Annotated in this window: 64 protein-coding genes and 3 pseudogenes (1 of these 67 cut by a window edge); 40 read left to right on the top strand and 27 right to left on the bottom strand. The window is 61.9% G+C overall.

All coding sequences use genetic code 11. The features are described 5' to 3' along the window. Positions 1-268: the final stretch of a thermosome subunit alpha gene (thsA, locus tag O2S87_RS06185; RefSeq protein WP_475407936.1), read on the top strand. The gene continues 1,391 nt to the left of window position 1, outside the view; 268 of the gene's 1,659 nt are visible here — the last part of the coding sequence; the start codon falls outside the window, past its left edge; its stop codon occupies positions 266-268. A gap of 254 nt (positions 269-522) precedes the next feature. Next, complete coding sequence (locus O2S87_RS06180) at positions 523-1,551, top strand: hypothetical protein (protein WP_475407923.1); 1,029 nt, start codon at positions 523-525, stop codon at positions 1,549-1,551. Here the strand turns inward: O2S87_RS06180 and O2S87_RS06175 are convergent. Continuing rightward, positions 1,548-2,399 (bottom strand): bacteriorhodopsin, encoded by an 852-nt coding sequence (locus O2S87_RS06175; RefSeq protein ID WP_475407922.1) that lies wholly within the window; start codon positions 2,397-2,399, stop codon positions 1,548-1,550. The two genes, O2S87_RS06180 and O2S87_RS06175, sit on opposite strands and share 4 nt — an antisense overlap. Positions 2,400-2,585: 186 nt before the next feature. Between O2S87_RS06175 and O2S87_RS06170 the strand changes: the two genes are divergently transcribed. The 16 genes from O2S87_RS06170 to O2S87_RS06095 all read left to right on the top strand — a co-directional run bounded on the left by O2S87_RS06170 (position 2,586) and on the right by O2S87_RS06095 (position 15,452). Further along, positions 2,586-3,812 carry a helix-turn-helix domain-containing protein gene (locus O2S87_RS06170; RefSeq protein ID WP_475407921.1) on the top strand — a complete coding sequence of 409 codons (1,227 nt, stop codon included), beginning with the start codon at positions 2,586-2,588 and terminating at the stop codon, positions 3,810-3,812. A gap of 56 nt (positions 3,813-3,868) precedes the next feature. Continuing rightward, complete coding sequence (rimI, locus tag O2S87_RS06165) at positions 3,869-4,345, top strand: ribosomal protein S18-alanine N-acetyltransferase (RefSeq protein WP_475407920.1); 477 nt, start codon at positions 3,869-3,871, stop codon at positions 4,343-4,345. 137 nt (positions 4,346-4,482) lie between these two features. Continuing rightward, complete coding sequence (locus tag O2S87_RS06160; protein WP_475407919.1) at positions 4,483-4,914, top strand: DUF5810 domain-containing protein; 432 nt, start codon at positions 4,483-4,485, stop codon at positions 4,912-4,914. A 23-nt stretch (positions 4,915-4,937) separates the two neighbouring features. Beyond that, complete coding sequence (locus tag O2S87_RS06155) at positions 4,938-5,351, top strand: DUF5809 family protein (protein WP_475407918.1); 414 nt, start codon at positions 4,938-4,940, stop codon at positions 5,349-5,351. A 98-nt stretch (positions 5,352-5,449) separates the two neighbouring features. Next, positions 5,450-6,682: a translation initiation factor IF-2 subunit gamma gene (locus tag O2S87_RS06150; RefSeq protein ID WP_475407917.1), complete on the top strand. Its 1,233-nt coding sequence runs from the start codon at positions 5,450-5,452 to the stop codon at positions 6,680-6,682. 1 nt (position 6,683) lies between these two features. Beyond that, complete coding sequence (locus O2S87_RS06145; RefSeq protein ID WP_475407916.1) at positions 6,684-7,070, top strand: PIN domain-containing protein; 387 nt, start codon at positions 6,684-6,686, stop codon at positions 7,068-7,070. A 1-nt stretch (position 7,071) separates the two neighbouring features. Further along, positions 7,072-7,650, top strand: coding sequence for a DNA-directed RNA polymerase (locus O2S87_RS06140; RefSeq protein WP_475407915.1), 579 nt, complete (start codon positions 7,072-7,074; stop codon positions 7,648-7,650). Beyond that, positions 7,651-7,848 carry a transcription elongation factor subunit Spt4 gene (spt4, locus tag O2S87_RS06135; protein ID WP_475407914.1) on the top strand — a complete coding sequence of 66 codons (198 nt, stop codon included), beginning with the start codon at positions 7,651-7,653 and terminating at the stop codon, positions 7,846-7,848. A 3-nt stretch (positions 7,849-7,851) separates the two neighbouring features. Then, positions 7,852-8,409: a GTP-dependent dephospho-CoA kinase family protein gene (locus O2S87_RS06130; protein ID WP_475407913.1), complete on the top strand. Its 558-nt coding sequence runs from the start codon at positions 7,852-7,854 to the stop codon at positions 8,407-8,409. Positions 8,410-8,486: 77 nt separating this feature from the next. Next, positions 8,487-8,798, top strand: coding sequence for a 30S ribosomal protein S24e (locus O2S87_RS06125; RefSeq protein WP_475407912.1), 312 nt, complete (start codon positions 8,487-8,489; stop codon positions 8,796-8,798). A gap of 9 nt (positions 8,799-8,807) precedes the next feature. After that, positions 8,808-10,484, top strand: coding sequence for a bifunctional N(6)-L-threonylcarbamoyladenine synthase/serine/threonine protein kinase (locus O2S87_RS06120; RefSeq protein WP_475407911.1), 1,677 nt, complete (start codon positions 8,808-8,810; stop codon positions 10,482-10,484). 58 nt (positions 10,485-10,542) lie between these two features. Further along, positions 10,543-10,947: a hypothetical protein gene (locus O2S87_RS06115; RefSeq protein WP_475407910.1), complete on the top strand. Its 405-nt coding sequence runs from the start codon at positions 10,543-10,545 to the stop codon at positions 10,945-10,947. A gap of 11 nt (positions 10,948-10,958) precedes the next feature. Beyond that, the gene (locus O2S87_RS06110; RefSeq protein ID WP_475407909.1) at positions 10,959-13,787 is read left to right on the top strand and encodes a hypothetical protein; all 2,829 of its coding nucleotides are present in this window, start codon (positions 10,959-10,961) and stop codon (positions 13,785-13,787) included. Between the two features lie 61 nt (positions 13,788-13,848). Next, on the top strand, positions 13,849-14,133 hold the full coding sequence (locus O2S87_RS06105) for a DUF5808 domain-containing protein (protein ID WP_475407908.1): 285 nt from the start codon (positions 13,849-13,851) through the stop codon (positions 14,131-14,133). 79 nt (positions 14,134-14,212) lie between these two features. Continuing rightward, the gene (locus O2S87_RS06100) at positions 14,213-14,866 is read left to right on the top strand and encodes a non-canonical purine NTP pyrophosphatase (RefSeq protein WP_475407907.1); all 654 of its coding nucleotides are present in this window, start codon (positions 14,213-14,215) and stop codon (positions 14,864-14,866) included. A 169-nt stretch (positions 14,867-15,035) separates the two neighbouring features. Next, on the top strand, positions 15,036-15,452 hold the full coding sequence (locus tag O2S87_RS06095; RefSeq protein WP_475407906.1) for a DoxX family protein: 417 nt from the start codon (positions 15,036-15,038) through the stop codon (positions 15,450-15,452). Positions 15,453-15,506: 54 nt separating this feature from the next. On the opposite strand, the gene O2S87_RS06090 is transcribed toward O2S87_RS06095, so the two are convergent. The 8 genes and pseudogenes from O2S87_RS06090 to O2S87_RS06055 form a co-directional block, all read right to left on the bottom strand. Further along, on the bottom strand, positions 15,507-16,109 hold the full coding sequence (locus O2S87_RS06090) for a DUF7384 family protein (RefSeq protein ID WP_475407905.1): 603 nt from the start codon (positions 16,107-16,109) through the stop codon (positions 15,507-15,509). Beyond that, positions 16,106-16,765 carry a potassium channel family protein gene (locus O2S87_RS06085; RefSeq protein ID WP_475407904.1) on the bottom strand — a complete coding sequence of 220 codons (660 nt, stop codon included), beginning with the start codon at positions 16,763-16,765 and terminating at the stop codon, positions 16,106-16,108. Before O2S87_RS06085 ends, O2S87_RS06090 begins: the two co-directional genes overlap by 4 nt. Positions 16,766-16,805: 40 nt before the next feature. Beyond that, positions 16,806-17,330, bottom strand: a complete 525-nt coding sequence (locus O2S87_RS06080; protein WP_475407903.1) for a PH domain-containing protein — start codon at positions 17,328-17,330, stop codon at positions 16,806-16,808. 66 nt (positions 17,331-17,396) lie between these two features. Further along, complete coding sequence (locus O2S87_RS06075) at positions 17,397-18,689, bottom strand: amidohydrolase (protein WP_475407902.1); 1,293 nt, start codon at positions 18,687-18,689, stop codon at positions 17,397-17,399. A gap of 30 nt (positions 18,690-18,719) precedes the next feature. Continuing rightward, entirely contained in the window at positions 18,720-19,658 is a 939-nt protein-coding gene (locus O2S87_RS06070; protein ID WP_475407935.1) for a metal ABC transporter permease, read from the bottom strand. Between the two features lie 101 nt (positions 19,659-19,759). Next, positions 19,760-20,446 carry a metal ABC transporter ATP-binding protein gene (locus tag O2S87_RS06065; protein ID WP_475407934.1) on the bottom strand — a complete coding sequence of 229 codons (687 nt, stop codon included), beginning with the start codon at positions 20,444-20,446 and terminating at the stop codon, positions 19,760-19,762. Continuing rightward, a pseudogene (locus O2S87_RS06060) lies at positions 20,413-20,529 on the bottom strand (ribbon-helix-helix domain-containing protein); the annotation flags it as partial. The pseudogene O2S87_RS06060 and the gene O2S87_RS06065, both read right to left, overlap by 34 nt. Positions 20,530-20,723: 194 nt before the next feature. Beyond that, complete coding sequence (locus O2S87_RS06055) at positions 20,724-21,056, bottom strand: 30S ribosomal protein S10 (RefSeq protein ID WP_475407901.1); 333 nt, start codon at positions 21,054-21,056, stop codon at positions 20,724-20,726. Between the two features lie 225 nt (positions 21,057-21,281). Here O2S87_RS06055 and O2S87_RS06050 point away from each other — a divergent pair, with 225 nt between their 5' ends. Beyond that, positions 21,282-21,725: a bis(5'-nucleosyl)-tetraphosphatase gene (locus O2S87_RS06050; protein ID WP_475407900.1), complete on the top strand. Its 444-nt coding sequence runs from the start codon at positions 21,282-21,284 to the stop codon at positions 21,723-21,725. Positions 21,726-21,731: 6 nt separating this feature from the next. Continuing rightward, the gene (locus tag O2S87_RS06045) at positions 21,732-22,805 is read left to right on the top strand and encodes a DUF5787 family protein (protein ID WP_475407899.1); all 1,074 of its coding nucleotides are present in this window, start codon (positions 21,732-21,734) and stop codon (positions 22,803-22,805) included. 4 nt (positions 22,806-22,809) lie between these two features. Here the strand turns inward: O2S87_RS06045 and O2S87_RS06040 are convergent, their stop codons facing one another. Beyond that, positions 22,810-23,325 (bottom strand): DUF5797 family protein, encoded by a 516-nt coding sequence (locus O2S87_RS06040; RefSeq protein WP_475407898.1) that lies wholly within the window; start codon positions 23,323-23,325, stop codon positions 22,810-22,812. A 111-nt stretch (positions 23,326-23,436) separates the two neighbouring features. Between O2S87_RS06040 and O2S87_RS06035 the strand changes: the two genes are divergently transcribed. From O2S87_RS06035 to O2S87_RS06025, 3 genes are read left to right on the top strand one after another with little or no spacing between them, the layout of a single operon-like run. After that, positions 23,437-23,694 (top strand): DUF5789 family protein, encoded by a 258-nt coding sequence (locus O2S87_RS06035; protein WP_475407897.1) that lies wholly within the window; start codon positions 23,437-23,439, stop codon positions 23,692-23,694. 50 nt (positions 23,695-23,744) lie between these two features. Next, positions 23,745-24,065, top strand: a complete 321-nt coding sequence (locus O2S87_RS06030; RefSeq protein WP_475407896.1) for a transcription factor S — start codon at positions 23,745-23,747, stop codon at positions 24,063-24,065. A gap of 2 nt (positions 24,066-24,067) precedes the next feature. Next, positions 24,068-24,751 carry a DUF6517 family protein gene (locus O2S87_RS06025; protein ID WP_475407895.1) on the top strand — a complete coding sequence of 228 codons (684 nt, stop codon included), beginning with the start codon at positions 24,068-24,070 and terminating at the stop codon, positions 24,749-24,751. Between the two features lie 8 nt (positions 24,752-24,759). On the opposite strand, the gene O2S87_RS06020 is transcribed toward O2S87_RS06025, so the two are convergent. From O2S87_RS06020 to O2S87_RS06000, 5 genes are all read right to left on the bottom strand, one after another. Then, the gene (locus tag O2S87_RS06020) at positions 24,760-25,254 is read right to left on the bottom strand and encodes a hypothetical protein (RefSeq protein ID WP_475407894.1); all 495 of its coding nucleotides are present in this window, start codon (positions 25,252-25,254) and stop codon (positions 24,760-24,762) included. 75 nt (positions 25,255-25,329) lie between these two features. After that, entirely contained in the window at positions 25,330-25,710 is a 381-nt protein-coding gene (locus O2S87_RS06015) for a hypothetical protein (protein ID WP_475407893.1), read from the bottom strand. Further along, positions 25,707-25,925 carry a hypothetical protein gene (locus O2S87_RS06010; RefSeq protein WP_475407892.1) on the bottom strand — a complete coding sequence of 73 codons (219 nt, stop codon included), beginning with the start codon at positions 25,923-25,925 and terminating at the stop codon, positions 25,707-25,709. The genes O2S87_RS06015 and O2S87_RS06010 overlap by 4 nt, the downstream gene beginning before the upstream one ends. Positions 25,926-25,994: 69 nt before the next feature. Further along, the gene (locus O2S87_RS06005) at positions 25,995-26,726 is read right to left on the bottom strand and encodes a methyltransferase domain-containing protein (protein ID WP_475407891.1); all 732 of its coding nucleotides are present in this window, start codon (positions 26,724-26,726) and stop codon (positions 25,995-25,997) included. Continuing rightward, positions 26,723-27,115: a nascent polypeptide-associated complex protein gene (locus O2S87_RS06000; protein WP_475407890.1), complete on the bottom strand. Its 393-nt coding sequence runs from the start codon at positions 27,113-27,115 to the stop codon at positions 26,723-26,725. Before O2S87_RS06000 ends, O2S87_RS06005 begins: the two co-directional genes overlap by 4 nt. A gap of 173 nt (positions 27,116-27,288) precedes the next feature. Here O2S87_RS06000 and O2S87_RS05995 point away from each other — a divergent pair, with 173 nt between their 5' ends. From O2S87_RS05995 to O2S87_RS05940, 12 genes and pseudogenes are all read left to right on the top strand, one after another. Further along, the gene (locus O2S87_RS05995; RefSeq protein WP_475407889.1) at positions 27,289-28,161 is read left to right on the top strand and encodes a DUF4397 domain-containing protein; all 873 of its coding nucleotides are present in this window, start codon (positions 27,289-27,291) and stop codon (positions 28,159-28,161) included. Between the two features lie 75 nt (positions 28,162-28,236). Then, entirely contained in the window at positions 28,237-29,913 is a 1,677-nt protein-coding gene (locus O2S87_RS05990; RefSeq protein ID WP_475407888.1) for an acyl-CoA mutase large subunit family protein, read from the top strand. Positions 29,914-29,986: 73 nt separating this feature from the next. Further along, complete coding sequence (gene mce / locus O2S87_RS05985) at positions 29,987-30,379, top strand: methylmalonyl-CoA epimerase (protein ID WP_475407887.1); 393 nt, start codon at positions 29,987-29,989, stop codon at positions 30,377-30,379. Positions 30,380-30,688: 309 nt separating this feature from the next. Then, a complete protein-coding gene (locus O2S87_RS05980) occupies positions 30,689-31,246 on the top strand; it encodes a hypothetical protein (RefSeq protein ID WP_475407886.1) in 558 nt (185 codons plus the stop codon). 375 nt (positions 31,247-31,621) lie between these two features. Beyond that, positions 31,622-32,311: a DUF7409 domain-containing protein gene (locus O2S87_RS05975; protein ID WP_475407885.1), complete on the top strand. Its 690-nt coding sequence runs from the start codon at positions 31,622-31,624 to the stop codon at positions 32,309-32,311. A 315-nt stretch (positions 32,312-32,626) separates the two neighbouring features. Further along, the gene (locus O2S87_RS05970) at positions 32,627-33,454 is read left to right on the top strand and encodes a class I fructose-bisphosphate aldolase (RefSeq protein WP_475407884.1); all 828 of its coding nucleotides are present in this window, start codon (positions 32,627-32,629) and stop codon (positions 33,452-33,454) included. Beyond that, positions 33,451-34,329, top strand: a complete 879-nt coding sequence (locus O2S87_RS05965) for a class 1 fructose-bisphosphatase (RefSeq protein ID WP_475407883.1) — start codon at positions 33,451-33,453, stop codon at positions 34,327-34,329. The genes O2S87_RS05970 and O2S87_RS05965 overlap by 4 nt, the downstream gene beginning before the upstream one ends. Positions 34,330-34,490: 161 nt before the next feature. Continuing rightward, complete coding sequence (locus tag O2S87_RS05960; RefSeq protein WP_475407882.1) at positions 34,491-35,684, top strand: mechanosensitive ion channel family protein; 1,194 nt, start codon at positions 34,491-34,493, stop codon at positions 35,682-35,684. Between the two features lie 96 nt (positions 35,685-35,780). After that, positions 35,781-36,701, top strand: coding sequence for a cation diffusion facilitator family transporter (locus tag O2S87_RS05955; protein WP_475407881.1), 921 nt, complete (start codon positions 35,781-35,783; stop codon positions 36,699-36,701). Between the two features lie 122 nt (positions 36,702-36,823). Beyond that, positions 36,824-37,549 (top strand): annotated as a pseudogene (locus O2S87_RS05950) (PAS domain-containing protein); the annotation flags it as partial. 59 nt (positions 37,550-37,608) lie between these two features. Beyond that, positions 37,609-38,007, top strand: a pseudogene (locus O2S87_RS05945) (GAF domain-containing protein); the annotation flags it as partial. 36 nt (positions 38,008-38,043) lie between these two features. Next, on the top strand, positions 38,044-38,721 hold the full coding sequence (locus tag O2S87_RS05940) for a sensor histidine kinase (RefSeq protein ID WP_475407933.1): 678 nt from the start codon (positions 38,044-38,046) through the stop codon (positions 38,719-38,721). A gap of 113 nt (positions 38,722-38,834) precedes the next feature. On the opposite strand, the gene O2S87_RS05935 is transcribed toward O2S87_RS05940, so the two are convergent. Next, complete coding sequence (locus O2S87_RS05935; protein ID WP_475407880.1) at positions 38,835-39,749, bottom strand: 1,4-dihydroxy-2-naphthoyl-CoA synthase; 915 nt, start codon at positions 39,747-39,749, stop codon at positions 38,835-38,837. Positions 39,750-39,893: 144 nt separating this feature from the next. Between O2S87_RS05935 and O2S87_RS05930 the strand changes: the two genes are divergently transcribed. Continuing rightward, on the top strand, positions 39,894-41,486 hold the full coding sequence (locus O2S87_RS05930) for a sensor histidine kinase (RefSeq protein ID WP_475407879.1): 1,593 nt from the start codon (positions 39,894-39,896) through the stop codon (positions 41,484-41,486). A gap of 34 nt (positions 41,487-41,520) precedes the next feature. On the opposite strand, the gene O2S87_RS05925 is transcribed toward O2S87_RS05930, so the two are convergent. After that, complete coding sequence (locus tag O2S87_RS05925) at positions 41,521-41,838, bottom strand: DUF7964 domain-containing protein (RefSeq protein ID WP_475407878.1); 318 nt, start codon at positions 41,836-41,838, stop codon at positions 41,521-41,523. Between O2S87_RS05925 and O2S87_RS05920 the strand changes: the two genes are divergently transcribed. Beyond that, a complete protein-coding gene (locus O2S87_RS05920; protein WP_475407877.1) occupies positions 41,839-42,012 on the top strand; it encodes a hypothetical protein in 174 nt (57 codons plus the stop codon). 185 nt (positions 42,013-42,197) lie between these two features. Here O2S87_RS05920 and O2S87_RS05915 read toward each other — a convergent pair whose 3' ends face one another. Beyond that, complete coding sequence (locus O2S87_RS05915) at positions 42,198-42,449, bottom strand: DUF8015 family protein (protein WP_475407876.1); 252 nt, start codon at positions 42,447-42,449, stop codon at positions 42,198-42,200. Between the two features lie 105 nt (positions 42,450-42,554). Between O2S87_RS05915 and O2S87_RS05910 the strand changes: the two genes are divergently transcribed. Both O2S87_RS05910 and O2S87_RS05905 read left to right on the top strand, forming a co-directional pair. After that, complete coding sequence (locus O2S87_RS05910; protein ID WP_475407875.1) at positions 42,555-42,914, top strand: SHOCT domain-containing protein; 360 nt, start codon at positions 42,555-42,557, stop codon at positions 42,912-42,914. A 303-nt stretch (positions 42,915-43,217) separates the two neighbouring features. Further along, positions 43,218-43,676, top strand: a complete 459-nt coding sequence (locus O2S87_RS05905) for a universal stress protein (RefSeq protein WP_475407874.1) — start codon at positions 43,218-43,220, stop codon at positions 43,674-43,676. Here the strand turns inward: O2S87_RS05905 and O2S87_RS05900 are convergent, their stop codons facing one another. The 9 genes from O2S87_RS05900 to O2S87_RS05860 all read right to left on the bottom strand — a co-directional run bounded on the left by O2S87_RS05900 (position 43,677) and on the right by O2S87_RS05860 (position 53,447). After that, positions 43,677-44,804 (bottom strand): Gfo/Idh/MocA family protein, encoded by a 1,128-nt coding sequence (locus O2S87_RS05900; protein WP_475407873.1) that lies wholly within the window; start codon positions 44,802-44,804, stop codon positions 43,677-43,679. A 3-nt stretch (positions 44,805-44,807) separates the two neighbouring features. Next, complete coding sequence (locus O2S87_RS05895; protein ID WP_475407872.1) at positions 44,808-45,776, bottom strand: sugar phosphate isomerase/epimerase family protein; 969 nt, start codon at positions 45,774-45,776, stop codon at positions 44,808-44,810. A gap of 79 nt (positions 45,777-45,855) precedes the next feature. Beyond that, on the bottom strand, positions 45,856-46,920 hold the full coding sequence (locus O2S87_RS05890; protein WP_475407871.1) for a Gfo/Idh/MocA family protein: 1,065 nt from the start codon (positions 46,918-46,920) through the stop codon (positions 45,856-45,858). Positions 46,921-47,078: 158 nt separating this feature from the next. Then, complete coding sequence (locus O2S87_RS05885) at positions 47,079-47,282, bottom strand: DUF8005 family protein (protein ID WP_475407870.1); 204 nt, start codon at positions 47,280-47,282, stop codon at positions 47,079-47,081. Then, entirely contained in the window at positions 47,275-48,498 is a 1,224-nt protein-coding gene (locus O2S87_RS05880) for an ABC transporter ATP-binding protein (RefSeq protein WP_475407869.1), read from the bottom strand. Before O2S87_RS05880 ends, O2S87_RS05885 begins: the two co-directional genes overlap by 8 nt. 25 nt (positions 48,499-48,523) lie before the next feature. Next, on the bottom strand, positions 48,524-49,519 hold the full coding sequence (locus tag O2S87_RS05875; protein WP_475407868.1) for a carbohydrate ABC transporter permease: 996 nt from the start codon (positions 49,517-49,519) through the stop codon (positions 48,524-48,526). Position 49,520: 1 nt separating this feature from the next. Further along, positions 49,521-50,540: a carbohydrate ABC transporter permease gene (locus O2S87_RS05870; protein WP_475407867.1), complete on the bottom strand. Its 1,020-nt coding sequence runs from the start codon at positions 50,538-50,540 to the stop codon at positions 49,521-49,523. A 5-nt stretch (positions 50,541-50,545) separates the two neighbouring features. After that, the gene (locus O2S87_RS05865; protein ID WP_475407866.1) at positions 50,546-52,024 is read right to left on the bottom strand and encodes a substrate-binding domain-containing protein; all 1,479 of its coding nucleotides are present in this window, start codon (positions 52,022-52,024) and stop codon (positions 50,546-50,548) included. Positions 52,025-52,370: 346 nt separating this feature from the next. Continuing rightward, entirely contained in the window at positions 52,371-53,447 is a 1,077-nt protein-coding gene (locus O2S87_RS05860) for a TrmB family transcriptional regulator (RefSeq protein ID WP_475407865.1), read from the bottom strand. Between the two features lie 120 nt (positions 53,448-53,567). Here O2S87_RS05860 and O2S87_RS05855 point away from each other — a divergent pair, with 120 nt between their 5' ends. Then, positions 53,568-54,491: a DUF8054 domain-containing protein gene (locus tag O2S87_RS05855; protein ID WP_475407864.1), complete on the top strand. Its 924-nt coding sequence runs from the start codon at positions 53,568-53,570 to the stop codon at positions 54,489-54,491. The last annotated feature ends 131 nt before the right edge of the window (positions 54,492-54,622 follow it).

Here is a 54,622-nt window from a genome sequence, read left to right as displayed (position 1 = left end):
CGCGGGTCTCGACGCCTACACCGGCGACGTGATCGATATGGAAGCCGAGGGTGTTGTCGAACCCCTCCGCGTGAAAACCCAGGCGATCGAATCCGCAACCGAGGCCGCGGTGATGATCCTTCGGATCGACGACGTGATCGCAGCCGGTGATCTGGCAGGCGGCCAGGTCGGCGACGACGATGACGACATGGATATGCCCGCCGGTGGCGGTATGGGCGGCGGCATGGGCGGAATGGGCGGTATGGGTGGTATGGGCGGCGCTATGTAAGATAGGACACAGCCAAACTTACACCCCAACCGACCTAGCGCTGACCGGCTTCGAATCGCTGTCGACCACCGATCTTTCGTTTTTTGTGAGATCTACTACCCAACGGAGTCTAAGGATTGATCGACCAGCGCTTGTCGACTGATAGACTAACCGGTGGACTGACGAACTGACGACATCTCATAAAGGACCAGTAGCTGACTGGCAGATGGTAAACAGTGATATCACCGAGTCGACCGTTTGCCAAACGGTTTATCATGTATGATTCGACGGGCAGCCCATCTCCACCCCATTACACGGACAGTCGACCGACCGAGTCGTCGACTCAGGACCTCTCGATTCGAACTTCGCTGTCGGTCGAGTACTGGATAATCGACGAGACCGGACAACTCGCCGAGCCGGATCACATCGCAGGACTGCCGGGAGCCAACGCGTCGGCGTCGCCGTACAGTATTCGGGTCGAGACACCGACCTGTGAATCCTGCAGTGACCTCCAGACGGCGTTCGTCGACCGACTCCAGACGGCGGTGGCGGCTGCCCACGAGCGAGAGTGTCGACTTCTCGCGCTGGGAATCCGGCCGGATCTGCTGGCCGATTCGTCGACGGCATTGAGCCCACGCGAGGGGTCGACCACTGCTGGCAGCCGGATCGTCTTCGAGCCCGACTCGACCGCCGTGGTCGACTGCTACAACGTTCTGGTTGCGCTTGATCCCGCGTTCGTCCTACTCAATACGAGCAGTCTATCTGACGGCCCGACGCAGTACGCCTGTGGTCGACCTTCGATGTCAGCATATGATCGACAGGTCGTGCCGTATCGGACAGCGGACAGCGACCAGAAGGTCACCCAGCGGTCTGATGATCGAACTGATGAAAAAGTATCGCAACCGATTCGACTGATTGACGGCGAGACGAAAATTGAGTGGCAGTCGCCGGATCCGGCAACACCGACACTGCTGGTCGACTTTATCGCTGACGTGCTCGATATTTTGCAGGCGGCCAACCAGAGCCGGATCAGAATCGAATCGTTCGGCAATGGGTTTCACCGAGAATGGGTGTCTCTCCCTACGATAGAATGGTGCGAGCGCTATATGGCGGAGGCAATAGAACGGGGGCTCTCGTCTGTTCTCGTCCGTGCCTATCTCGAACGCTTCGGCTTCGAAGTCGGGTGGTACCAGTCGGCGGTGCCACCGGCGGTCGAAAGTTCATCGACACTTCTCGGCGCAACCTGTCGACGGCGTGCGCAACTGCTTGATGCCGAGGTCGGCCTCGGTGCAGTACGGGTTTAGTCGTCAGACGGTGCCGCCCGACCGGACCCACCGATACCCGCTGTGGTTGTCTTGCTGATAATCGATTGGTTGTTTGCGACCCAGCGCAGCAACAAGAACGCGAACATGTACTTTGCACCGATATCCAGGAGGCTGTAGGCCCACGACGTGATCTCCACATCGAGAACGGCGAATCCCTCGGCGCCGAGTGCCCAGAAAATCGGATAGCCGAACCATAGGACGACGGTCAGGCTTTTGAGCGTGCTGAAGATCTCGTCGGTGTTGGCGACTTCGGCGTTCTGCGGCCACTTCACTAAGAGGACGTAGAGAACGACCACGAAGAAGGCACAGCTAAGCAGATACCATGCCCATCGCAGCCCGTACGACGAGGTCGTGAGCGCGGCGGCCAATCCGGTGACACACATCGCGATATCCGCAGTGATCACGGTGAACAGATCCGTCAGGTTCGAGCCCGCAAGCAGGCCCAGCGCCAACAGGATCATCGGTGTCGACAGTGTCCACGTGAGATACCGACCCCACATGGTGAGGACTTCCTCGCCAGCGAGCGCGTGGCCCGCGGGCATTTCCAGAAACGAGATCGTCAGTCCCGAAGCCAGCCCGAGATAGCTGGAAATCGAGACGAGTGGAACTAACAGCGTCGAGACGAAAATCAGCTGTGAGCGCTGGTCGGTGACGTTGCGACCCATGTAAACGAACAATAGAATCGAGAGGCCGGCAAGCGCGATGTTGGCCCAAAACGAGAGGTTCAACAGCGCGTTTTCTTGGACGTTCTGATAGATCTCCGGCTGTGTGAGTTCGCTACCGGCTTGGAGCGGTACTGTGGGGTCTACGACTAATTGATCGATCATATCTTATACGGATGCTGTTCACACTAAAAGGTGGTACCTGACTAGTATGACTCAGCATCTGATATCGAGCGGTGAAACAACCAATCGACGTCAAACAGGGCTACGATATGCGGGTACGGCCCCAGGCGACCTATTGCAGATATGATACTACACAAACATTTAGCAAGCCTGTGCCGATGGGTGTGTATGAGACGGCCTCGATGGCTGTTAGACGCCCCCCATGGAACGAGACAGCCGAAAAACGCGGTCTTACCGATTGGAGGTGGCTTGGTCGGTCGAATCGATCGACTCCTCGAAGCCACGTCGACCGCGATCGTCGAGTCGACGAGTCGACCGGAGATCGAACGTCGCATCTGTGCGGCCGTCGCCGACCAGCCAGAGTATGCTGGCGGCTGGATCGGACAGATCGACAGCGACCAACTGCAACGAAAAGCGAGTAGCGGGCAGCCAGAGCCCCCAAACGAGTGTGATCTCAGCGTCACACCCGCAGTCGTCCAGCGGGCTCTCGAAACCGACTGTCTCCAGTATGGAATCGTCGACCCGTCGTCCGAGTGGCCAGCCCCAGCGGGCGACCGCAGCCACCGACTCATCAGTATTCCGCTGATTTCTGGCCATCGCCGGTACGGACTCCTCGGCGTGAGTCTCGACCGGTCGACGGCCGAAGTGAGACGGGCCGAGCGGCGAATTTTCGGCTCGGTCGGCCGGTTGGTCGCCGGGGGCCTGCACGCAGCCGAAACCCGGCGGCTGTTGACCACCGATTCGGTGACCGAACTCCGAATCGAAATCAGCGATCCCGACTGCTGTTTCTCACGGCTCGCCGATGGGATCGACACACCGATCGAGTACGTCGGCGCGACCCAATCTGAGGGTCGACGCGAGCTGTATTTCACGACCATCAGCCACCTCGACGAAATCGATCTGGCGACGCTGCCGGTCGTCGAAGCCGCCCGTGGTCCGTTTTGGCGAGACGGTGCGTCGACAGTGTCGGTGAGGTTCTGCGAGCCAACGGTTTTCGAATACCTCGCCGACGATGGCTGCCACGTGGTCGAACTGCATGCGACGACCGACGCTACCGAACTGTGTCTCGAAGCCCCACCCGAGCGGGAGGTCCGGTCGGTGTTGAGCCGCCTCGAATCGCGGTACGAGACGGTCGACCTGCGGACGCGAACGAGCCGACCGCGGCGCAAGCGGTGTTCCGGTCCGTTTCGAGCCATAGATGAGGAGCTCACCGACCGTCAACGGACGGCACTGCAGGCGGCCCACCACAACGGCTACTTCGAGCGGCCACGGTCGGTCGACGGCCGCCAAATCGCAGAAACCATGGACGTTACGCGCCAGACGTTCCACCAGCATCTCCGGGCCGCCCAGGGAAAACTGATCGACGCCTACGTCGAGCGACGACGCGACGAGTAGCCGACTGTCACCGTAGCCGACGTCACTGTTTTTATTTCCCGACACGTACAGTCGGTGTGGTAGTTCGTTCGGCGGTCGACACCGAGGACGCCCAGATCCGACGAGCGACGCGCGCTGATCTCTTGTCGATCTACCGGCTCGAAAAACAGGTGTTCGACGAGCCGTGGCCGTACTCAGCGTTCGAAGGCTTTCTCGGCGAACCCGCGTTTCTCGTCGCCGAACTGGACGACGAGTTGCTGGGCTACGTCGTCGCCGACCAGACGCCGAACTTCGGCCGTGATATCGGACATATAAAGGACCTCGCTGTGCATCCAGACGCCCAGCGGAACGGACTGGGTCGACTGCTGTTGGACCACGCAGTAACACGGCTCGTTGTCAACGGCTGTCATCGAATCAAACTCGAAGTCCGGGCGGGAAACACGGCTGCCCGAACGCTGTACGAGACCGAGGGGTTCGTCCCACTGCGTCGGGTTCCGCGCTACTACAACGATGGCGAGGCCGCCCTGCTGTTGGTGTACGCCCCGGACAAGTAGCCACCTCTCACCAGGAAGTAGCCAGTTGCTACCGACACGTAGCCAGTTCCTACCGCCGGTCGGTCACCTACGGTCCAATAGTCGACCGCAATCCGCGACCACGGACTTTTTACTCCCGAATCGCTCATACGTACCTGATGGGGTATCTGTGTCCGGTCTGCGAGGAGCCGTTCGGCGACGCAGAGGCGTGTACGAACCATCTCGCAGTGTCGGCGTTTTTACACGCCGGGCCACACAAAAAGTGGCTCACCGAGAGGGTCGACGACTGGGAGTCGGTGCCACGCTCAGTGCTGGCCGAAATGGTCGCCGAGAAGGCTGAAGAAACGACCGACCACGAGCACGTCGGCGACCACGGGGACATTGACGATCACGAGTACATCGACAATCACGGGCACGTCGACAATCACGGACGCGCCGGCCACCGAACGCCAGCAATCACGGAATCGACAGCCGAGATGGCGGCGCTGGACGCCGACGCCCAAGCCGTTCTGACTGAGGCCCGCGAGTTGACTCGGAAGATGGGCCAAGAGACCGAACCGTCAGGCGAAGACGAACGAAAAGAATCCTAACCCGTCGACTCGTGGTCGACGCCATGCAAACCGATGGCGTGTACGAGTTCGAAACGGTCGAGGCCGCCGCCGAGGCGTACGACTCTTCGGGATCAGTTGCCCAAACCGTCGTCAAAGAGACCGCCAAAGCGATGGCGTTCGATACCCCCGAGTACGACGACCGCGTCACCGGCGAGGTGATCGAAACCGCCCGCGATGCGCTGTTTGCGTCGCTGCTACGGGTCGTTCACGGCTCGCGAGCCGAGTTCGACGACTGGTGTGATGACCGCGAGTGGACGGCCGATCTCGTCGGCAGCGACACTGTCGACAGTGTCGTCTGGCATCCCGTTGGCTTCGCCGAGACCGTAGTCGCCGCCAGCTACCAGGCAGAGCCCGCGGCTGCGGCCGCAACTGTTCGGCGGCGAGCGTTCGGTCGATACTACCGCGAGCAGTTCTGAACCCCCAAGTGCGCCAACCGGTGGCGATCCGCCGAGAGAACAGCAACTTTATCAGTCGTTCGGGGCGAATTCTGCACAAGACTGCTTTACGGAGGTCAATGGTGACACAAGAGACAACACAACCGGAGGTGAACATCGGACTCGTCGGTCACGTCGACCACGGGAAAACGACGCTCGTGCAGGCACTGAGCGGTTCGTGGACCGATCAACACTCAGAGGAGATGAAACGCGGCATCTCGATCCGACTGGGATACGCGGACGCGACGTTCCGCAAATGTCCCGGCGTCGAGGAGCCTGACTGTTATACCGTCAAAGACGAGTGCGACGACGGCACACCGAGCGAGCCCCTGCGAACGGTGTCATTCGTGGACGCGCCCGGCCACGAGACACTGATGGCGACGATGCTGTCGGGTGCCTCGCTGATGGACGGGGCCGTCCTGGTCGTCTCTGCGACCGAAGACGTCCCGCAGTCACAGACAGAAGAACATCTGATGGCGCTCGATATCATCGGCATTGAGAACATCGTCATCGCCCAGAACAAAGTCGACCTCGTCGACCGCGATCGGGCGGTCGATCACTACGGCCAGATCCAGGAGTTCGTTGAGGGCACGGTCGCCGAAGACGCCCCCATCGTCCCGATCAGCGCCCAACAGGAGGTCAACATGGATCTCCTCATCGGTGCGATCGAAGAGACGATTCCGACGCCCGAACGGACCGAGGGAGAAGACGCCCGGATGTATGTCGCCCGGAGTTTCGACATCAATCGCCCCGGCACGACCTGGGAGAACCTCTTGGGTGGCGTCGTCGGCGGCAGTCTCGTCGCTGGCGAGTTCGAGAAAGGCGACGACATTCAGCTTCGGCCCGGCCGCGAGGTCGACGAAGGCGGTAAAACCGAGTGGCAGGACATCGAGACGTCGATCCGCTCGCTGCAGGCCGGCAGTCAGAGCGTCGACTCGGTGACGCCCGGCGGGCTCATCGGTGTCGGCACCGGACTCGACCCCAGTCTGGCCAAGGGCGACGCGCTCGGTGGCCAGGTCGCCGGGACGCCCGGCAGCCTGCCGCCGACGCGCGAAGCCTTCGAGATGGATGTCGAACTCCTCGACCGCGTCGTCGGTGAAAACGACGAGGTCGACCAGATCTCGACCGGCGAGCCGCTGATGCTCACCGTCGGCACCGCGACCACAGTCGGTGCGGTGACGAGTGCGCGCTCGGGTGAGTGTGAGGTCAAACTCAAACGGCCGGTCTGTGCACCCGAAGGCGCGAAGATCGCGATCAACCGGCGCGTTGGTGCGCGCTGGCGGCTGATCGGCGTCGGCACGCTCACGGAGTGAGATGGTCTCGGTTGGCCTGGATACGAACGCACTGATGATGCCGGTCGAACTCGGTGTCCGTGTGTTCGACGAACTCGACCGACTGCTCGGTCCCGGTATGGCCGACTATCTGGTTCCCCAGGCCGTCGTCGACGAGTTGGAGTCGCTGTCGGACGGAAACGGCAAGCAAGCGACTGCGGCGCGAGTGGGAAAAGATCTTGCCGGTCGGTGTCGTGTAGTCGAAACGAACGAACCGTATGCGGACGATGCAGTGGTCGAACTCGCCGAAACCGGCGTGTTCGACTGCGTCGTCACGAACGATCGCCCCTTGCGCGACCGCCTGCTGTCCCGCGGCGTGCGCGTCATCGGTGTGCGGGGGCAAAACAGACTCGGGATAACAGAACCATAATATGTACAAACGGGTACGACTCAAAGACACAGTTGAAGTACCGCCCCGGCAGTTGGCGGATGTAACTCCACAGCGGGTCAAACACCTGCTGCAGGACAAACTAGAAGGACGGATGGACGAGGACGTTGGCAGTGTCGTCTCTATCGCCGAGGTACACGACATCGGCGAGGGTACGGTCCTCCCGAACCGCCCCGGCGTCTACTACGAGGCCGAGTTCGACGCGATCACGTTCGACCCTGACATGCAGGAGGTCGTCGACGGGACGGTCGTCGAGGTCGTCGAATTCGGCGCGTTCGTCGGCATCGGCCCGGTCGACGGGCTGCTCCACGTCTCCCAAATCTCCGATGAATACCTCGCGTTCGATGGCGAGAACCAACAGCTCGCCTCGACCGAATCGAGCCAGACGCTCGGCGTCGACGACCCCGTTCGCGTGCGTGTCGTCACCAAGAGCATCGATGAGCGGAACCCCCGTGACTCGAAAATCGGGCTGACCGCCAAACAGCCTGGGCTGGGCAAACACACCTGGCTCGAAAGCGGCCGGGCCAGACGCCAGCAGGAAGCTACCTCGGAGGGAACCTAGATGGCGAAATCGCGGCTCGCCTGTCGGGAGTGTCACTTCGTCAACGAGGCGGACCTCCAGAACTGCGTGAACTGTGGCTCGTCGAGTGTGACCGAAGACTGGGCGGGCTACGTCATCATCCCACACCCCGAACAGAGCGAGATCGCAACAGAAATGAAGGTCACCGAACCCGGAAGCTACGCGCTCAAGGTCCGCTAACCTGTGATCTCGCTGCCCGACTCGCTCCGTACTGCTTTTAAAACGCCGTTCGGCCCTGTTTTTACTGATACCGAGAGCTTGCTGTCGGCCGTCGACGAAGCGGCCGCAGATGTCGAAAACGAGACCGTGCTCGTTGCGGTTGGTGATGTCGTCACCTACCACCTCTTGGAGGCCGGCCGTCGGCCCGATGTGGCGGTGATCGATGGTAAAACCGAGCGCGAAACGGTCGACGACGAGATCGCGGCCGCGCTCGCCGATCCCGACGGCAGCACACGCCGGGTTTCGAACCCCCCGGCCGAACTCTCCGAAGTGCTGTTGGTCGCGCTCCGCGAGGCGATCGAGGCCACCGAACCGGTGACGATTCTCGTCGACGGTGAGGAGGATCTGGCGACCCTGCCGGCGATCGTGCTCGCGCCGCTTGGATCGAGTGTGATCTACGGCCAGCCCGGCGCAGGGATGGTCCACGTCGTCGCTGGTGAGTCACTAACCGCCGAAGCGCGTCGACTGCTCGAACGGTTCGACGGCGACACCGAGGCCGCGCTGGCGATAGTCGACGGCTAACACCGTGCGAACGCCGGGTTCCGGTGGGGCTTCGAAATCCTTTTACAGCGTTCCCGAGGAGATATAATCAACTGATCATGGACGTTACTATCATCTCCGAAGAGGAGAACCCCATGCTGCACCGCACCGACATCCGGTTCGAAACCGTACACGACGAGAACACCCCTTCACGACTGTCGGTCCGCGACAGCCTCGCGGCGAAACTCGACAAGGACTCCGACGAGGTCGTCGTCCACGAGCTCGATACCGCCTTCGGCATGCGCAAAACGGTCGGCTACGCAAAGGTGTACGAGTCACCCGCGTTCGCTCGTGACGTCGAACAGGACCACATGCTCGAACGCAACAAGATCGACGAGGGCGACGCCGAAGCAGGCGCAGAGGAAGCCTAACCGCGCCTGATGCGCGTTCTCGGCATCGAAGGGACCGCCTGGGCCGCCAGCGCCGCGCTTTACGACGACGCCGAGGACGAGATTTTCATCGAGAGCGATCCCTACCAGCCCGACAGCGGCGGCATTCATCCGCGCGAGGCTGCTGAACACATGGGCGAGACCATCCCACAGGTCGTCGACCGCGTGCTAACACACGCTGCTGAAACAGCCGAAAGTGACAGCGCATCCAACCGGTACGATATCGACGCAGTGGCCTTCTCGCAGGGGCCAGGGCTCGGCCCCTGTCTGCGAACGGTGGGAACGGCCGCCCGCGCGGCCGCCCAGAGCCTGGGCGTCCCGCTCGTGGGCGTCAATCACATGGTCGCGCATCTCGAGATCGGTCGACACCAATCGGGCTTCGAGTCGCCGGTGTGTCTCAACGCTTCGGGTGCCAATGCGCACCTCTTAGGCTACCACAACGGCCGGTACCGCGTGCTCGGCGAGACGATGGACACCGGCGTCGGCAACGCCTTGGACAAGTTCACCCGCCACGTCGGCTGGAGCCACCCGGGTGGCCCAAAAATCGAACGAGCAGCCGAAGACGGCGAGTTCATCGACCTCCCGTATGTGGTAAAGGGGATGGATTTCTCGTTTTCCGGCATTATGAGCGCAGCCAAACAGGCCGCAGACGACGGCGAGGCGATCGAAGACATCTGTTTTTCGCTCCAAGAACACGTGTTCGCGATGCTGACCGAGGTTTCCGAGCGCGCGCTATCGCTGACGGGAACCGACGAACTCGTTCTCGGCGGCGGCGTTGGGCAAAACGGCCGCCTTCAATCGATGCTCGAAACGATGTGTACCGAGCGTGGGGCCAAATTTCACGTCCCTGAGCCGCGATTGCTGCGTGACAACGCCGGAATGATCGCTGTGCTCGGCGCGAAACAGTTCGCGGCTGGCGACAGGCTCGCTATTGCCGAGTCGACGGTCGACCCCAACTTCCGGCCCGACCAGGTCCCCGTAACGTGGCGGGTCGACGAGCAGTCAGTGGCCCGCGGGCTCGCAGCTGCGGAATTGTCGACCGGTGAGTCCGCGACTGCCGAACCGACGACCGGCACTCAGCGTGGGGCCGAAGCCGTCGTCGACGTGGTCGATCCTTCGGAGACTGGCCGAAGCCTACCTGCCCGATGCGTCCGCAAACGGAGGATACCCAAACCGTATCGTCACCCTCGGTTGGACGAGACGCTGCGAGCCGAACGGACGACTGCCGAGGCCAGACTCACCTCGCAGGCCCGCCGGGCGGGGGTGCCGACGCCACTCGTCTGGGAGGTCGACCCCGCCGAGTCGACCATCTGGTTCGAACACGTCGGCGACCACGATCTGGCCGCCACGCTCGCCATAGAGCCCGTGCGCGACGTGGGTCGACACCTCGCGGCGATCCACGAAGCCGGGTTCGTCCACGGCGATCCCACGACCCGAAACGTCCGACTCGGCGAGCGGACGTGGCTGATCGACTTCGGCCTCGGTTTTTATACCGGTCACGTCGAGGACCACGCAATGGACCTCCACGTCTTCCGTCAGAGCCTCGAAGCGACCGCCGACGATCCCGAACCGCTCACGGCGGCCGTGATGAAGGGCTACACCCAAACGGGCCGACAAGCCGTTGTCGACCGGCTGGCGACCATCGAGGGTCGTGGCCGCTATCAGTAACGAAACGATACCTGAGGCAATGGCTGACGCTTAAGCCAGTCGCTGACAGGAATACAGTATGGTTCGACAGACAGTCAGTCGTCGGTCACTGTTGGCCGCGGCCACAGTCGGCGCGACGACAGTGGCTGGTTGTCTGGGTGACGCGCGCTGCGAACCCGTGTTCGACGGCCGCGAAACGGTCGACCGCGGAGGCCAACGACGGTACGACGCTGACGCCGTGTCGAACGAACGGCTCTACGTTCGCTGTCGACGACTCGATGGCCCCGGTCCCAGCCTGACCGTGGTCGATGCTGCCGACCAGACGCTGTTCGAACGACGCGAGGTCGACTCGGTCGAGCGTGTGTTCGATATCTCCGAGCCCGGCCAGCACGTGGTGGTACTGTACAACGAGTCGACCGAGCGCAGTAGTCAGTGGGAAGCGACAATCGCGGTGTACCGGGGTTGGTGTTCGGCCATTTTCTGATGGGAGATCGAATGAGCACACAGATCGGTCGACTCCGGTGGGTAGTAATCGGTGCAATGACGCTGGGTGCGGCGGGAGCCGTCGCCCCGCGACAGACCCCGCTTGCTCTCGGGGTGCTCGCAGGCGGTGCGGCCGGTGCGCTGTGGACTTCCCAGAACCGACTTTCGAACCCGACGCTCTCGGCGGCTATGGTGGCACTGTCGACCGTGCTCGTTGTTGCAACCAGTTCGGTCGCGGTTCTCGGGTCGTGGTGGCTGCCGTCGATCTCGACGTCTATGATGGGGTACGCGCTCGGAATCGCCGCCACGTGGCTCCTGGTTAGTGGCGTCTCGCTCGACGAGTTGGGACCGTTTGCATCGGTCGGCGGGCTCGTGGTCGCCATCGTCGGCGGCACGGCCGGAATCCTCGTCGTCGACGATCCACAGCTGTTCGTGGTGATGTTGCTGGCCGGACTGCTCGGTGGGGTGGTCGTGCCCGCAAGCGTCTTTGCGGCCGAACTCGGCGCAGAGTACGGCCCGCACCGGTCGACCGAACCCCGCGAGCTCAACTCGACCACGCGGTTCGCGATCGAGGCGACGGCCGTGGTTGCGCTCGCGGTGGCGGTTCCGCTGGGCTCGCGGGCAGTCGCGCTGTTTGGCATCGGCAACCCGAGCCTGTTTGTCGTCGGTGTCGGCTGCGGGCTGGCGTTTAGCCTCGGTGTCGACGCGATCGGCCGCGGGGGGTCCGAGCGGTTCGAACGACTCCGCGATCGGTTCGTCGAGCGTATCTACCAGCTCGTCGACCGGGTCGACAACTGGGTCGAACGCCGTCGAGACGACGGCTCACGGCGTGAGATCGAAGAATCAGGGATCGATGAAACCAGTGAGCAAACCGCTGCGGCCGACGATTCCGAGTCGGTAGCGACCGCCAGTCGGCTCGTCGATCGGGCGGCCACTCGCATGGTCGACAACAAACTGGCACTCGATACCGCCGAGGAGCTCGATACGCTCGTGAGAAGAAACAACGGGCTCCAGAGTCGAGTAACCCACGTTTGGGGTCGACTCGGCAGCGCGGCTGCGCGAAGCACGCTGACCGCAGGGGCGGCACTCCAACTGTCGGCGGCCGACGAAGCCTCGCAAACCGACGATCCCGAGACGGCCCAGTCACGAACCGCCGCTGCGCTCGAACTCGCCGCGCCGACGATCGGCTCGGTGGCCGCGGCAGTGCTCCGTGGACGCGAACGGAGTGCAAAGAGCGTCTTTGACGTGTTGGGGCCGCTGTTTGCCCGACTCGATCAGCTGCTTGGCGACGGAGAAATGCCGAGAGAGCCCAACAGACCCGACCAGTATCAGTTGGTCCAGCGACTGGTGGACCGGTTGGTCGCCGAGGAGTCTGGCGAAGGGTTCGACACCGCGCTGTCGACGATCCGGGCGGCCGCCGCCGACGGCTGGTACTCGGTGCAGGCGGGCGACCACGCACTGAAAACCGGCGACCATCAGCACGCGCTGGTCGCCTATTTGTCGGCAATCGAGGCCTACCGCCGTGCGTACGATATCGCGGTCGACGCGAAAAAGACGAGCGAGAACCGGCGAAAAGCGACCGGAGAGCAAGCGCACAGCAAGGCTACGACCAGTGGCAAGCGGCGCGTCACCGCCGATGCATCGACGTACGCTAGCGAGACCGCCCGACTGGGGACAGCCATCGAGGGGCTGCTCCACGACACAGCAGCGGTGGTGATCGCGGCGATCGACGACTGTTACGGCGAGCGGCCGCCACCAACCGTCGACACCGACGCCCGTCGAACGATCGTTCGAAGCCTCCGGCTGCTCCGAGCGACGCGGACGCATCTCAACGCGACTGTCCCTCCGATCGAACTGGCAGACGACCGTTACCAGCGCGCCGAGATCGCCCGCTCGCTGGCTCGGCTTCGTCGACACCTCGCGACTGCAGACGAGACGGCCGCCCGTGGTTCCATCGAGGCGGCGGTCGACCAGTATGCACGCGCGGCCGACAGACTCGACGTTCTCAGCAACCGGGCCGCCAACGCCGGACTCACCGATCTCGCGCGCTCGCTGGTCTCGCTGTCGACCGAGGTCGGCCTGCTCGCCGAGAATCCGACGCCCGAGGCGATTGCCGACCGTTCCGAACTCGGTGTTCCATCGGTCGAAGACCACCGCGCGCCGGGTGTCGTTCCTGCCAGCGAGCGACTCAGACACAACTTCTGCGCGCCGGCGTTCGCCGACCTCTGGACGTTCGTCGACGAAGCAGCCGACCATCCTGTGCTCGAAATCGCGGGCGAGCCATACCCCGAACTAACGGGTTCGGTTGCCATGGCGGTCGGGAGTTTGGATCCAATTTATACCGAGCCGGACGTCGATGCGCTGTTCGAGTGGGCAGCCGAGATCGCGCTCGACGGGCTGTCGACGGCCGTCGAGACAGTGTCGGCTACCCACAGCGAACTCAGTGCGGACGAATCGTCGCCAGCGGCGGTTCCGCCGTCGTTTCGCGAGTCACCGGCGGTGCTCGCGGCTGAGACGGTAGTCGACGTTTCGACAACCGACGGACCTGGAACCTTCGGTGAAGTGTGGCTCACACGGGCGAGTTCGCTGGTCGAGGCCAGCGAAAGGCTCACCCAACAGCAGGCGGCCGTCGACGGCTTCGGGGCGCTCGAAGAACGGCTGAGACGGACGCTCGAACGTGATGGCCGGATCGATGACTCGCAGGTGAGCACTGAACTGCTGGTGGTCGCGGCGTTCAACTTCACAGGTGTCGAGTACGACCCCGATCGGCGAGTACTCACCAAAGTCGGGGAGGTCAGCCGACAAACGGGTCGGAGAGGCGACGAGGAGCTATTGGACTGAGAAACGTGTTGTCGGATTGAGAAGGCGAATTTTCATTACGCTAACGCTCGAAGAGGGGGGTATGGTCGACAAACCAGACTCTGGTCAGATTCTCGGCATCCCGTACAACTTCGAGCGCCCCTCGATCGGTCGAATGCTCTCGTCGTACTTCCAGCCCGACAAGGGGATGCTGGTGAAAAAGCCGTTCGGCATCGGCTACACGCTGAACCTCGCCAACTGGCGATCGTGGCTGCTGTTGGGCGTCGCGGGCGCACTGCTCTACCAGGAACGAAGCGGGAACGCCGAGGAGTCGACCGACGACACCGCCGAGGCCGACGAGCCAGTCGAAGTCATCGTCGACGACTGAAGACGAACGGTATCGCGATTATCCAGCCTCCCGTTTTTCAAACCGACGAGAATTTGCGCTGTCGACCGAACCGACGAGTATGCTCTACTACGTGACGACCAATCCCGGCAAACTCCACGAAGCCCGTGAGTATCTGGGCGACGAGACGGTCGAGGGTTACGACTACGACTACACCGAGATCCAGAGCCCGTCGCTCGAAGCCATCGCCGCCGAGGGCGCACGCGAGGCCTACCGCGAGGTCGGCGAGCCGGTTGTCGTCGACGATTCGGGGCTCTTTATAAACGCCTTTGAGGGCTTTCCGGGACCCTACTCCTCGTACGTCGAGGATAAACTGGGTATCGAACAGGTTTGGGACCTCGCCCAGACGGTCGACCGGGATGATCGCGCGGCGTCGTTCCGGTGTGTGATGGCCTACTGCGACGGCGAACCGTTTGCGGCCTCGCCCGATCCAGTCGACCGGGATGATCGCGCAGCCGCTGCCGCGGAAGATAGCGCAGCCGCCGCGGCCGGAGCTGATGCGGGTGACGATAGCGACGCGTTGCCGGTCAAACTGTTCGTCGGCTCGGTTCGAGGCCAGATCGTCGAACCGCGTGGCGATGGCGGCTTCGGCTACGATCCGATCTTCGAACACGGCGGCTCTACGTTCGCCGAACGCTCCTCCGAAGAGAAAAACGCTCTTTCGCACCGCGGCCGGGCGCTGGCGAAGTTCGCCGACTGGGTCGACCAGCGGTAGTGTTCGATTAGAGACGATTCCGTGAGGCGGTGACACAGGGGTTATCTGGTGACGTTCATGTCCGGGAAACGATATATTCCGGGTGTGTAGTCGGTAACGTAATGCAACCACTATCTACAGCCGGGCACAGACAGTCGACAGATGGTACGCAACAGGCGGTGAGCGCCTGATGCTTTTCGAAGCCGCAGGCGCAGGCGAGCTGTTCCTGCTCGCTCGAATCCTGTTCGGCGGCGTGCTCGCGTTTACCGGAATCAACCACTTCACCGACACCGATGCGATGGCGGGCTACGCCGAGTTCAAGGGACTGCCAGTGCCACGCGCTTCGGTCCTTCTGAGCGGTGGGCTACTGATCGCCAGTGGACTGTCGCTCGTGTTGGGCGTGTTCGCGACGATCGGTGCGGGCGCACTGGCCGTCTTCCTGCTCGTCTCGGGAGCCATGATGCACGACTTCTGGACCGCCGATGAGGAGGACAAACAGAACGAGATGACCCAGTTCCTGAAGAACGTCTACGGCGCGGGGGCTGCAGTCGGCTTTCTCGTCGTCGCCTCCGTGCCGTGGCCGTACGCGCTCAACATCGGCCTCTAACTCGGCCAGCGCAGTAGTCGACGAATACTTTTATAAAAGAATCGGACTGTGAGCCTACGCTCGCGGATCTCGGTCGGGACCGGGATACTCGCCCGACTGCGTTTCCTCGTAGAGGCTTTCGGGGTCGAACAGGAGCACGAACGCATCCGGTGGCCGAAGGCTCACCGGAAATCGGTTGTGGAGCGTGGCTCCCGCGGACGAACTGGTTAGCTGGTCGTCGAACGAAAGCACCTGCATCGCACCCCCGCGGTAGGCGGATGCTAACGCCGGGTGGTCGCCCGTGGGTTGGTCGACAGGCTCGCGCCACTCATCGATTCGCTCGCGCCAGGCGGCAGCCAGCCCGGCGTCGGCGACTGTTTCGATGACCGCCTCGGTGTCGTCGAGCAGATAGTCGCTGGCGACAAGCGTCGTCCACGAATGCTGGCGGAGTAGATCGAGCGCCGCCCGCGCGTCGCCGTCGAGACAGCAGTCGGCCGCCAGCACGTCAGCGTCGGCGACCACGCGGGTGGGCTGTGGCTCGGCTGGCTCGCTGGCTGTTTGGTCCGTCGACCGCTGGGGAGCCTCATCGCTGGGTGAACGATGCTCGGCGAGAACCGTCCGAATCCGGTCGACGGTGACGTTCTCGGGTGCATGTGCGAAGCAGTCGGCCCATCTCATGCAGTCTTGAGCAGGAGCGATTCGATCTCGTCGCGGGCGTCCTGTTCGGTGACAAACGCCAGTCGATCGCCAGCTTCGACGGTCGTCGTCGGCAACGGGATCGTCATCGGTTCGCGTCTGCGGCCGTGAGCGTAGAGCCGGGCGTTCGCCGGTAGCTCGATCTCCGAGATGCGACCGCCAACGACCGGCGACGCCTCGTCGACCGTGAACACAGTTAGCTGGAGCTGTTCGGTCAGATCGCCGATCGCGTTGAGGCTCCCGCCGAGGAGCGCGGTTTTTGCGCCTGCTGCGCCGAGCCGCTGGGGATAGATCACCTCGTCGGCATCGGCGATGTACGTCTCGTAGACGTCCGTACTCACGTCCTCGCTGATCCGCATCACGGTCCGACAGCCGTAGTTTTTGCCGATCAGACAGATCTGATGGTTGGTTTCGACGTCGCCAGTAATACCTCCTAGCGCGTCGGCCTGCTCTATTCCCGCTTCCACGAGGACGTCTTCATCGGAGCCGTCGCCTTCGACAACAGTGAGTCCTCGCTCGCGGGCGCGTTCGACTTTGAGATGATCGTTGTCGACGACCACCACGTCGTAGCCTTCTTCGGCGAGAACACGGGCAGTCCGCGAGCCGACACGGCCGTAGCCAACGACAATGATTCGCATACTCCTTGTAGAACCGTCGAGTGCAAAAAGGTGTGTCCCCCTATAGGCCGACCGGCTCGTTGTCGGGGTGGGTCAGCAGCCGCGAGAGCGTCCGATTGACGCGCGTCGGATTGGGGACCGAACGGAGTTCGATATCCAGCGTGTCGCTGCCGGCCGTGTAGGCGACCACATCGCCGTAGCCCAACACGCGTTCGAACAGCGACTGTGACAGTGAGGTGTTCTGAATCCGCGAGAGTCGGATCTGATCGACGTCTCGCGAAACGAACCCGCGTTTGATGTAGACTCGTTTCGACGTGATCACGTACTGAACGCGGTACCAGCCCAGTAGCACGACCAACAGAATCGAGATCGCCATGACCAGCGGGAGGAGGTAGACGATCGCCGGGAGTTGTTCGATGATCGATTCGAGCGCTGAGACAGCGAGCGCACCACCGACTGCAACCACGGCGGCGACCAGCAGTTGTGGCACGATTGTAAATAAAGAGGGTCGACCGGCCCACTCGACCTGTTCGTCGTCGCCGAGGGTGAGCCAGTCGGTCGATTCGAACTGCGTAGCGGAGGACATTCGTCTCCCCGATTCGGTCCGAGCCCTCTTCGGTGTTCGTACTGGTCGGATTCGGTGAAGGTGAGGTTACGCTTCGGGGCGACTCGACGCGATCTCCTGAATCGACGCCGAGAGTACGTCGATTGCGATTGCGATATCCCGCTCGTCGACGTCGAACGTCGGGGTGTGGTGGCCGCCGGGGTGGTCGGTGCCGACGCCGACGTACGCGGCCAGCCCGCCCTGGTTTTGGACCTTTTGCATCAGGAAGGTGGCGTCCTCGCTGCCGCCGAGGCTGTCGCGTTCGAGCACGTCGTCGACGCCCGCGGTTCGGCCCGCGACGCCCGCGACGATGTCGACCAGCGCCTGGTCGCTCTCGGCACTGGGAGCCTCGCCGAGCATCTGAATATCGGCCTCGCAGGCGTGCATGTCGGCGGCTGAATCGAGAATGCGCTGGGCGTGGTCCCACATGTAGGCCATCAGTGCGGTGGTTTCGCCGCGAACCTCACCGTCGATAAACGCGTGCTCGGGAACGATGTTGTTAGCCGTTCCGCCGCCGACGAGCCCCGCGTTGACTCTGGTCTCACCCTCCGAGTGCCGTGGGATCGAATAGAGGTTCTGGACCGCCGCTGCCATCGCTTGGACGGCGTTCGCGCCCGACTCCGGCCGCGCTCCGGCGTGAGCTGACTCGCCTGCGAACTCGACGCGGAACTGCGTAACCGCCAGAAAATCGTCGATTCCGGCGACGACCTGCCCCGAGGGGTGATCGAGGCCAATGTGGAGCGCGAGCAAGTAGTCGACGTCGTCGAGAACCCCGGATTCGGCCATCGGCTTGCCGCCCGATATTTGCTCCTCGCTTGGCTGGAAGATCAATTTAAACGTGCCCGCAAAGTCGCTGTCGAGGACCGCGTCGAGCACCCCGAGGCCGATGGTCGCGTGGGCGTCGTGACCGCAGGCGTGCATGAAGCCCTCGTTTTCCGACCTGAATCCTTCGGCGGCGGGGTGGTGGTCCGGGTCGTCCGATTCGAGGATCGGGAGGGCGTCGATGTCGACTCGCAGCGCGACGGTGGGGCCCGATCCTCGTTCGACGACTGCCACCGCGCCGGTGAACCCCTCGCCGATCTCTTTTAAAATCCCCTCGTCGGCTCCGGCTTCGCGGGCCCGGTCGAGCCACTCGGTGCGGATCGACTCGTCGGGGACGTTGAGGCGCTGATCCGCAGCGTGAATCTCGGGGCCGTACAGGAGGTCGTCAATGTCGCGGGCGCGGAGTTCCTGGATCAGCCGGGCGGTGGTGTAGAACTCACACCACGCGGGTTCGGGGTGGCGGTGAAGCTCTCGGCGGAGTGCCCGGAGGTCGTCGTTGGGGGTTTCGGTGTCGCTCATACCCCGTCAAGACGACCGACGGAAATAAAGCTACGATTCCTCGTCTCCCCCGTCAGCTTCGATCCCTCCGTGGGATCGCGCGGGGGCGCGTCGACGCTGCCGGACGAATTGTGCCGCGGCCGCAGTATCGACTCGGTCGGCCACCAGCACGACGGTGTAGAGGCCGATCGCCGAGAGCACGATGGATCCTCCGGCGGCGAGGCCGTAGCTGTAGGCGAGGGTCACCCCCGCGAGCGCGGCGAACTCGGCGGCCAGCACCGCCAGCAGGATCGACTGCCTGAAGCTCCGGGCGACGACGGCGGCCGCGGCGACCGGGACGACGAGCATCGCCGCGACGAGGATGACGCCCATGATCCGCATCGCGCCCACGACGACCAGCGCGGTGAGCACGACCAGCAATCGTTTATAAAGCCGGACGTTCAGCCGGGCGGCCCGCGCGGCGGTCGCGTCGACGGTGACGTACAGCAGCGGGCGGTAGGCCACCGTGACGACGCCCCCGACGAGGAGGCTCGTCACGACGAGCGCGGCGACGTGGTCGGTCGAGACCGTCGAGAGGCTGCCGAACAGGTAGGCGTCGATGCTGACGGCGATCCCTCCGTCGGTCGCGGTGATGAGTACGCTGCCGAGAGCGAACCCGCCGGTCAGCACAATCGCCAGCGAGGTGTCGCTGTGGGCATCCGCGTGGTCAATCAGGAGTTCGACCAACAGCGCCGTGCCGACGGCGACGACGAGTGCCGTCGACAGCGGCGACAGCGACAGCGAGAACGTCGCGTTGAGAAACAGGCCGACGGCGACGCCAGCGAAGGCAGTGTGGGCGAGCGTATCGCTGAGCATCGAGAGCTCGCGGTGGACGAGAAACGTGCCAACCAGCGGGCCGATGGCGGCGATACAGACCGCCGCGAGATACGCCCGCTGCATGTAGGGATAGCCGAGCATCCGCACGCCGAAGAGCCCCGCGAGGAGGTCCATTCCGGCCCCGTACACGTCGGTGAGCAGCCACCTGAACAGGTGCCAGAGAGCGTCGACCGGCGCGACCAGCACCGACGATGTGGAGAGTATGTGTCCGAACATTAGTGATCGTGGTGGAGGACGTGTTGGTCGGAGCCGTAGGCCGCGGCGAGCGCGTCGGTGGCGACGAACTCGGCGGGGTCACCGTCGAAGTACAGCTGGCGGTTGAGACAGGCGATCTCGGTGGCGTAGGTCGTGACGACGCCGATGTCGTGTTCGACCAGCAGGATCGTCAGCCCCGAGGCGTTGAGGTCGGCGAGCAGTTCGTAGAAGCGTTCCCTGGAGTCGGCGTCCACGCCGACCGCAGGCTCGTCGAGCGCCAGCAGGTCGGTCTCGGCGGCGAGCGCACGAGCGATAAACACGCGCTGTCGCTGGCCGCCCGAGAGTCGTCCGACCCGCCGGTCGGCGAGGTCCGTGATGTCGACCTGCCGGAGGGCCGCGTCGACCGCACGGCGGTCGTCGTCGGAGAACCGCCCGAGGAGACGGCGGGGGTAGCGACCCATCCTGACGATCTCGCGGACGGTCACTGGCATTCGGCGGGCCGCGGTCGTCGCGTCCTGTGGAACGTAGCCGAGCCGCTCGCCAGAAGAGAACTCGGTGGCGGGTTCGCCGAACAATCGCACGTTTCCGCTGTTGGGCTCGCGAAGTCCCAACATGAGTTCAAGTAGCGTGCTTTTGCCGCTGCCGTTCGGCCCGACGAGCCGTTGGTCGTCGACGTCGGTCGGTAGGTCGCGAGCAACGACTTGCAGGCCTCACGAACCACCTCGCTGCGGCCGCTGTACCCGTAGGTCTCGGCGAAGGAATCGATATCGTCCCTAAGCCGGGGGGTCATCGAGGTACTGACGATCGGCATATATTAAATCTGGATCAGAGGTTGATAGAAATGTCGTTATTACGGTAAGAGAATTGGTAACTACGGCAGGGGATTGGATCTGTCGATCGGGCAAATACTGGAGGGAGGCGATGGTCCAATCGGCGATATTTCGGTGGCCGGTCGACGATGAATCGGTCGGCGTAGTTGGCCGATTAGTTTCCCTTCTGGCCGAGCGGTTTCTTCTGTTCGACTTCGATTTCGACGTGGACCGAATCAGGGAACTCCATATGGCCAACTTCGCGCGCGATGTGATCCGCGCCGTGGATATCGAGTCGACGGTTGTAGACGGTGTAGTCCCAGCCCGAAAAGGTCGAGCCGGGTTTGAGCGACCGATACTGTGGAACGCGCAGTCGCGTGGCCGGCGAGGTGTGGGGGCCTTTACACTGGCCGCCCTTGCGCTCGACCATCGCTTTGAGCGACGAAACTGTGTCGTCGAGAACGGCCCGGTCGCCCGACTGAAAGGTGAGTTTGGTGACGAAGGTCATGGTGGCTACAAACGAGTGTGACCGCGAACACCAAAAGCGCATCTACCGTCCGCCAGCGTGTGGACTCCCCACATGACTGGCCGTCTTGACGGCCAGTAGCCGTCGACTACCATCGAGTAGTAACTTGCTACTGACAGGATCAGGGACCGAGACGGCAGTACTCACGTGAGTCGACTGGTATATCCTCCGACACCCTCTTAACAGACGGTCGCATACCCGTTGCTAATGACGGTAGAGGCGATAAGCGCTGGTGCGATCCTCTTCCGCGACACCCGCGGCCGACGGGAGTATTTGCTCCTCAAAAGCCGTCCGGGGGACTGGGAGTTCCCCAAAGGCGGGGTCGAAGGAAGCGAGGAGCTCCAGCAGACAGCGATCAGGGAGGTCTCAGAAGAGGCCGGTATCGAGGAGTTCAGACTCATAAACGGGTTCCGACGCGACTACGACTACGTGTTTCAGGCCAACGGCAAGACCATTCACAAGACGGTTCACCTGTTTATTGCCCACTCGTTCGAGGCGAGCGCCGAGCTCTCGAAGGAACATCGGGATCTGCAGTGGCGCGACTACGAACAGGCACTCAACACGATCACCCAGGACGGCCCCCGAGAGATCCTCAAAGAGGCCCACGACCACTTAGACGAACTGAAAGACGAGGAAGGCGAGTACATCTAATCACCAGTGTCGACCGGTCGCTCGGAGTTCGTCTACGAACTGCAGGTCTGTCGCTGGGCCGAACTCTCGTGGCCACCAGAAGGGTTGGCTCCACCCGCCCATCTTGTTGCCCGCCAGTTCGGTACGAAGCGGCGGCGCTGGGATACGGTCGTCGTCGAAGCTGACGCCGAAGGACTGGCCGCACGCCAGCAGTTCGGCGAGCGGGAACTCGATTCTGACCTGCTTCATATCGTCCGCCACGCGCCTGCCGAGTGGGCGTGGTACCGCGACGCGTTGCCAGACCCTGGCTACCCGTGGCGCTACGTCCGCGAGTCGATCCACCGCGCCGACGCACGCGACATCGTCCAGACGCGACGTGTGGGCAACCGGATCGAGATCAAGCGTATCGGGCCGTACCCCAACTGGGTGAAGCGACTGATCGCGATCGAAAACAAGCCGGATCTCGACGCCAGCGCGGCCCGCCAGTTGGCTAGCCAACTCCAATACGACGTCGACAGCGCACTGGCAGACGAGGTCTGGGTGGCTACACGACGGACAGGCCGACGAGTCGAGCCCGCACTGCTCGAAGCCCTGCCGGTCGAAGCCGGGATTCTGACGACCGACTTTCGAGACGGCGTCGACGCCGAGTCAGCGGCCGTCGAGTGGTATCCGACCCGTATCCGGTCGGCTGACGAACCGGACAGCCGGGCAGATAGACGGCTCGAACTCGCCGAGCGAGCCTACGGTCGTGGCTGGCGGAGCTATCATTCGACGATGCGGCCGGACTGTCGACAGTTCGAGCTTCGGCGCAACGGACGGGCACTGTTGCCGTGGTGTGCAGCCAAAGGCCGCCACCAGTCGTCGACGGTCTGCCGATACGCCTGTGCGGAGTTCGAACCCGAACCCCCGGCGTGGCGCACGCGCGGCTGGCCGATCGAGGGCGGTCCTGGTAAGGGAATCAAGCGCTTGTTGGCAGAGCGTGCGAACCGTGAAAACCGGAGGGTAGGCACGGACTATGGCGACGCAGAGACGGGACCCAGCGATGTTGAGACCGACCATGCCGACGCAGAGGCGGACTACACCGACGTAGGGACCGACTAACGGCTCACTCGTCGGTCGTCTCGACGTCGACTGATTCTCGCTCGACACAGAGTCGGAACGTGGGGACCGTCCGATAGATGACTTCGATCACGCCCTTGCGTTTGAGGCTCTGGAGCGCTCGCCGAACGTCGCCAGCTTCCGGGTCGACGTCGTAGGCGTCTCGAAGGGCGTTGAGCACACTGACGACGCTCTCGGAGCGCTCGTCGGGTCCGGCGACGACCGCAAACACCTGCGATTCGAGCGTTGAGATCCGGATTGAACTCGGCGGTTCGTCGGTTCCCTGGCCCTCGGTTGGGGGTTCGACACCCGGTTCGACACCTGTGAGTTCGACGGCCTCGGCTGTCGACCGGATGAGGCTGTCGTCGTCGCGGAAGTAGTACTCCTTGAGGTGGCCTTCGAGATACCGGTGGACCTCTTTGCCGCTGTCGAGCCCCCAGCGCTCCTGTAGCTCCTTGTTCTTCGTTGGCTGGAGTTCGACGATATCGCCCAGCCGGTCGACCTCCTCGTCTGTGAGGCTCATCGCCCGACTGTTCTGCGTCGGGCTATATCGGCGTTCCGGGTTCGACTCGTGGGCCATACTGTCAGGAAATCCAGCAGAGCGGCTAAGTCGTGTGGAACCATTATAGATGGTGTGAGAGACAGAATCAAAATCAACCGTGTGAAAAACGTCCTCAACCGAGTCGACTATCCCATAGGGCGAGGCGAGGCCGCATCGACGTTCGACGAGGTGACGCTCGTGTTGGCAGACGGTGAAGCGAACCTCGGCTCCATGATTAGCCAAGCCGACAGGGAGACGTTTCGGTCGGCCGACGATCTCAGCACCGAACTCAACAACGTGATGCCGATCGAGGCGCTCGGAGAGCCGGGCCAGTCGGACGGCGACGCCTGAGCCAGCCAAACCCCGGCGTTTAAGTGTCCGAATCTACTTTCGGTTCGCTAATGGAGTTTTGTGACGACTGCGGTTCGATGATGAAGACCGAGGGCGACCAGTGGGTCTGTGGATCATGTGGCTCAACCAAGTCACGCAACGAAAAACAGGAGCAAGCAATGACAACCACCCAGGGCCAGGTCAGCACCGAAATCGTCGACGTGAGCGATGCCGAGGATCAGGGCCTGCCGAGTACGACCGTCCACTGTCCGAACTGTGGCAACGACAAAGCCTACTGGTATATGCAGCAGATCCGGTCGGCCGACGAGAGCGAAACGAGATTTTTCATCTGTACCGACTGTGAACACAAGTGGCGCGAGGACGACCACTAAGCATGGAGATCCCGCCGCCGTCGGTGCGCGAGGCGCTGTTGGCCGACTGGCGGCAGACCGATTTGACGGTCGACACACCGGTTTCGACGCCGCTGTTCTCGGTGCGGACCCATACGTGTGTGTACGAGGAATCGTCTCAGCGCGACCGTATCCGCGAACGGACGGGCGTCGACCATCCGTGGCGCTTCTTTTTCGCCAGCCGGATTCAGATCGATCCCCACCGCAAGCCGACGCCGGTATTGAGCGCCCTGATTCGCCAGCAGGTTTCGAAGGCGTTCGTCGACCGGTTGGCGGCGCGCGGGCTGACCGAGATCAGCTCCGAGAACCACACCAAACGGACGGTAAAGGGAGTCAATAGAGTCGAAAAGCGCTACCAGGCGACGGTCTGTCTCGACAGCACCGCGCTCGCTGGTGCAGACGTCGACCATGATCAGACAGACAGTGATCAGACAGACAGTGATCGGACAGACAGTGATCGGACCACCACCGAAGCGCTCTGTCTACCGATTGAGGCCTATCTGACCATCTGGGTCGACGAGGAGTACCACGTTACCGGTGGTGCGCATCCGGTCGGCCCGCCCGAAGGCGGCCCTCCCGAACTGATCGCAGCCCTCGAATCGGAGATCGATCCGGCCACGGCTCGCACGGAGCTTTTCAGGCTGATCAACGGCTGTATCGAAGGATAAAACGGCAGTCAGTCGTCGTCCGAGTCCGCCGAGCAGTCGCCACCGCTCACATCGGTCAGAATCGAGAGCTCGGCCTCGCGGGAGATCTGGACGACGAGGTCCAGACAGTCACGATCCGAGAGGTTGGTCGACGAAAAGCCCGACCGAGTGTCGCCGTCGAGCCGGACGGTCAACTGAAACTCGCCGGGTTCTGTGGGCCACTCGACATCAAGCGCCATGCTACTGTCGTCGTCGCTCCGCGCACCCAACTCGTGTGTCTCCCAGTACTCGATCCCACCGTCCCATTCGAGGAGGACGTCGACCGAATGGGTGCTGTCGTCGAGGTTTTCGAGCGAGATCGCTTCGAGTACCGGGCCATCCCCTCGACTGTCCCCGGTTCCACCGTTCGAATCGTCCGGTGTCCCGCTCTCTGTGGCCTCCTCGCCGCCCGAACAGCCCGCCAGTCCGCCTGCAGCCACCGCTCCACCTGTCGCGAGCAGCCGACGACGCGTCCAATCTATCATAACTACTGATGATAATCGGGCCCGTATAACACTTTGCCAGACACTGATTCGTTCGAGATGTGTGGTCTCGACGATTCAGTTCCACAGTCGGCGACCAACCGCTCGCAGCACACCTGTGGGATCGATTCGAAACGGGGTGGTTTCGAGCCGCGCGGCGAGCAGACCAGCAAGTCGGCCTTGCGGGTCGGTTGGTCGGTAGCGGGCGACAGCGACCCCACGGACACGAACGACCACGGGCGTTTCGATTCGAATGGGGTCGACGAGATCGGACTGTCGAAACCAGTCGACCGCCTCCCCGGTCGCGGTCGACCAAAGCGTGCGGAGGGCGGCGAAACTGGGGGTCTCGACGTAGAGTGTCCCCGCCTCACTGTGGAGCCGGATGCTAGCTTCTGGAAGCTCGACTGTCAGATCGGCGTCGATGAGAAGGCCCTCAGTCGACCGCTCGGCGGCCGTCACTGCTCGCGTTCGCGGGCCCGAATTTTGACCGTCCCATTGAGCCGCCACTCGGCGTGGTCGGCGTCGTCGCCGATTCGGTCGGGAACGTCGATCTGCATATCCTCGAACTCGTAGGTGATCTCGGCTCCCCGACCCGTGAGCCGCTCGTAGAGGCCGATCGCCAGCTCCGGCCACGTTTCAGTTTCCTCGATAGCACTGGAATCGTTCGTCGACATTATACGTTCTTCGAGCGCCGATACAAAGAATCTGGCGTCCTCGCGCTGAGTTGTGTCTGTTTCACCCGCTTACTCGCTATTGCGCGCGAACGTGAGATAGCCCGTATGACCGACTCCTTTCGTCGACGGGCGCGAGCCACGGTCGTCGAACGTCATCTCGCGCTGGATCGTCTCGACCGTCTCGATTCCCGACAGGCCAGCCTCCTCGGCGGCCGCAACTGTCTTTCGCGAGTTCTCGACGAACGGCGAGTAGACCGCGACGAAGCCACCGTAGGCGAGGAGATCGGGTGCCGAAGCGACGATCTCAGGGGCGTCCTCGGTGTCGAGCGTCAACAGATCGAACGGTTCGCCTCCGGTGAGCGTCGCGATCTCCTCGGTGATGTCGCCGGTTCGGACGTCGACCCGCTCTGCGACGCCCGCGGTGACCATGTTCTGTCGAGCGACATCGGCGAACTCCGCGGACTGCTCGTAGGTCGTCACCGAGGCACCGAGTCGACCCAGATACGCCGAGAGAATTCCGGTTCCGGTGCCAGCATCGAGGACGCGGTCGGCGGCCGACGCACCGGTGTGACCGATCACGAGCCCGATATCGCGGGGCATCATCGGTGCGCCAGTTCGGTCGAGGTGGTTGAACAGATCAGGTCCGCGCAGTTCGCGGGCGACAAAGCGCTCGCCGATGTGTGTCTCCAGTACGTCGCCCGAGTCGACGTCTTCGGGGACAGTTAGCATCCCGAGGTCGGTGTGGAGTTCAGCACCGGGCTCGCGGAGGTACTCCCGGTCACCGTGACAAAGGAGGATCACTTCAGCCGCGAGATCGCTGCGGCGAGATCGCCGTCCTCGGCTTCGAGCGCCGCACGAGCCTCGTCTTTCGACGCGCTGGCCTGCGAGGCGACTAGCTTAACGTCATCATCGGGGATGGCAGGCTCGTCGCTGGCTGCGTCATCTCCAGTACTGCTTGCTGTGCCGTCGTCGACTGCGCCAGCCGCCTGGGTCTCGGGCTCGCCGACGATCTGGTACGTCTGGGTGCCCTGGGCGTCCATTCGGGTGACGTCGGGTGCGTCGAAGACGAGCTGCTCGCCGTCGGCCGTCGTGATCGTGACCGACTCAGCGTCGATCTCCGTGACGTCGATCCCCATCTGTTTCATCATCTGTTGCATCTTCCGCGGGTTCATACCGCCGCCTCCAAACATACCTGAATTCTCTCGGGGAACGACGAAAAGCGTGGCGAAGCCTCGCGACGATCTCGACACGATCACTAACAGGTCGACTCGACCGGCCCCAAACGCTGACTCACGAACTGGGCTGAGAGTCAGACGAAGCATAAAAACTCATACAGGTCTGTCCCCAGAACATCTGCGTACCCATGGTCGACCCACGACGCAGAGACGTCCTCGCGGCCGCAGGAGCCGTTACCTTCGGTGGGCTGGCTGGCTGTGGCGAACGGACCGACGAGTCGACCGGCAGTGGGCAACCCGAAAACGAATCCGACGACGATGAGCCAGCAGACGACCAACAGAACGGCCTCGGTGCGGTTCGAGTCGCCCACGGCTCGCCGGACGCACCCAACGTCGACATCATCTTTGACGAGGAGACAGTCGTCGAAGATCTCGAATTCGGCGAGGTGGTTCCGTACGAGGAAGTCGAACCCGACACGTACCGGCTGCAGGTCACCGCCGCCGGTGACCCGGACACTGTCGTCTTTGACGAGGAGATCGCGGTTGAACCCGACGTCACCTACTCGGCGGTCGCCTACGGCGAGGCCGCTGGCGGCACCGACACGGGCTTCAGCGTCGACGTTCTCGAAGACGATCTGACCGCCCCCGACCAGGCGACCGCCCGCCTCCGGCTGTTCCACGCCGTGCCCGATGCCGAGACCGTCGACGTCGTCGTCACGGAGGCTCCCGAGAGATCTGAGGAATCCGAGAGCGACAATCAACCCCAGTCCGACGAGCCGCTGGCGGCGGGCGTCGAGTTCGGCGGCACAGCAACCGAAACCCTCCGGCGAGGCGAGTACACCCTGGGTGTCGTTCCGGTCGAAGACGACCAACAGGGTGACCCCGCGGCGAGGTTCGATATCGACGCCGAGAGTCGGACAGTCTACACGGTGTTTGCGGTCGGCTACGTCGATTCGGATGCCGAAACCGACCGAGCGTTCGACGCGATCGTCGTCGAGGACGCGGTCGATGGCACACGTGCCGACGGCGGCACTGGCGGTGTCGCGGGCTTCGGTTCCTGAGCCCCGTTTGGCCGAATTCCGTTCGGACTGGAAGGCCAACCCGTTTTAACACACCACACGCCCAAGGAGTCGACAATGTTCGACGCCGAGGAGCTCGCGGCGATTCGCGAGGCCAAATCCGAGTGGGAAGCCGAAACGCTCGATCCGACGCTCGAGCGGTTCGGCGAGCGCGAGGCGCAGTTCGACACCGACACCGACGGCCAGTCGGTCGACCGGTTGTATACGCCTGCAGATGTCGCCGATTTCAATTACGAGAGCGATCTCGGCTTTCCGGGCCACGCGCCCTACACGCGCGGCGTCTATCCCACGATGCACCGCGGTCGACTCTGGACGATGCGGCAGTACGCCGGAATGGGAACCGCGCGCGAGACCAACGAGCGCTTTCAGTATCTGATCGACCAGGGCTCGTCGGGCCTTTCGATGGCCTTTGATCTCCCCACGCAGATGGGCTACGACTCGGACGCCACGATGGCAGCCGGTGAGGTCGGCAAGGCGGGCGTCGCCATCGACACGCTCGCGGATTTCGAGACCGTGTTCGAAGGGATTCCGCTCGACGAGGTGTCGACGAGTATGACGATCAACGCCCCCGCGGTCGTCCTGCTGGCGATGTATATTGCGGTCGGCGACAAGCAGGGCGTCGATCGTGCCCAACTCCGGGGGACGGTCCAAAACGACATCATGAAGGAGTACATCGCTCGCAATCTGTTTATATACCCACCGGAGCCGTCGATGCGGCTGGTCACCGACACCTTCGCGTTTGCAGCCGACGAGGTGCCCAACTTCAACACGATCTCGATTTCGGGCTACCACATCCGCGAGGCCGGCTCGACGGCCGCCCAGGAGATCGCCTTTACCCTTGCAAATGGGATCGAGTACGTCGAAGCAGCTATTGAAGCCGGACAGGATGTCGACGAGTTCGCCCCGCAGCTTTCGTTTTTCTTCAATGCGCACAACAACATCTTCGAGGAAGTCGCGAAGTTCCGGGCCGCCCGTCGGCTGTGGGCGACGATCATGGACAAGCGGTTCGACGCGGAGAACCCCAAATCCAAACAGCTGAAGTTCCACACTCAGACCGGCGGCTCTACGTTGACGGCCCAGCAGATCGACAACAACGTGGTTCGGGTCGGGTATCAGGCGCTCGCAGCGGTGCTCGGCGGCACCCAGAGCCTGCACACGAACGGCAAGGATGAGGCGCTGTCGCTGCCGACCGAGGAGTCGGTGCGCACGGCTCTCAGAACTCAGCAGATCCTCGCCCACGAGTCGGGCGCGGCCGACACCATCGACCCGCTGGCGGGGAGTTACTACGTCGAATCGCTGACCGACGACGTGGAGGCCGAAGCCCGCGAGCTCATCGAGACAATCGACGAGCGCGGTGGGATGTTGCGGGCGGTTGAGACCGGTTTCGTCCAACAGCAGATCCAGGACGTCGCGTATACACGCCAACAGGAGATCGAAACCGGCGACCGGATCATCGTCGGCGTCAATGAATTTGAAGTCGACGAGGAGCCGAACATGGATCTCGAATCGGCGGACGAAGAAGACGAAGCTCGACAGGTCGACCGACTGGAATCGGTGAAAGCCGACCGCGATGACGAGGCCGTTGAGGCGGCGCTTGCGGCGGTGGCCGACGCGGCAGCGAGCGGCGAGAACGTCCTGCCACCGGTGATCGAGGCCGTCAAGGTGTACGCCACGGTCCAGGAGATCTGTGACGTGTTCCGCGACGAGTTCGGCGAGTATCAGCCGGGCGTCTGAGGCGGCTCGTTGTTCGGGTATCTCAGCGCGCGATGGGACTGAAAGTTAAGGAAATCGCGGTCGACCATTCACCATGAAGGTTCATCACGCCGGGATTGCGACCGACGCCGCCGAGGGACTGGCAGAGCTCTATGGAGGAATGTTCGATGCCCCTCGTGTCCACGAAGAGCGGTTCGACGGGATGACCGTCGTCTTTCTCGAACTCGACGACGGCTATTTCGAGTTGTTAGAACCACACGAGGGTGGCCCAATCGCTAGCTATCTCAATAGCCACGGTCCCGGGATTCACCATCTCGCCTTGGAAACCGACGACATCGAGGCCGCCCTGTCGACCGCCCGCGACTGTGGTGTCGATCTGATCGACGACGAGCCACGACCCGGCGCGTGGGGTCACGACGTAGCGTTTCTACACCCGAAGTCGACCGGCGGCGTCCTCGTCGAGTTCGTCGCCCATCAAGAAGGGTAGCGAGTGACGGTTGTTCGTTGAGGAAGATCACACGAGGTGTGATGATCTGGTATGTAACCAAGACTAAACAACAAGTATAAATGTATAAGATATAGTCAATAAGTATGTCAGAAATTGCGACAAAAAAGGAGTTCACAGGAGACATGGCAATGTTTATCATTGGGATACTGTTCTGTTTCCCGTTTGCCATTTATTACTACATCAGTAACAAGGAAGAGATGTGGATTTGCCCATCCTGCCAAGAGGGAGTACACAAAGGCGCGTCGACGTGCCGGTACTGTAACGAAGATTTGAGTCAGTACAACTGAGATGAGGAATCCGGTTCGGGACCTCGTTGAGAACGTCGGACGGACGAATCCGCTTTTTTTGGCTCACCACCCGACTTGTGAGTTTTACGACCATCATACAGTCACCATCTATGGACAGAAGATCTGTATGGGGTGTCTGATCGTCTATCCGACCGCACTTCTCTCGCTTTTCACACTCAGTCTATGTTGGTTCCTGTGGCCTGATCTCGGCGTCTTTGCTCGGTCGACGGAGACGTTCTACATCGGTGGTTTCGGATTGATCGGACCAATGGTCGTGACGAAACTACTGCCTGGAACGCGGTCGTCTACCGTACGTCTCATTACGAAGTTCGCGCTGGCAGTTGGGCTCGCGATCGTCGCGTTTTCGTTCGTGTTCCGACCGGCGGACCGACTCCTCACTGTTGGTCTGTTTGCAGGGTTCTTGATCCCGTACGTCATACACAAGGGGCTGACCGCTCGGGACGACTGTCACGGCTGTCCGGAGGCTGCCGAGTTTCCCGACTGCTCAGGGATGACATTCGATGTAGAGTCGACACACGAATCTGATCGCTCGGAGTAGTTTGCTGTCGTAACTTCGGAATTCGAGCCGTGGCTGACGATTGTCGAGGGCACCGGCTTGTTTTACCAGATCGGCTGATGGTACCGTTGTATCCAACCGCCCATCTTGACTGGACTTCTGCCAGGACCGCTCATTTCGTACGGATAACGATCCCAACAGCGCGTTACAGAGATTCGAGCAAGCCCAACGGGGGCGACTCAGAGCCTGCTTCGAGCAGCGAACGTCGACGCGGAGGCGGCATATAAAAGACATATAAATTATATTTCTGGGAGATATCTCGACGCATCCTGTCGGTTTCAAACTCTCAACACTGGTAACTTGATGCAAATATTAATTAGCGATGGTTCCAAGTATTGTACGAAATGGTGATTGGTTGTGTCTAGCGGGAGTACCGATTCGGCCGCTGTCGACACACCTCTCGAATCGCTTCGGTTTATCGGCCCGGCGACAGCGGCAGTGTTAGCGCACAACGGATACGACGCCACAGCCATCACCGACAAGCGTGTCTCGTATCGGAACCTGGTAGATGCTGGCGTCAATCCGGGTGTCGCCGCCAAGATTCGCCGAGAGCACTCGCTGTCGTGGTCGTTTCGTTCGGGTGGCGACCTCGACCGTCGATCAGCACAGATTAGAGGGCTTGGCACCGCGGAAGCCGCGTGGGTAGCGGCCTCGGCTGGCGACTGGGAGTCGACTGATGAGCCTGGAGCCGACGTCACGTCGGCCGTCGTCGAGAGCGACGCGGACGATAGTCCAGTGAATCGAACTCCGTGGCCGAACCACGCCGGGGTGCCAGCACAGTCCGAGCTTGACACCGCGAGCGATGGCCGTGGTGATGCGATCAGTGCTGAAGCTGCCTGGCAGGCCCGGAGCAAACCAACGCCAGTAACCGACCTCGATTGCGTCGACGCCAACGCAGCCGACCGACTCGCACAGGCCGGGATCACTTCTGTTCGAAGCCTCGCCACCGCCAATCCCGAACACGTCGCCGATGTGCTCGGCCTGCCCAGATCCGCCGTCACCGACTGGTATACCGCCGCGCGGGATGTCGACACTCGCTCGAAGTAACCTCGGGCGAACGAGTCTGCGGTTCGTCAACCTCCGTTCTATAGGTGGGGCAGGCCGAGTGTCTCGGGACCTGAGCCCGAGGGGTTTACCAGAGCGAGTCTTATATCATTGTCAATTATTATTGAATCGGTCACTCTCAGTCGAACCACTGTGCTGAACCTACTGAATTGACAACAAACCCCGTACAAACGCGAAGGATTTACTACAAAATACAATAATCGAACGGCGAAAACCGGCCGTTCGGCCAGGCAAGACGTATCAAATCCATGGTATTGACCACAGTGTTTTTATGGTAGATTGCGGGACATACTACTGATGATCCCACACGCTGACGAGGCGATCACTCGCGACGGGAAGTCGCTGATTCTCGCCTACGATCACGGGCTGGAGCACGGTCCAGTCGACTTCGAACCGAATCCGGAAACGGCCGATCCCGACCGGATATTCGAACTCGGCACCCACGAGGCGGTGACCGCGGTCGCAGTCCAGAAAGGGGTCGCCGAGGGGTACTATCCGTCCTACTCCGAGGAGGTCACACTCCTGGCCAAACTCAACGGTACGTCGAACCTCTGGACGGGCGAACCGAACTCGGCGGTGAACTGGACGGTCGAAAACGCCGTCGACGTGGGCGCTGACGCGATCGGCTTTACGGTCTACGGCGGCTCGAACCACGAAATCGAGATGGTCGAAGAGTTTCGACAGGCCCAGGAGGCCGCCCGCGAACACGATCTGGGCGTCGTGATGTGGTCCTATCCGCGCGGCCAAGGGTTGAAAAACGCGACCACGCCGTCGACGATCGCCTACTCGACGCGGCTCGGACTCGAACTCGGCGCGGACATTACGAAGGTGAAGTATCCCGGTTCGGCCGAGGCGATGGCCCATGCGGTTCGGATGGCTGGCAACTCGAAGGTCGTTATGAGCGGCGGCTCGAAAACCAACGATCAGGACTTCCTGTCGACGGTTCGTGCGGCGATGGATGCCGGTGCGGATGGGTTGGCGGTGGGTCGGAACGTCTTCCAGCGCGACAATCCTGAGCAGATCCTCGACGGACTCGAAGCAGTGATTTTCGACGAAGCCAGTGTGGCAGACGCGCTCGACGTGATGGGATCAGACCCGACAAACCCGGCGGCTCTCGACTCATGAGCTCACCAACATCCAGCGGCGATTACGACGCCGTACTCGACGACATCTTCGAAACGCTCGCCGAACTCGCCCCCGAAATCCGGGCGTCGCTGCCCGGTCGACGGGTCAAAAGCGACGAGGTCAACCCCAGCGGCGAGACGCGGTTGGAGGCCGACGCCTACGCCGACGAACTCATTGAGGCGGCCCTCGGCGAAATCGACGGCGTCGGCTGGTACGCCAGCGAGGAGCAGGCCGAGCCGATCGACACCGGCGACGGCGACATCTCGATCGCCTGCGACCCGCTCGATGGTTCGTCGAACATCAAGCCCAACAGCCCGATGGGGACGATCATCGCGGTCTACGAGGGCGACTTCCCGGCTGGCGGCGACAGGCTGCTGTCCTCCGGCTTCGTCCTGTTCGGGCCGATTTTGACGATGACCGTCGCCCGCAACGGGACGGTCTACGAGGCCAACGTTGGCGAGGGTGAGATCGAGATCATCAACGACGACGTGACGATCCCGGATGAGCCGACCGTCTACGGCATGGGTGGTCGGGTCCCCGACTGGACCGACGGCTTCGCCGCGTTCATCGACGAGGTCGAACAGGAGTACAAACTCCGCTACGGCGGCTCGATGGTCGCCGACGTGAATCAGGTGTTGACCTACGGCGGCATCTTCTCGTATCCCGCTCTCCAGTCAGCACCCAACGGCAAACTTCGGCTCGAATTCGAGGGGATCCCGATCGCTTACATCGTCGAGTCCGCTGGCGGTGTGTCGTCCGACGGCAGCCAGTCGATCCTCGATGTCGAGGCCTCCGAGTTCCACCAGCGTGTGCCCGTTCACCTCGGCAACGAACAGCTCATCAGTCGTGTCGAGGCCCATCTGAACGACGAGTAACCCACGTTTTTCGAGTCTGCAGGTACAGTTGTGGTGCGTCTTTGGGAATCTCTCGGCTCCCCGTGGTACTGTATACCGACTCAGGTAGCATGTGAGACAGCGACACACGCTTTTGCGCTTTTTATCAGAATTAATTTAAGTATGTGCTTTTTACAATTCCTATGCAGATCACGGGGGTTCTCACACAGTTGGAGTCGCTGTTGGGGGAGTTCGTCTCGGTGGAGATTCAGTTGGTGGTCAGTGTCGGGCTCGTCGTGTTTTCGGCAGCAGCAGCCGGGTTCGTTGTTCCACGGCTTGTCGACCAGAGCCAGCGCATGACGGCCGAACTGAGCCGCGAGAGACTCGACGGTCGAGCCACCGAGTTCGTCGACCGGCTCGACGAAACCGTCCCACTCTCGGTGGTGGTCGTCCTGACTGTGAGAACGATTCAACTCGTGTTGTTCGTCGGGTTGGTGCTTTCGCTGCTCATCGTCTGGGGGTTCGTCGACGTGGCATGGTGGCTTCTCGGAGTGGTCGAGTCGGCGCTTCCGACACTGAGCCAGCTTCTGGGGACTGTCGGGTTGGTCGTGATCGCCATTGTTGCGAACTCGCTTCTCAAGGACCTGATTTCGGAGTTCACGACCGATACAAGCCAGATATCGGCGCATCAAGAACAAATTCTCACCCGTGTTGGACAGGTGTGCTTATTGGTGGCGGTCTCCATCGGGGTGCTCAGCATCTGGCAGATCGATCTCGGTGGTATTCTTGTGGGCGCGGGCTTTCTCGGGATCGTCGTCGGGATGGCCGCTCGTCAAACGCTTGGGGCGCTGATCGCTGGCTTCGTCCTCATGCTGTCGCGACCGTTCGAGATCGGCGACTGGGTCCAGATCGGCGACAACGAAGGGATCGTCACCAAGATCACGATCATGAACACCCACATGCGTAACTTCGACGGCGAGCACGTCGTGATCCCGAACGACAACGTCGGCCAGCGGGCAGTCATCAACCGAAGCCGTGATGGCAAGCTACGGGTGCATGTCGAGGTCGGTATCGACTACGAGGCCGACCCACACCACGCGGCCGCCGTCGCCGTCGAGGCGATCAAAGAAGCCGACTTCGTCGACGGGAATCCGAACCCACAGGTGTTCCCGGTGAGCTTCGGCGGCTCGGCGGTCGACCTCGACATCCGGTTTTGGATCTCACCGCCAACCCCACAGCGGCGCTGGCGGGCGACCGCCGCAGTTGTCGAAAACGTCAAAGATCGATTCGAGACCGAGTCGATCTCGATTCCGTTCCCCCAGCGGACGGTCGGCCACCGAACGGTCGACGAAGATTCGGTCGTCGACCGCGAGGCAACCATCGAGCCGATCGACTGATTTAGACGGCGTCGAAAACACCAGTAGACGCGGCAAAAGACCCCGTTTGAGGTCCGAAATCCGAACGCTCAAGTGTCGTTTTCGCCCACACTCTGTATGGACGTCGACGACGCCAGACGCCGATTCTCGCGGGCGTCGTGGGCGAACGTGCTCGGCAACGCGATCAAGATCATCGTCGAGGGAGTCGCCGGTCTCACGTTCGGCTCGGTCGCACTCGTCGCTGATGCGGCCCACTCGGTCGCCGATCTCGTTGCCAGTTTTGTCGTGCTCATCTGGGGCAGTAGCTCGTACGAAACTCCTGATGACAACCACCCACACGGCCACGCCCGTATCGAGCCGCTGACCGCGCTGTTCGTCGGCGCGGTGATCGCCGTGCTCGGGTTGAACCTTTTGATCGAATCCGTCGAGGGTATCGTCGAGGGAGCCCCCGGCGTCCGCTTCAGCTATCTGCTGGTCGGCGCGCTTGTGTTCGCACTGGTCGACATGTACCTCGTCTACTGGTATACGATCAAACAGAACGAGGGCCTGGAGTCGACCGCGCTCGCGGCGCTGGCGACCGACTGTCTCAACGATCTGTATACGACAGTCGCCGCGATCGTCGGCGTGCTCGGCGTGCTCGGCGGCTACCCGATTTTGGACCCGATCGCTGGTGGGCTGGTGAGTTTGTTGGTGATGTATCAGGGCGTCGACATCGGCCGGGAGAACATCGACTATCTGGTCGGCGCGGCACCCACCGGGGCGAAACGCGAGGCGATACGAACCCATATTAAGGCCCATCCGGCCGTCGAAGGACTCCACGATCTGACCGTGTATTACGATGGAACCGTCTTGGAAGTCGAGGTTCACGTCGAAGTCGACGGCGAGATGACGATTCGTGAAGCCCATGATCTCGAAAGCGAACTGGTCGACAGCCTGCGGAGTGTCGAAGCGGTCGGCGATGCACACATCCATCTCGATCCATCGGGGCTCGGTGAGTGGAAAGAGGCCGTCGACGGCGATCGCCAGCAGTCATACTAGAACTGTCAAAACATTCGAACTTGTTTTGCTGACGAACAGCCTCTCACACAGTGGATTACTGTTACTTATGTATGGTATTATCTAGCTGTTTATGTTCACTGCGCGTGTTATAAAGAACAACAATGAGGGAGACTGCGGCAGTTGTTCGTGTTCTCTCAGTCGAGGCCGATTGGGAGAGTGATGCTATCAGATCCGCGTTTGAACGGACGTTCGAGACGGTCGACGTTCGGACCGCCGCAAGCCTCGATGAGGGTCTCGAACTGCTCGCCGCTACCGACGTCGACTGTATTGTCTCGGCGTCGACGCTGTCGGACGGCGACGGATTCGAACTACTCTCGGCCGTCCGTGAGGCCGAGCCAGTACTTCCGTTCGTTCTCTGTGCGGATGGCAGCGAAACTCGCCTTGTCGACATGGATTCGACAGACCGACACACGCTCGTCTTCCAGATCGGCTGTGACGGTCCACAGACTGCATTTATCGACCGACTCACCGACCAGATAGCGGCCTACCGACTGTACGCTGAACGCGAACGTGAGTGTGAACGAACAGCGGATCTCCTGAGCCAAACCGAGCGCATTGCCGACGTCGGCGGCTGGGAACTCGATACCGAGACCGAATCGGTGTTCTGGACCGACCACCTCTACGAACTGTTCGGTATCGAACCCGATACGGCACTCACACTACAGACAACCCTTGGGGTGTTCCACCGAGCGGATCGCCCGCTCGTCGCAGACGCGGTTGCCACGGCGCTCGACGAGGCCAAGAGCTACGACCTCGAAGTTCGGTTCTGTCGTCCGGACGGTGAGGTTCGGTGGGCGCACTTCAAAGGAATTCCAACCGTCCGTAACGGTCGCGTCGAAACGCTCCGTGGAGCCGTTCAGGACGTCACCGAACGCCACGACCGCGAGTGCGTGCTTCGAACGATGCACGATATCATCTCCGAGCGGGCCGACTCGTTCGACCAGCAGGTGACAACCTGCTCGAACTCGGGCGGGCCGAACTCGGAACCAGATACGGGACGCTTTCGCGGATCGATGGCGACGACTACGTTTTCGAGGTCGTTTCGGCCGACGATGACCGTCTACTCGAAGGCGATGTCGTTCCGGTGTCAGCGACGAACTGCGAAATCGCTGCCAGCACCGAACAGACGATCGTTCTCGGCGATATCGAACGTGACGCCCCCGAACAAACCCACCGGGCAGGGTTCACCGAGTGGGGTATTTCGTGTTATCTCGGCGCACCGGTTTTTATTGATGAGACGGTGTACGGGACGTTCTGCTTTTACGACACCGAAGCCCGAACAGACCAGTTCACCGAGTGGGACCGAACGCTCGTCGATCTGATGAGCCGGTGGGTGAGCTACGAACTCAAGCGCCGACAGGCGACCGAGAAGCTTCACGAACAGAACAAGCAGTTGGACCGGTTCGCCTCGATCGTCTCCCACGACCTGCGAAATCCCCTTAGCATCATCGAGGGTTACGTCGATCTGGCGGTCGAAACCGGTGACGTCTCGCAACTGGGTCGCGTGCAGTCGGCGGTCGACCGGATGGACACGCTAATCGACGATGTGCTCCTGTTGAGCCGGACCGAAAACGCTATCGGCGACCGCTCGCTCGTCGAACTCCGGTCGCTCGTCGAACGGTGTTGGGAAACCGTGCCGACCGAGCAGGCCACGATATCGATCCAGGCCGACCGAACGGTCGACGCTGACGAGACACGACTCCAACAGCTGTTGGAGAACCTCATTCGTAATGCAGTCGAACACGGTGGCCAGCGCGTTCAGGTGACCGTTGGCGAGCTCGACGATGGCTTTTATATCGAAGACGACGGCCCCGGTATCCCGGAGACGAACCGCGAGACGGTTTTCGAGGGCGGCTACTCGACGTCCCACGACGGCACTGGGCTCGGGCTGAATATCGTGGCCGAGATCGTCGAGGCACACGGCTGGGAGATCCGGGTTACAGCAGGCGCTGGCGGTGGCGCACGGTTCGAGATCACCGGCGTTGGTTTGGTCGACTGATCTCGGCTGCCGAACTCGATTGTCTCTTGGCCACCGTCAGCGAGCATCTCCAGTGGGCCGAAGCGGAACTCGTTCGGGCGGTAATGGATGACGTCAGCCCGCCGATGTAGTTGTCAGTAGTGCCACGGGTAGTCGTCGAACTCCGGCTCCCGACCCTCCAAAAAGGCATCCCGGCCCTCCTTGGCTTCGTCGGTCATATACGCCAGCCGGGTCGCCTCGCCCGCAAACACCTGCTGGCCGACCAGCCCGTCGTCGGTCGCATTAAAAGCAAATTTGAGCATCCGCATCGCGGTCGGACTCTTTTGGGTCATCTCGTCGGCCCATTCGAGGGCTACGTCTTCGAGCTCCTCGTGGGGAATCGCCTCGTTTGCCATCCCCATGTCGACAGCCTCTTGGGCCGAGTAGGTTTTCCCCCGGAAGAAGATCTCGCGGGCCTTTTTTTGGCCGACCTGCTTGGCGAGATACGCCGAGCCGAACCCGCCGTCGAAGGACGCGACGTCGGGGTCCGTCTGGAGGAACTTGGCGTGCTCGGCGCTGGCGAGCGTGAGATCACAGATCACGTGAAGCGAATGGCCGCCACCCACGGCCCACCCCGGCACCACGGCGACGACGGGTTTGGGCATCGTGCGGATCAAGCGCTGGACTTCGAGGATGTGGAGTCGACCCGCTTTGGCCTCCCGCACGGTGGGGTCGTCGTCTTCGTCGGCTTCGTCGTCGTCGCGGTACTCGTAGCCTGAACCTCCTCGCACTGACTGGTCGCCACCCGAACAGAACGCCCAGCCGCCATCCTTTTCCGAGGGGCCGTTGCCCGTCAGGAGGACACAGCCAACGGTGGCCTGTTTCCGGGCGTGATCGAGCGCGGTGTACAGTTCGTCGACCGTGCCGGGTCGGAAGGCGTTGCGGACCTCGGGGCGGTCGAAGGCGATGCGGACGGCCGGGACGTCCACCCCGCGGTGGTAGGTGATATCGTCGAAGTCGAACCCGTCGACCGGCTCCCACCGGTCGGGGTCGAACAGATCCGAAACCATACCGTGAGGAGGGACGGAGCCGATAAAAAGCCAGCCGAACGGCGAGCTGGGTTCTGACTGATAAGCTGTCGGGAGCGGTATCAATACCAATGTCATATCGGCCAGACCAGCAAGGATAACAATGTCGACTCCGTATATATTAGTATGAGCGATCGGCGCGGCGGATTCGATCGGCAGACCGCGTACTCACGGCTCTACGAGGTTATGCAGACCGACCGGCCGCTGGACGAACGGCTCCGTGAGGCCCTCGAGATCGGCGTCGACCAATTCGGCGTCGACTTCGGCTACATCACCGAGATCGACACCGAGACCAACGAGTGGGAGGCAGTCATTAGCACCGAGCTGCCCGACGGGACCGATCTCACCGGCCTCCAAGAGGACCTTACCAACACCTTCTGTCTGCGGACGATTCAGGACGAACAGATATTCGCGTTTGCTGATGTCGCCACCGAAGGCCTTGAAGACCACCCGGGGGCTACCGAGCACGGCATTCACTGTTATCATGGGGCACCAATTCTGGTCGACAACGAGCCTCATGGGACAGTCTGTTTCGCCTCGTACGATCCCCGTGCCGAGGCGTTTTCGGAGGCCGAGAAATCCTTTAGCCATCTGGTCGCCCAGATGGCGGGCTACGAGATCGAACAACAGGAGTACGAACGCGAACTCGCCGAGCGGGAGGCGCTGCTCGATGAGCGGGCCGAAGTCTATCGGGCCGTCATTGACGCCAGTTTCGATCTGGTCTTCCGGCTGGATCTAGCGGGGCGGTTCATCTACACCTCCGCGTCGCACTTCGATCTGCTGGGCTACGACCCCAACGAACTCGACGGTCAGCCGGTCACGCTCCTTGTCGCCGACGGCGAGCCCACCGACCGCAGCATGGACCTGTTCGAACGGGTTCTCTCCGGCGAAACGATCGAGGAGAGCTCCCTCCCGCTGGAAACGAAGGGCGGCGAGATCGTCTACGTCGACGTTCGCGGGACGCCGATCTACGACAGCAGCGTCCCGGTCGACGACCGCACCCCGGAAGACATCGTCGCGGTGCAGGGGATGAGCCGGGACGCGACCGACCGCAAGCGCCGCGAGGGGCTGATCAGCGTGATCAACCGCGTCCTGCGGCACAACCTCCGCAACGATGTCGGCGTCATCAACGGCTACGCCGAACTGCTCGAAGCCCAACTGGACGGCGACCACGAAACGCTGGCCCGTCGGGTGCGGACGACCGCGGGTCGACTCCTCGATCTGAGCGAGACGGCCCAAAAACTCGAACGAAACCTCGAGGTTTTCGACGACCGGCAAGCCATCGATCTCCGGCCACTGGCCGACCGGGTTGCCGACGAAATCGGCGACCGCCATCCCGCCGCCTCGATTGCGGTGAGCGCTCCCCTGTCGGTGGTCGTCGACAGTTCACCCCGACTGGAGACGGCGCTGTGGGAGTTGGTCGACAACGCCGCGAAACACGCGGGCGACGCGCCGACGGTCGACATCGAGATCGAAGACCTTGGCGAGCGCGCGGTCGTTCGCGTCACCGACGACGGGCCGGGACTTCCACGACTGGAGCGTTCGGTGCTGGAATCCGGCGAGGAGACGCCGCTCGTTCACGGCTCGGGACTGGGGCTGTGGCTCGTCTACTGGATCGTCACCGGCGTCGACGGCACGCTCGAGGTGGTCGACCCGACGACGCCGGGGACCGTTATCGAGATCCGGTTGCCGAAAGGCAATGGCCCTGACCGCGAGTAGGCGACCAATCAGTCGATTACGAGCCGTTTTGTTACTACTCCTCGGGCGACTCGATCAGCGAACTGTCTCCCTGTCCCGCGATCATTGCGTCTTCCAAGACGGCACTCGGATCGCGGTCGGAACCGTCGACGCGATGGTCGACGGTCCACCCCTCGTCGTCGTCGTAGGAAGCGACGACTGCGACCGACTCGGTCTGGATTACCACGAGCTCGGAACGTTCTGTGGGACCCTGTTCGGTGGCGATCAGCGGGATCGCCGTCAGGATCGCGTCGCTGTCTTCGAGGCTCGACAGCGCGGTGCTCGTTACTGGGCTGTCGGGAAAGGATTCCAGAAGTCCACCTTCAGTTGCCATATGGACCGCGATGGTCGTGGGGTACTCAAAAAACACGGTTTTGCGGCGAATGTCCAGTTGGCTGGGCTCGACGCGTCGGTGATCGACGGGATGGTCGACAGCGCCTGGTACTGTGCGCCTGATACATATCCGAAGCTCGTTCGTCGACTGAAATCGCTTGGTGGTGACGAGTAATCTGATTCAAAACTAGTGTGTGATGCAGATACCGTAACGGTGCAGAACCAGAAACACCCGACAGGCTCCGGTCGAGTCTCGGGAGTCGAGATGGCAGGGGCTTTCTGGGTCTCTGAATTCACCGCTACACACTACCCACTGACTGCCACTCGCTGGTCGACACACCCTACTGATACCCAAACCACTCACCCAACGACGACCCCGACACCCAACACCATGATGCCGATGTGCCAGACGACCACCGGAACGACCACCATGGGATCGGTCCGCGGCAGCGGCGGATTGCGGAACAAGGCGTCGTAGAGGAACAGCGTTAACACGACTGTCCCAGCGAACAGCCCGGCCCGCAGCCCGACGCCCGCAACGGCGCTCACTGCCAGCCCCAGCAGGACGCTGCCGACGATTCCCACGAGCACCCAGTCATAATACTCAACCATTGTCAATCAATAACAGTACGCACTCAATGATCGAATAACTATGGACTCGCCCGACAGCTGACCACTCGGGCAGTCGGCCCCGAGGAGGGCCTCGTCACGGATCTCATGCTCGGCATAGTGGTCGTCTTCGGCGCGGACATCATCGCCATCGTCGGGTTCATGTGGCCCTACGGCCACGTCTCGACGCCGAGCTTTCTGGCCACGACAGGGGTGATCGTCGGCAGCTTCGCCGCGTGGATCGTCTGGCGCTGGCGCGAGATCAGAACGATCGAGTCGACCGACACCCCTGACCGAACACTCCTCGACGAGCTCAAACACCGGTATGCCGCCGGGGAGATCGACGATGCGGAGTTCGAGCGCCGACTCGACCGCCTCGTCGAGGTCGACCAAACGGTCGCGGACGCCGACATCCGGGCCGACGACCACGCGGTCGACCGGGCCGAAGAGCCGACCCATGAACACTGATATTATCCCATACTGGCCAGCCTCGCCGTCTTTGACAAAGTTCCCGCTCGAATCGGGGACCATGCCACGATCCGTACTCGTCACCGGTGCGACAGGAATCAGGGCGACGCGGTCGTCGACCACTCCCCAATAGCTGTCTCGCTCACACCAAGCAAGCACACCCTCCCAGCCGATGTGGTCGTGTCAGTTAATCACCGGAGCCTGACGGGTGATTCGCTCACGCCCCACACCCGAAGGAACGTTCGTGAAATATTTACTCGGAAGTCAGTAAATATTTACGAGCCCGGCCCGTTCGTCGACGTAATGAGCCTTGAAACAGTACTCGTGGCAGTTGAAACGGACGAAAACAGCGAGACCGACGAACTCGCGTCAACGGCCGTCGACATCGCCGGGCCAGCGGGAGCCACAGTGGTGTTGGGACACGTCTTTTCGACGGAGGCCTACGACGAGGCCCGCCAGCGACTCAAGTTCGGCCCGAACAGCGAGGTGACGCCCAGCGTGGTCGCCGAGCGGAAGGTGGGAAACCGCGCGGTCGCCGAACGGCTCGCCGACGCCGGGATCGAGTACACGGTCGAAGGACGGCTCAAAAACGGCGGCTCCGAAGGCGACAAACTAGCGACTCTTGCAGACGAAATCGGGGCGGATCTCGTCATTATCGGCGGACGTGGTCGAACGCCAGCGGGCAAGGCCGTCTTCGGGTCGACCGCCCAGACGGTGTTGCTCTCGGCACCCTGCCCGGTGACGTTCGTCCGAACCGAGTAGCTACAAGTCGACCCACTCGCCACGGTCGTCTGACCGTTCGATGGCGTCCAGGATCGTCTGGACCTCGTAGGCGTCGGCGAACGACGGCGAAAACTCCGCTCGCTCGGCGACCGCAGACAGGAACTCGAAGTTCTCGTGGACGAACGTGTGTTCCCAGCCGATAACGTGGCCCGGCGGCCACCAGTGGTCGACGTAGGGATCGGTTTCGTCGGTCACTAAGATTGTTTCGTAGCCCCGGCTGTCGCCAGTCAGAACTTCGAGTTCGTTGAGTCGCTCCAGGGAGAATTTGAGACTCCCTGCCGAGCCGTGGATCTCTATGGTGTGGTCGTTTTTGTGACCGGTCGCAAAGCGGGAGGCCTCGAAGCTTCCGACCGCGCCGTTCGAAAACTCGGCCTGGGCGGTGTAGGCATCGTCGACCGTCACCGGGCGGTGTTCTTCGACGCTCCCGTCGTCGGCGTAGACGGGACGTTCGTCGACGAACGTTTCGAGGTGTCCGGAGATGCGCTCGATGTCTCCGGTTTGTTCGCCGACGAGAAACCGCGCGAGGTCGACGGTGTGCGCGCCCAGATCCCCCAGTGCGCCCGAGCCCGCGAGGTCGGCGTCCATCCGCCAGGCCCACGGTGCCTCGGGGTCGACGAGCCAGTCCTGCAGGTAGCGCCCGCGGACGTGGTGGATCTCGCCGAGGTCGCCCGAATCGATCAGCTCCTTGGCGTACTGGATCGCAGGCACAAACCGGTAGTTGAACGCACAGCCCGCCGGGACCCCTGCGTCGGCCGCTGCATCCCGCATCGCTTCGGCCGCTTCGAGCGTGGGTGCGAGCGGCTTCTCGCAGAGGACGGGCGTCCCGGCGTCGAGCGCCGCGATCGAGGGCTCGGCGTGGAGGTGGTTCGGCCCGAGGTTGTAGAAGACGTCGACCTCCTCGACCACATCTTCCCAGTCGGTTGCGGTGTGGGTGAAGCCGAAGCGGTCGGCCGCATCGGCCAGTGCCTCCTCGTCGCGGCCGATCAGCGTATGGCGTTCGATTTCGGGGGCCTCAGGGAAGAACATCGGCAGCCGTGCGAGGGCGTTCGAGTGGGCCTTGCCCATGAACCGATACCCCAGCATCCCGATAGTGAGTGGTTCCGTCATGATTCACTCCGCCCAGTAGGCGTCGCCGGGTTCGGTTTCAAAGAGAGCCCGCGAGAGCACGTCGACCGCCTTTTCGAGACCTTCTTTCGAGGTCGTCAGCGAGTCCTCGTGTTCGATCGACAGCGCGCCCTCGTAGCCAACCATCCGCAGGGTCGAAACCACGTCCTTCCAGTGGGACTCACCGTGGCCGTAGCCAATCGACCGGAACAGCCACGCACGGTTCGGCTCGTCGGTGTAGTCGGTCGTATCGAGTACGCCTTTCTCGCGGGCGACGGGCTCGTAGATCTTGGTGTCCTTGGCGTGGAAGTGGTGGATCGCATCCTGCTCGCCGAGCAGTCGGATCGCGTCGGTGACCTCGATTCCCTGCCAGTAGAGGTGCGAGGGATCGAAGTTCGCGCCGATGCGCTCGTTGGTCGACTCACGGAGCCGCAGCATCCCGTGGGGCTCGTAAACCAGCATGTTGGGATGCATCTCGATGGCGACGTCGACACCCTGCTGGTCGGCGAACTCGGCCAACTCGGTCCAGTAGTTGCGCGCGACGGTCCACTGGTACTCGTGGGCGTCGGCGTGTTCGGTCGGCCACGGGGCGGTGATCCAGTTGGGGACCTCGTCGTTCGGTCCGCCAGCCGGGAGTCCAGAAAAGCAGGTGATCGTGTTCACCTCGAGCTGAGCGGCCAATTCGATCGCCTCCCGAAGCTCGCGGTCGGCCTCGGCAGCGCGCTCGTCGGCGGGGTGCAGCGGGTTGTTGTGGGTCGCCAGCGCGCTGATTTCGAGGTCGTGTTCGTCGAGCAGGTCGTGCAGTTCGGCCTGCTTTTCGTCGTCGTCGAGCATCTCGGTCCGGTCGAGGTGGTCCTCGCCGGGGTAGCCACCGACGCCGATCTCGACGGCGTCGACGCCGATGTCGTCGAGATAGGCGAACGCCGAGTCGATCGACTCCTGGCCGAGGGGGACAGTAAGCACTCCAAGCTTCATGGACTACGGTACTACAACATACCGAATAAATCTTTAGAATTATATTTATGATTTATCAATACGGTGTAACCAGCGACGCTCAGTCCAGCGAGATCGCCTGGCCCTTCTCGGAGGACTGATAGATCGCTTCGATCACACGCTGGACTTCGATTCCCTGCTCGACCGTGTTTCGATCCGGTGTGGTGGCCGACCGGACGTGATCGAGGAAGTAGCCCTGTTCGGTTCGGTGGGTGTCGTTTGCTTGGGTTTCGATTGCTGCATCGGTGAGGTGGTCTCGTCCGGCTTTGCCGTCCTCGAACACGGTGAGCTCGTGGCTTGACCGGTCGAACCGGACGCCCGCCTCGGTGCCCCGCAGAATGAACTCGTCGTTCTTCGGGCGGTTGGTCGCCCACGCCACATCGAGACAGATCGTCTGGCCGGCGTCCGTTCGAATAAACGCCGTCGCCGAATCGTCGACATCGAACCCGTCTGGACCGATGTCGTCGCCCCACATCTCGACGAACGCGTAGTCGTCGCGGGTGCCGAACTGCGAGCGCGTCATGCCCGAGACCTCGGTGATTTCGGGGAAATCCAAAAAGTAGAGCGCGAGGTCGACCGCGTGAACGCCGATATCGATGAGCGAGCCGCCGCCGGCGACGTCCTTCGAGGTGAACCACGAACCGCGACCCGGAATGCCACGCCGGCGGACGTAGTTGGCTTCGATGTGGACGAACTCGCCGAAGCGGCCCTCTTGTTGGTACTGTTTGATCACTTCGACCGGCGAAGCGAACCGGTTGTTGAACCCGACCATACAGAACCCCTCGGCCGTGTCGGCCGCCTCGGCGATCCGCTGGGCGCTTTCGAGCGTGTGAGCCAACGGTTTTTCCAACAGTACGTCACAGCCTGCTTCGAGGCCGGCGATAGCGTACTCCTCGTGGAAGCGGTTCGGCGTCGTGATCAGAATCGCATCGGCAATCCCGATCAGTTCGTCGGCGTTCTCGTAGGTCGGCACGTTGTAGCTCTCGCTGAACGTGCGGCGTGCTTCACCCGAGATGTCGGCCCCACCGACGAGCGTTGCGTCCTGTTCTTCGAGTCTGTCGGCGTGGTGGTGCCCGATGCCACCGAGACCGATGATCCCTACTCGTACTGGTGAGTTAGATCCCATTGAAGATTATTTACAACACCTGTTGTTAAAGTTCACGTTACCGGGACGAAACGGTGTCCGACTCTGCGAATCCGCCAGCCTGAATGGCGAACGGTTGGAGACGGAGGGGGTGACTCTGAACGCTCCAATGTGTACCTTGGTGCCCGAATATATCATAGTTAGTACAGTTGCTCTTCTTTTTCTGCCTGTTCGCGCTCGCGTTCTTGCTGTTGTTTCTGTGTTGCCCGGCCGGCTCGGTAGCGCGCGATGCCAGGGATGATTTTGTTTTTGACGTCGTAGCCGAACGAGACGATGCCGTAGATCCAGAAGAAAAACAGCACCGTCAACCCGCCGTAGTAGACCACCGGAACGAGGCTACTCACTGGAGCCGCCCACCTCCGAGTCCGCGGTCGCGACGCCGGCCGAGCCACCGGCCGAAGGCGAGGTCGACTCCGACAGTGCGGTGATGCCGTGGGCGAGCGCGTCGCCGTTTTCCGTGTCGAACAGGTGGATCTTCGAGCGATCCAACACGACCGACACTGGCTCGTCCTCGTCGATCACCGAATCGGGGTCGACGCTCATCAAAAGCTGGTTCGAAGCTGATGACGCCTCGGCGCTGGTCATCATCTCGCCACTTGTCTCGTCCAACGAGAGGTAGACGAAAATCTGGTCGCCCATCGGTTCGAGCACGTCCGTCCGGGCCTCGATGACCTCCGAGGTGCTCGTCGCGGCGTCGACGCTGTCGACGCGGTAGATGTCCTCGGGTCGGATCCCCATCGTGATCGTCTCGCCGCGCGAGAGGCCGAGCGCGCTGGTATTGAACTCGATTTCGAAGTGTTCGGTCGACAGCCCCGTGTCGGTAATCTCGCCTTCGATGAAGTTCATCGACGGCGAACCGATGAAGCCGGCAACGAAGAGGTTCGCCGGTTCGTTGTAACAGACCAACGGCGGGTCGATCTGCTGGAGTTCACCGCCGTTGATGACGGCGATCCGGTCAGACATCGTCATCGCCTCGGCCTGATCGTGGGTGACGTAGATGATCGTCGTCCCGAGCTGTTTGTGGAGTCGCTGGAGTTCGGTTCGCATGTGAACCCGAAGCTTGGCGTCGAGGTTCGCCAGCGGCTCGTCCATCAGGAAGACGTCTGGCTTGCGGACGATCGCACGGGCGATCGCGACGCGCTGTTGCTGGCCGCCCGACAGTTCGTTGGGCTCGCGTTCGAGCATGCCTTCGAGCTGGACGATGTCGGAGGCCTGTTCGACCCGGCGGTCGATCTCTTCTTGATCGTGTTTTCGCAGCCGGAGGCCGAACGAGATGTTCTCGTAGACGTTCATGTGGGGGAACAACGCGATGTTCTGGAACACCATCGAGACCCCACGATCCATCGGTGGAAGCCGCGTGACGTCGGTTTCGCCGATATGGATCGTCCCTTCTGTCGGCTTCGTGAGACCGGCAATCGTCTCCATCGTCGTCGACTTTCCACAGCCGGAAGGGCCGACCAGACAGACGAACTCGCCGTCCCTGATGTGGAGATCCATCTCGTTTACCGCGGTGATATCTTCGTAGCGTTTCGTGACTTTATCGAGTTTGACGCGTGCCATGGTTGTGTAGTGTGTTTTCGGATCGCTATTCTTTGAGTGCGCCAGCGGTCAGTCCGCTAACGATGCGTTCTTGGGCGACGATGACGATCACCACGACTGGCAGCACGCCGACGATGCTCGCGGCGGCCATGAGGTTGAAGTCCGTCGTATACTGGGTCTGATAGCTCAGAATCCCGCCGACGAGCGGCGACCAGTTTTCTGGCTGGTTCTCCAGTGCCATGATCGAACTGAAGAAGTACTCGTTGTACACCGCGATGAACGTCAGCACGGCCGCGGTCGCCAGTCCGGGCGCCGAAAGCGGCATAATCACGCGGATCAGCGCGCCCAATCGGGTTGTGCCCTCGACGCGGGCGGCGTCTTCGAGCCCGTCGGGGATCTGTCCGTAGAACGTCGTGAGGATGAAGATCGCCAGCGGTAAGAACAGCGCGCTGAACGGCAGGATCATCGATCCGGGCGTGTTCACGAGCCGTGGCGCTTCGAACAGTTCGATGCCGAGGAACGGAATAACGATCGCGTTCCCGAGGAAGGCGTCGAACAGCGGAATCAGAAACGCCGCTGGTGGGAAGTACGAGATCACCAGCACGGCGAGCATGAGCACGCCGCGACCGGGGAACTCCAGTCGACCAAACACGTAGCCCGCAATCGTTGCCACGGCGAGCACAATGATGGTCGTCGTCGTCGCCAACACGAAGCTGTTGAACACGAAGAGGTGGAACGGAACCTCCTGGAACACCTCGACGAAGGCGGTGATGTTGAACCCCTGTGGGTGCGGGAAGTTAATGCCGATCACCGGCAGCGACCAGTCGCTGCCGAGAATCTGGCTGTTCGGCGTCAGCGCCAGCACGAGCAGCCAGTAAAAGGGGAACAGCGTCGTGATCAAAAAGAAGCCACACGCGCTCCAAAAGAGGGCTCTGTAGAGCCGCTCGCGTTTTTCTTCCTCCTCGATCACGCTACGCGTCCAGCGGTTCAGGAGGCCGGTGTCCTCGTCGGAGTCGGTCGATTGGTTGGTTGCGGTTGCCATCTCAGATACTCCCGTCTTTGTACTGCTGGTAGATGACGCCCAAGACGACGACGCCGATGATGCCGGCGGTCACGAACGCGACTGCCGAGGCGAGTCCGCGGCTGCTGTTGAACGTCTCGACGACCATACACGACAGCGACGGAACGGTCGTACAACTGGAGACGGAGTCGACCAGTCCGTAGATTCGCATGGCGTCGATCGTCCGGAAGAGGACGGCGATACCGAGCGCCGGAAGCACCAGCGGGAACGTGATGAGCTTGAACTGTTGCCATTTGTTTGCACCGGCGACCTTCGCGACGTCGTAGAGGCTCCGGTCGATGCTTTGGAGGCCAGCGAGGATGAGTAGCGCCATGAACGCCGTCGTCTTCCAGATGTCTGCGACCGTCACGATCAAAAAGGCGCTCATCGGATCGTTGAGCGTGTTCGTCGGCGCGACGATGCCGAGCGGTGCGAGATACTGGGTTAGAAACCCGGTACTCGGGTGGAACATCAGGTAGAAGATCATCCCCTGGATGACCAGCGGAATCGCCCACGGGATGATGATTGCTGCACGAACCCAGCGTCGACCCCGGAAGTCCTTGTCGAGAACCAGCGCCTGGCCGAAGCCGATGATGGTCTCGAAAAAGACGCTCACGACCGTGAACGCCAGCGTCACGATGAGGGTGCTGCGCACCCAGCCGTTGACGTGGACGAACGGGAACTCACCACTGGTCGTCACCTCGGGGAAGAACGTGACCGAGCCGGGAAGCTGTGAGTCCGCTTCGCCGGTAAACAGGTCGACGTAGTTCTGGAGGCCGACGAACTCGGGCGTCCCGCTTCCGAGCACGCCGGTTAGCATCGACAGTTCGAACGTTCGGAGCAGTGGGTACAGCGCGATCGCTCCGAGCAGGACGAACACGGGTGTCAAAAGCAGGTAGGCGAACGCAGTCTCGCCGAGGTTTTCGAGCCACCGAGTCACCGCCAGGAGTGGCCCCGAGCGGCGTTCGCGGCTGCGTGCAACCGTCTCTTGTTCAGTGCTCATTGATTTTAGTTTGAGTCGGATTCTTCGATCGCCGTTTGCAGATCAGCAGCGGCGTCTTCCGGAGATTTCTCTCCGGCAACGGCCCGGTTGACCTGCTCGGCGATCGTTTCGGCCTGCGAGGGCCATTCGGTTGTCACCGGCCGGGGCATCGCGCCCTCACCGGCGACCCGAAGGGTATCCATGTAGTTGCCGACATCGCCGACTTGGTCGGGATTGGTCGCCTCTTCGTCCTCGAAGAGTTCGGGTTTCGGCGGCAGCCACGCAATGGCTTCGAGCATACCGAGGTTGAAGTCGTCTTCCGTCAACGCGGTCAACACTTCGAGGGCCTGGTCTTTCTTTTCGGTGTTCGGGTTCATACAGATGTGCCAACCGCCCTGTGCGGAGGTAGAGCCACCCGTGCCAGGGTGTGCGCCCTCGCCCTCTTCGACGGCGTACGGCATTGGCATTGCACCGAGGTCGTCCGAGTCTTCGAAGTCGTACTCGCCGCTGAACGCTTCGACAATCGCGTACGGCCAGTTGCGGTGGAAGACAGCGTCGCCGCCGGTAAACGGTGACAGTGCGTCGTTTTCTTGCCACTGAGTGATGTCCGACGAGGCGAGTCCGACCGGGTACTCGTCGAGCGTGTCGTCACCCTCTTCGCTGGCCGCGAGCGTCGAAATCATGCCGAGCGCCTCGATGAACTCGTCTTCGTCGATCGTTACCGGGCGGTCGCCGACCGGTCCACCGAGGTTGTCCTCGCCGCCGAAGTACGCGCCGCCGAACGAGGTCATGATCTCGTTGAACGAACAGCAGGCGGTCCCCTCGTAGATGTCCATCTGTGTCGAAAAGCCAAACTCGGCATCGGAGTCCTCAACGGCCTCTTCGGCGATTTCGGCCCACTCGGACCAGGTCATCGGCTCGGTGGCCCACTGCTCGAAGTCCTCGTCAGTGTAGCCAGCATCCCGGAGGTAGCCTTTGTTGTACATCATGACCGCGTAGTCCGGGAACAGCGGCACCCCGTAGAGGTCACCGCTGTCTGCGTCTCGAACCGTGTCGACGAACGCCTCGAAGTACTCGTCGTCGATGCGCGAGAGTGTCTCGTCGTCGAGTTCCTCGGAGAGGTTGGCGACGTACCCCTGTTCGATGAAGATATTCGCCCACCCTGAGTCCATCATGAACAGGTCGGGACTGGTCTCTTCGGCTTCCAGCAGCGAGGTGTACTGGTCTCGCTGTTCACCGGTGTCGTCAGACTGCTCGCTAAAATCGATCTCTATGTCTTCGCTGACACCGTTTTCGTACAGGAGATCCGGCATGTTCTCCTCGATGTCGCTGATGGTCGTCGAGCCCATCGCAATCGTCACCGTGTCCTCGGAGCCCTCGTCGCCGCCGTAGATACAGCCCGCCAGACCCATCGTCGCGCCGGTGGCACCGGCGGCCTTGACGAACGTCCGTCGGGAGACGCCAGCGTTGGTTCGGTTCTGTCGGTTTGAGTGCTTTCTACCCATACGAAAAAATATGATGGTTATAGTTATTTATAATTATTGGACCGAGTACAACAGGTGTAGTTAATAAATAGTATCCAGTTGTGCTACGCGTAACTGGCCGATGGAAGCGACGTCGACCGCTACTGGAAGGCCACGAACTGGCGTAGTTTGTGTTATTTACTACCACTTTTGTATCCGGGACACGTAATATTTTCGCCTACCCATATCTATTTATATAGTAATTGGCTTCTGACTCGCTTGAGAGAATCCGAGCGGGCTTTGATCAGCGAGCGGTGGAATCACTCTTGATCGACGAGAATTAGGCCGTGGCTCCGGTCAGATACCGGGGGATGACGTCGACTGAAACTCAGTTCGCCGCTTCGATCGTAATCTGGGTCGCTTCGATGTCCTCGATCATCGCACCCCAACCGCCGACTGAATAGGTTCCGTCGTCGGTTTCGAGACGGAACGAGGCTTCGCCCGCGAGCTGTGACAGCGGTGTCGGGTTCGTTTCGTCGAGGTGTTGGCCGGCGTACGTCACGGCGGTGACCGTCCCCCGGAGCGAGATCTCACGGCCGCTGTCGGTTTCGATCCCATTGATCGAGACGTCGATCGTTTTGCTTTCGTCGAGCAGCGGAACGATCTCCCGCAGACAGTGACGGATGTCGACGTAGGTGACCGGGAACGCCTCGTTGCGCGCCGAGTAGATGGTCTCGTGGACCTCCCACAGACTCGTCAAAAAGTACCAATAGAACACGTAGGTGTGGGTTCGGTCGTTGACGATGACGCCGTACTCGTTGGTCGAGTGGCCATGGGGCGAAAAACAGGTCCACGAGCGGTCAATCAGCACGACGAACGGTGAGGGGACCGACCGGACGCGCACCTCGGTACAGGTCCGCGCGAGCGACTCCATCGACGGCGGCTCGACCGTTTCGCCGACCGTGGGCACGAGACACAGCTTCACGTCGACGCCGCGGTCGAGCGCGGTTTCGAGTGCGCCTTCGAGCTCGTAGTACTGGTCGACCGTAACCCCGGCATGAACCTGGGTTTCGGCCTCTCGAATCAGCTTGTCGGCCTGGGCTAACACGGTGTCGAGACGCTTGAGAATGCTCAGCTGGTGGTCTTCGATATCAGGCTGTTCCCAGCGCTCTTCGATCGCTTCGGCCGCCGTTTCGAACCGGTTGGCCCGCGAGCGGAGGTCGGCGAGCACGTCGGCCGGATCGTGTGCCCGAGCGTGAAGGCTGTCCTGCTGGTAGGTCTCGATGTACTCGACATCTTCGAGTCCACGCAATACGTCGTAAATCCGTGCATCAGGAACCGAGCTTGCCTGGGCGATCTCGGTCGCCGATGCCGACCCGAGGCCCAACAGCGTCACGAACGCGTCGGCCTGGTACGGCGACAGACCCGCGTCCTCCAACGTTTCGATGAGTTTCTCGCCGTTCATACCGATCGGAAAGCACTCACACGTATCTTCCTTCCATTCATCCAATTCGTAGTATGTAGTTGATATAAAAACCTTCTCTCCAGCGGTAGACTCAAGTCGACTACCCAGTAACTCCCCGCCATGGACTGGCTTACCGACCGGGTTCGACGCCCAGAGTACACTGGAGAGAACCGATGTTGGCCATGTACGCTTTTGAACGGGCTTATTCTCGCGGTTATCGTTGGAGCGCTCGTGAGCCGCGGCCGACGAAAAACCGCCGTCGCCGTCGCCGCGACCGGCCTCGGCGCGGTCGGCCTGCGTGGGTATCTGTTTCCCTACACTCCACAGCTCGCGCCCGAACTCGCCGCCTCGCTTCCGGTCGACTGGATCGACCACGATTCGACACCGCCGGTCTCCGGTTCGCTCGCCGAAACCCCGAGTTCGGCCACCGAGGGGGTGAAATCACCGTCGAATACCCACACCGACGAACCGACTGACTCCGTCGACGGTCCTGTCACACTGGGGTCGGTGAGCCCATCCGAGGGTCCGCCGTCGGGCGAGACGGTCCTCGAAGCGCTGCTGGCGGCGGGCGTGATCCGTCTTTCGGACGACGAACCCGAAGGCGCAGTCGAACTCGACCCCGCGTTCGCCGAGGCGTGGCGCGAGGAGATGGCCGCACTCCGTGAACTGGATCTCGACGCGCTGGCCGACGTCGCCGCCTCGCTCACGCCTTCCGAAATCGAGACGCGAACCCGCCGCACATGGAACCGACCGGTCATCATACTGCAGGCTCCCGGTGGCTCGCCGGTCACCCTCCAGCAGGGTGTCGCGATCGCCGAACTCGCAGCCGCCCGCGCACTGGACGGTCGCGTCGACGATCACACCTCGCTGGCGGCGGGTCGGCCACTCCGGTCGCTGCTTGAGACCTGTCCGCTCTGTGGCGATGACGTGACAATCACGCAGTCGACCTGCTGTGGCGAGGTGACGTTGCCGGGCAAACAGCCGGCAGAAAAGCTCATTTGTCCGTCATGCAACGTCCGGTTCTTTACGTTCGAGACCGAGTAGCGGACGAGTGGTCTGCGCTATGTTTGAATCTACGGAGCGCGTATAGGCGCTAATGAAGGCTTCTCGTCGGACCAAGTTGGTGAAACATCTGTCGGAAAAAGAGCTTGATGACGCGATCAATGAAGCACAAA

The sequence above is a fragment of the Halohasta sp. A2 genome (assembly GCF_056175805.1).
Note: the sequence above shows the minus strand (reverse complement) of the source record. Positions and strands in the feature narration are given on the sequence as shown.

Excerpts from the sequence above, each read along its gene's own strand:
- spt4 (WP_475407914.1), top strand. The coding sequence starts at position 7,651 with ATGGCGAAATCGCGGCTCGCCTGTCGGGAGTGTCACTTCGTCAACGAG.
- O2S87_RS06075 (WP_475407902.1), bottom strand. The coding sequence starts at position 18,689 with ATGAGCGACACCGAAACCCCCAACGACGACCTCCGGGCACTCCGCCGA.
- O2S87_RS06110 (WP_475407909.1), top strand. The coding sequence starts at position 10,959 with ATGAGCACACAGATCGGTCGACTCCGGTGGGTAGTAATCGGTGCAATG.
- O2S87_RS06080 (WP_475407903.1), bottom strand. The coding sequence starts at position 17,330 with ATGTCCTCCGCTACGCAGTTCGAATCGACCGACTGGCTCACCCTCGGC.
- O2S87_RS06070 (WP_475407935.1), bottom strand. The coding sequence starts at position 19,658 with ATGGACCTCCTCGCGGGGCTCTTCGGCGTGCGGATGCTCGGCTATCCC.
- O2S87_RS05990 (WP_475407888.1), top strand. The coding sequence starts at position 28,237 with ATGTTCGACGCCGAGGAGCTCGCGGCGATTCGCGAGGCCAAATCCGAG.
- O2S87_RS06155 (WP_475407918.1), top strand. The coding sequence starts at position 4,938 with ATGCAAACCGATGGCGTGTACGAGTTCGAAACGGTCGAGGCCGCCGCC.
- O2S87_RS06120 (WP_475407911.1), top strand. The coding sequence starts at position 8,808 with ATGCGCGTTCTCGGCATCGAAGGGACCGCCTGGGCCGCCAGCGCCGCG.
- O2S87_RS06180 (WP_475407923.1), top strand. The coding sequence starts at position 523 with ATGTATGATTCGACGGGCAGCCCATCTCCACCCCATTACACGGACAGT.
- O2S87_RS05880 (WP_475407869.1), bottom strand. The coding sequence starts at position 48,498 with ATGGCACGCGTCAAACTCGATAAAGTCACGAAACGCTACGAAGATATC.
- O2S87_RS05890 (WP_475407871.1), bottom strand. The coding sequence starts at position 46,920 with ATGGGATCTAACTCACCAGTACGAGTAGGGATCATCGGTCTCGGTGGC.
- O2S87_RS06125 (WP_475407912.1), top strand. The coding sequence starts at position 8,487 with ATGGACGTTACTATCATCTCCGAAGAGGAGAACCCCATGCTGCACCGC.
- O2S87_RS06140 (WP_475407915.1), top strand. The coding sequence starts at position 7,072 with ATGTACAAACGGGTACGACTCAAAGACACAGTTGAAGTACCGCCCCGG.
- O2S87_RS06025 (WP_475407895.1), top strand. The coding sequence starts at position 24,068 with ATGGAGATCCCGCCGCCGTCGGTGCGCGAGGCGCTGTTGGCCGACTGG.
- O2S87_RS06170 (WP_475407921.1), top strand. The coding sequence starts at position 2,586 with ATGAGACGGCCTCGATGGCTGTTAGACGCCCCCCATGGAACGAGACAG.
- O2S87_RS05915 (WP_475407876.1), bottom strand. The coding sequence starts at position 42,449 with ATGGTTGAGTATTATGACTGGGTGCTCGTGGGAATCGTCGGCAGCGTC.
- O2S87_RS06020 (WP_475407894.1), bottom strand. The coding sequence starts at position 25,254 with ATGATAGATTGGACGCGTCGTCGGCTGCTCGCGACAGGTGGAGCGGTG.
- O2S87_RS05965 (WP_475407883.1), top strand. The coding sequence starts at position 33,451 with ATGAGCTCACCAACATCCAGCGGCGATTACGACGCCGTACTCGACGAC.
- O2S87_RS06145 (WP_475407916.1), top strand. The coding sequence starts at position 6,684 with ATGGTCTCGGTTGGCCTGGATACGAACGCACTGATGATGCCGGTCGAA.
- O2S87_RS06150 (WP_475407917.1), top strand. The coding sequence starts at position 5,450 with ATGGTGACACAAGAGACAACACAACCGGAGGTGAACATCGGACTCGTC.
- O2S87_RS05895 (WP_475407872.1), bottom strand. The coding sequence starts at position 45,776 with ATGAAGCTTGGAGTGCTTACTGTCCCCCTCGGCCAGGAGTCGATCGAC.
- O2S87_RS06090 (WP_475407905.1), bottom strand. The coding sequence starts at position 16,109 with ATGAGATGGGCCGACTGCTTCGCACATGCACCCGAGAACGTCACCGTC.
- O2S87_RS05875 (WP_475407868.1), bottom strand. The coding sequence starts at position 49,519 with ATGGCAACCGCAACCAACCAATCGACCGACTCCGACGAGGACACCGGC.
- O2S87_RS06175 (WP_475407922.1), bottom strand. The coding sequence starts at position 2,399 with ATGATCGATCAATTAGTCGTAGACCCCACAGTACCGCTCCAAGCCGGT.
- O2S87_RS05910 (WP_475407875.1), top strand. The coding sequence starts at position 42,555 with ATGCTCGGCATAGTGGTCGTCTTCGGCGCGGACATCATCGCCATCGTC.
- O2S87_RS05865 (WP_475407866.1), bottom strand. The coding sequence starts at position 52,024 with ATGGGTAGAAAGCACTCAAACCGACAGAACCGAACCAACGCTGGCGTC.
- O2S87_RS06050 (WP_475407900.1), top strand. The coding sequence starts at position 21,282 with ATGACGGTAGAGGCGATAAGCGCTGGTGCGATCCTCTTCCGCGACACC.
- O2S87_RS05980 (WP_475407886.1), top strand. The coding sequence starts at position 30,689 with ATGAGGAATCCGGTTCGGGACCTCGTTGAGAACGTCGGACGGACGAAT.
- O2S87_RS06160 (WP_475407919.1), top strand. The coding sequence starts at position 4,483 with ATGGGGTATCTGTGTCCGGTCTGCGAGGAGCCGTTCGGCGACGCAGAG.
- O2S87_RS05940 (WP_475407933.1), top strand. The coding sequence starts at position 38,044 with ATGAGCCGGTGGGTGAGCTACGAACTCAAGCGCCGACAGGCGACCGAG.
- O2S87_RS05920 (WP_475407877.1), top strand. The coding sequence starts at position 41,839 with ATGGACCGCGATGGTCGTGGGGTACTCAAAAAACACGGTTTTGCGGCG.
- O2S87_RS06085 (WP_475407904.1), bottom strand. The coding sequence starts at position 16,765 with ATGCGAATCATTGTCGTTGGCTACGGCCGTGTCGGCTCGCGGACTGCC.
- O2S87_RS05925 (WP_475407878.1), bottom strand. The coding sequence starts at position 41,838 with ATGGCAACTGAAGGTGGACTTCTGGAATCCTTTCCCGACAGCCCAGTA.
- O2S87_RS05860 (WP_475407865.1), bottom strand. The coding sequence starts at position 53,447 with ATGAACGGCGAGAAACTCATCGAAACGTTGGAGGACGCGGGTCTGTCG.
- O2S87_RS06115 (WP_475407910.1), top strand. The coding sequence starts at position 10,543 with ATGGTTCGACAGACAGTCAGTCGTCGGTCACTGTTGGCCGCGGCCACA.
- O2S87_RS06100 (WP_475407907.1), top strand. The coding sequence starts at position 14,213 with ATGCTCTACTACGTGACGACCAATCCCGGCAAACTCCACGAAGCCCGT.
- O2S87_RS05955 (WP_475407881.1), top strand. The coding sequence starts at position 35,781 with ATGGACGTCGACGACGCCAGACGCCGATTCTCGCGGGCGTCGTGGGCG.
- O2S87_RS06010 (WP_475407892.1), bottom strand. The coding sequence starts at position 25,925 with ATGTCGACGAACGATTCCAGTGCTATCGAGGAAACTGAAACGTGGCCG.
- O2S87_RS06030 (WP_475407896.1), top strand. The coding sequence starts at position 23,745 with ATGGAGTTTTGTGACGACTGCGGTTCGATGATGAAGACCGAGGGCGAC.
- O2S87_RS05870 (WP_475407867.1), bottom strand. The coding sequence starts at position 50,540 with ATGAGCACTGAACAAGAGACGGTTGCACGCAGCCGCGAACGCCGCTCG.
- O2S87_RS05960 (WP_475407882.1), top strand. The coding sequence starts at position 34,491 with ATGCAGATCACGGGGGTTCTCACACAGTTGGAGTCGCTGTTGGGGGAG.
- O2S87_RS06105 (WP_475407908.1), top strand. The coding sequence starts at position 13,849 with ATGGTCGACAAACCAGACTCTGGTCAGATTCTCGGCATCCCGTACAAC.
- mce (WP_475407887.1), top strand. The coding sequence starts at position 29,987 with ATGAAGGTTCATCACGCCGGGATTGCGACCGACGCCGCCGAGGGACTG.
- O2S87_RS05905 (WP_475407874.1), top strand. The coding sequence starts at position 43,218 with ATGAGCCTTGAAACAGTACTCGTGGCAGTTGAAACGGACGAAAACAGC.
- O2S87_RS05995 (WP_475407889.1), top strand. The coding sequence starts at position 27,289 with ATGGTCGACCCACGACGCAGAGACGTCCTCGCGGCCGCAGGAGCCGTT.
- O2S87_RS06040 (WP_475407898.1), bottom strand. The coding sequence starts at position 23,325 with ATGAGCCTCACAGACGAGGAGGTCGACCGGCTGGGCGATATCGTCGAA.
- O2S87_RS05935 (WP_475407880.1), bottom strand. The coding sequence starts at position 39,749 with ATGGTTTCGGATCTGTTCGACCCCGACCGGTGGGAGCCGGTCGACGGG.
- O2S87_RS06055 (WP_475407901.1), bottom strand. The coding sequence starts at position 21,056 with ATGACCTTCGTCACCAAACTCACCTTTCAGTCGGGCGACCGGGCCGTT.
- O2S87_RS06095 (WP_475407906.1), top strand. The coding sequence starts at position 15,036 with ATGCTTTTCGAAGCCGCAGGCGCAGGCGAGCTGTTCCTGCTCGCTCGA.
- O2S87_RS05930 (WP_475407879.1), top strand. The coding sequence starts at position 39,894 with ATGAGCGATCGGCGCGGCGGATTCGATCGGCAGACCGCGTACTCACGG.
- O2S87_RS05855 (WP_475407864.1), top strand. The coding sequence starts at position 53,568 with ATGGACTGGCTTACCGACCGGGTTCGACGCCCAGAGTACACTGGAGAG.
- O2S87_RS06000 (WP_475407890.1), bottom strand. The coding sequence starts at position 27,115 with ATGTTTGGAGGCGGCGGTATGAACCCGCGGAAGATGCAACAGATGATG.
- O2S87_RS05970 (WP_475407884.1), top strand. The coding sequence starts at position 32,627 with ATGATCCCACACGCTGACGAGGCGATCACTCGCGACGGGAAGTCGCTG.
- O2S87_RS05900 (WP_475407873.1), bottom strand. The coding sequence starts at position 44,804 with ATGACGGAACCACTCACTATCGGGATGCTGGGGTATCGGTTCATGGGC.